Below are 57,671 nucleotides of genomic sequence, written 5' to 3' on the forward strand. Positions count from 1 at the left end.
GGCTCAGGTTGGTGAACAGATTCGGGCCCGGCAGGAACGGCGGCGGCGTCTGCGTCACCCGGGTGTTGTCGGTCGAGGCGGCGACCATCGTCCAGTACAGCGGGAACAGGGACATCAGCGCGACGAGGCCGAGCAGGAGGTACGCCACCGGTCCCGCGTGGTGCTGCCGTCCGGCCTTCATCCTCAGGGAGGGGAGCCGGGAGCCGCCGCGGAACGGGGCGACGGACGGCTTGCTCTTCGAGGTGTGCGGCGGGGCGCCCCGCAGGCTGTCGGTGGTCATCGCTTTCCGCTCCTGATTCCCTGCGAGGTACGGGACCGGGTGGTCGCGCTCTTGATGAGTCGCTGGAGGACGAAGGCCAGAACGAGAAGCATGAACATGGCCCAGGCGATGGTCGACGCCCGTCCCATCTGGTAGTTCTTCCAGCCCTCCTCGTACATCAGCAGCCCGAGCGTCTGGTACTGGTTGTCGGCGCCGCCGGAGATTCCGTTCGGCCCCTGTCCGAAGATCAGCGGCTCACCGAAGAGCTGGGTCGCGCCGATCGTCGAGAGCACGATGGTGAACACGATCGTGGCCCGAATCCCGGGCACGGTCACCGACAGGAACTGCTGCCAGCGAGAGGCCCCGTCGATCGCGGCCGCCTCGTACCGGTCACGGGGGATGGCCTGCATCGCGGCCAGGTAGAGCAGGGCGTTGTAGCCGGTCCAGCGCCAGATGACGATGGTGGAGATCGCGATCTGAGCAGGCCACTTGTCGCCCTCCCAGTCGATGCTCTCCACTCCGAACGTCCCGAGGAACCAGTTGATCATCCCGAAATCGCGCTCGAACAGCATCGTGAACACCAGCGCGGCCGCACCGACGGATGTGGCGTACGGCGTCAGCGCCGCGACGCGGAAGAACGTCGAGCCACGCAGCGAGTAGTTGAGCAGATGGGCGATGCCGAGGGCCATCAGCAACTGGGGCACCGTGGAGATCACACCGATGGTGATGGTGTTGGCGAGCGCGTTCCAGAAGCGGTCATCGGCCCACAGGGCGGTGTAGTTGCCGAAACCGCGCCACTCCATGAGGTCCATGGTGGCCAGCTCGACCTTGTGCAGCGAGATCCACGAGGTGTAGATCAACGGGTAGAAACTGAACGCGCCGAAGACGATGAAGAACGGGGCGACGAAACCGTACGGTGCGCCTCGGAGATCGAGCCGGTGGAGCAGGTTACGTCGGCGCTGCCGGGGCCGGTCCTTGCCGCCGGGCGCGGCGCCCGGGCCGGGCGGGGCACCGATGTCCGGCCCGCCGGGGCCGGTGGCCGGTGTGTGGGCGGAGGTGGAGGTGACCACGGTGGCCTCCTTCCTGGGGGAGAGCTGCGAGGGGATGGGGCACGGCCGGAGATGCCGCCGGCCCTGGGTCCGACCGCCGACGGGCGGCGATCAGGAGGTGAGGACGAGCCGCGTTCCGGAGGGAGACGCCGCTCCTGCGGCCGGGCCCGGAAGCTCCTGCGCTCCGGGCCCGGCGGAGGCGACCGTCAGCCGACGGCCTTGCGAATGCGCTCGTCCGTCGTGTCCCACGCCTCGGACGGCTTCCTGCCCTTGGACTCGATCAGGTGCAGACCCTGCGAGAAGATGTCCTTGATCGTGCCGTCCTTGCGGCCGAGGACCTGCTCCGCCGGGATCTCGTTGGCGGCTGCGCCGAAGATCTCACCGATCGGCGCCTCGCTGAAGTAGGGCGACTTCGCTCCGGAGACCTCCGGCTGCGCCAGCGCTTCCTTCGAGGAGGGGAAGTTGCCGATCTCCTTGAAGATGGTGGCCTGCCGGGCGGGCGCCGTCAGCCACGCCACAAGCTTCTGCGCCTCGGCCTTGACCGGGCTCTTGTCCAGGACTCCGAGGAAGGCGCCGCCCCAGTTGGCGCCCTTCGGCGCCTTCGCGACGTCCCACTTGCCCTTGTTGGCAGGTCCTGCCTTCTCGCTGATGTGGGCGAGCATCCATGCCGGACACACCGTGGTGGCGAAGGTGGAGTTGGCCAGGCCGGGGTCCCAGCCGGGCTGGAACTGGCGCAGCTTGGCCGTCAGGCCGGAACTGCCGGCCTCGGCCGCGAGGTCCCACGCCTCCTTCACCACGGGGTTCTTGTCGTAGATGAGCTCCCCGTCCTTGTCGTAGAACTGCTCGGAGGAGCCGTAGATCATGGAGTTGAACAGACCGGTGGAACTGTCCATGAATGCGAGCTTGCTGTCCTTCGAGCCCGCCTTGAACTTCTGCCCCGTCTCGACGTACTTGTTCCAGTCGCCCGCCCACAGTGCGGCGACCTTCTCCCGGTCGGTGGGGAGTCCTGCCTGTTGGAACATGTCCTTGCGGTAGCAGATGGCCATCGGGCCGATGTCCGTGCCGAGCCCGAGAACCCTGCCTTGCGGGGTGGTGAGCTGGTTGAGCTTCCACGGCTGGAAGTGACCGGTGCCTTCGGTCTTGGCGAAGTCGGCGAACTTGTCGGCCTGGGTGTCCACGATCTCCTTGGCCCGGCCCACCTCGATGCCCTGGATGTCCTTGAGGCCGCTGCCGCCCGCGAGGTGCGTCTGGAGCGCGGTGTAGTACGTCTGCTCGTCCCCGGCGATCTCCGCCTTGATGGTCACCCCCGGGTTCTCGCGCTCGTACTGCTCAAGGAGCCCGGTCTCCTTGAGCCCCATGACGCCGAACAGGCCCATCGTGATGGTGACCTTGCCGTCCTTCTTTCCGCCTCCGGTGGAGGACGTACCGCCTTCCGAGCAGCCCGCGAGCAGGCCGAGGGTGGCGAGGGTCGAGACCGCGACGGTCACTCTCGACCGTGACAGCGTTCGGGATATACGCATGAGAGTCCTCCCAGCGGCGGCTCCGGCGCACGGCGATACCCGTTCGTCCGGTCCACGCTGCGGCTCGAAACGTGCAGTGGGAACGATTCCAATCATGGTGGGATCGATCCCACCGATGTGCCGTGAACACTGGCCAACTCCTTGCTCGGTGTCAAGAAGTTGAATCGAATATGTTTCGGAAGGAGTCGTTGTGTTCAACTGATGTGACGATGAGATGTCGAACGAGGTCTGGCACAATGCGCTGGCGAGCGCCGTTTCCGGGCGCCCGGTGCCTGCCGCAGGGCACGGAGCGAGTGCGCCGGTGGCGCGGGACAACGGGGGAGCGCGCATGAGCACCGGTCGGCCGCCGACCATCAAGACCGTCGCCGCACGGGCAGGGGTGGGGCGTACGACGGTGTCCCGGGTCCTCAACGGCTCGCCCCTGGTGAGCGACAAGGCGAAAGCCGCCGTCGAAGCGGCCATCGCCGAGCTCAACTTCGTGCCCAGTTCGGTGGCGCGCGGGCTCGTCACCCGCCGGACGAACTCGATCGCCCTGGTGATCCCCGAGTCGGAGAGCCGGCTGGGTGCGGAGCCGTACTTCTCGGCCGTGATCCGGGGGGTGAGCACCGGACTCGCCGCGACGCAGACGCAGTTGCAGCTCGTGCTGGTCAGGGACAAGAGCGAGCTCGACCTCCTGACCGAGACCGTCACCGCCCGCCGGGTGGACGGAGTGCTCCTCGTCTCGGTCCACCGGGACGATCCGCTTCCTGACCTGCTGGAGGCGCTCGGCCTGCCCACCGTTCTGGCGGGGCGGCGCTCGGACACCGAACCGCTCAGCCACGCGCACTCCGACAACCTCGGCGGGGCCGTGGCCGCGGTACGGCACTTGCTCGAACGCGGCCGGGAACGCATCGCGACGATCACCGGGCCGCTCGACATGGAGGTCGGCCGAGTCCGCCTCCAGGGATGGCGTGAGGCCCTCACCGAGGCCGGCCGCCCGCCGGGGGAAGAACTCGTGGCCGTGGCCGACTTCACGGAAGAGGGCGGTCGCCGTGCCCTGGTCGAACTGCTCAACCAAGTCCCCGACCTCGACGCGGTGTTCGTGGCCTCGGACGTGATGGCGGCGGGTGTGCTGCTGGAACTCAGGGCACGGGGGAAGCGGGTGCCGGAGGACATCGCGGTGGTCGGATTCGACGATTCACTGATCGCCCGTCACACCAACCCGCCTCTCACCAGTGTCCGCCAGCCGGTCGAACAGATCGGCAGCACGATCGCCGAGATGCTCCTGGAGGAGATCGCGGCTCCGGGGACGCCCCGGCGATGTGTGCTGCTGCCCACCGAGTTGGTGGTCCGCGAGTCGTCCTGAGGCGGTCTTGTGGGTGCGTTCACCCGTCCGGGCGAGCGGAGGCGGACGGCGTCACGCCGACACCCGCGGCCTCCACCGGTCCGGGCGCGGATATTGCGAGGATGCGGGCACTCCAGCCGCACGTCTCCTCACAGGCGCGCTTCTTCAGGAAGGACCGACAAGGTGCTGATCGACCTCACCGCGAGACGGCTCTGGTCACGGGATCGACCCAGGGCATCGGAGCGGCCATCGCGACGGGACTGGCCCGGGCGGGGGCGCGGGTAGCCGGCAAAGGCTGTACGGAGGGCTTGCCACCACCGGGGGCGCGGTCAGGGTGGACGGCGGATACGTGGACTCGGTCCTCCCGTGACCCCGGGCGGCCATGTGGAAATCCCAGAAGCCCCGGGTGGACATGAGCCCCGGGTGGACATGTCGATCCGTCCGGCCCTCGTTCGACGTACTGACGAGAGCGAGAAGCGGCCCCGGCCCCACCGGCCGGACGTCGAGCCAACGGTACGAAGGAGAAAGCCATGCCCAAGCTGCGCGTCCACAACGTCACCATCTCGCTGGACGGCTTCGCCGCGGGTCCCCGTCAGCGCCTGGAGGAACCGCTCGGTGAGGGCTTTGAGACCGCGCACGCGTGGTTGGTCGCCGCGATGCGGGACCGTGCCGAGGGCAGGCCGGGGATCGATGTCGATTACGTCGATCTTGGTGAGGAGAACATCGGCGCCACCATCATGGGCCGTAACATGTTCGGGCCCGTGCGAGGGGCGTGGCCGGACGAGTCCTGGACGGGCTGGTGGGGCGACAACCCGCCCTACCACCATGACGTGTTCGTCCACACCCACCATCTGCGGCCGTCGCTGCCGATGGAGGGTGGGACCACGTTCCACTTCACCGACGAGCCCCTGGAGACCGTGCTGCAGCGCGCCTACGAGGCCGCTGAGGGCAAGGATGTGCGCCTCGGCGGTGGCGCGGCCACGATCCAGCAGTACCTGCGTGCGGGGCTGGTCGACGAGATGCATCTGGCCATCGCCCCGATTCTCATCGGCAGCGGGGAACGCCTGCTCGACAACCTCGGCGACGCGATCGACGGATACCGGGTCGCGGACATGGTCAGCTCACAGGCCGCCTCACATGCCCGGCTCGTCCGCCGCTGATCCTCGGTGGCCGCCAGCCGGCCCGCACGCCCACGGGCCGGCTCCGTCCTCGGCTACGGTCAGCGCGTCCTGATCAAGTGCCAGTCGGCGGCCGGGGACATCGCGGAATGCGAAGCGAATCCGGTCGCTGGTCCGGCGATCCGCTCGATCCGTCCGGCCAGGCAGCGAGGATCGTTCATGCGGGCCGGCGCGCACACGGCTCCCTCCGCGACGGTCTGCCGGTGTCGTGTGCTCCGTGCGGCGTGGTCGTCGAACAGCGCGGCGGCTTCGTCGGCGTGAGCCGCGGTCGCGGGTCCGAGACAGGCCGGCAACTCGACAGCCCGGAAGCGGACCTCGGTGGCAGAGTCGTCCAGCCGCGCCGCGACGGCCGGCAGAAGGCGTTCCATGGGCCCATTTTTGCCCTGCCTCTGCCTCTGCCCCTGCCTCTGCCTCTGCCTGTGTGCCCATGCCCATGCCCATGCCCATGCCCATGCGCTGAACCGGCCGCTGCGGCCGATCTGCCCGGGAATCCGGGAGTGCCGGGCTCTTGCCGTTCACTCGGGTGCTGTTCCGACCGTGGTACGGGCCGACGGCAGCCCGAGCGGGGTGTACGAGAGCTCCCACGGCGTGCTCTGGATGTGCTCGCGCCACAGCAGTGCGGCGTGCTTCCTCTCCCAGCGTGCCGCTATTGCGGCCCGCATCAGCCAGTCCAGGGCCATCGTCAGGGGGGCAAGGGCCAGCCAGGGGTTCACCGTCAGTCCTACGACGAGCGCGGGCACCACCATCACGGGGACGAAGCGCCAGTTGAAGAGCAGGGGGCCCAGGGAGTAGTCGGCGGGCAGGACCCCTTCGGGGTCCTTGAGCGGCACCGCCGCGTCGAAGTCACGCACCAGGCCGACCCGCCTGAGCGGGGACGCCTCCAGCAGCCCACAGAGCAGGCCGCACCCCACCACGAGGAGGATGACCGTCCGGACCGTGTCGTCGGCGACGGGCAGTACGCCACGCACGCCGAAGGCCGCCGGAGCACTCACGGCCACGGCGCACACCGCCGATGTCACACCCATCAGCTGATGGTGGACGTATCTGATCATCTGACTCCCCCGAAATGCCCAGCGTGCAGGGGTCCGCTGTGGGCCGGACGGCGTCAACGATAGTTTTGGCTCGCCGGCCGAACCCTCCTGGCAGCTTGAACGGTCAGTGAACATCGGGCCCGTGGCCCGTGGCACGTCTCGTACGAGAGCGCGGACGCGAGGCGCGTGAGAGAGGAGACCTGGCCGCGGCACTCCACATCGGCTACTGGCTCGGTCCGGAGCCGACAGAGCCGGAGGACGCATGAAGCGCAGCACAGGGCGTACGGGGGTGGGGGCTGCGCCGATGTGCGGCGCGTTGCTGCTGACAGGGTGCGGCGGGGGCGCCGGCACCGAAACGTCCACGGGCGTGCCGAGCGCGTCCCCCAGCGGCGCCGTGCCGCCGAATCGGCCGCCCTCAGCGCCTGCCATCCCGCCGGTCGCCTCCGCGCCCACCACCTCCGCTGTCCCCGTACGCGCGGAGGACCTGCTTGTTGCCCTCACGGTCAGCGGAGGGATCGACGGACGGCACCGGAGCATGCTCGTCAGCGGTGACGGGTCGTACAGGACACTCTCACGCGGCGGACTCGAGGGGACGGGACAGATGGAACCAGCGGAAATGACCTCGCTGCGCGCGGCCCTCGCCGAGTCGGACTTCGCGAAACCGCCCCGGATCAACCTCCGTGGTGAGCCCATCCCCGACGGGCTCACCACCGCCGTCGTGTATCAGGGCCATGAGGTGGTGACGGACGGCTCGAAGCCGCTTCGCGGGCTTGACCGTGTCATCGGCGGATCTTGAGGCCGCCGCCACCTGTATTGCTGATCTGGTTGTGGTGGATGTGGAGGTCGTTGAGCGTCGAGTTCGTGCCGCTCGCGCCTGTGACGATGCCCGCTGACCGCACGAAGTCCTCGGTGGTCGGACTGTTCTCGTCCGTCTGACCGGCGACGCGGTCGACGACGAGGTCGCCGATGCCGAAACCGCGGTGCGCCGTTCCGCCGGTGGCGGAGATCCGCAGGCCGGTACGACGGCCGAGGGCATGAACGGAGTCGCACCTCGACGTGGTCGGCGACGACGAAGCGGGGGACCTGGTCCGCGCACTGCACCAGGACCGGGGCATTGCCCTGACCGAGGTCCCCCTGCCCGGCGGTACCAAGCGGGCGGTCAACCTCGTCGGCCCCGAGGACGGCGGCTGTCCTTGTACGACGACACCCGCTCCCGGGAGAACGATCGCCTGCCCCCTGCGACGGTCCGGGCCCTTGCGGTGGCGAGCCGTCACGCCCATGTCTCGATCACCTACCCCTGCGCATTCGCCCTTCCCCGAGTGCGGGAGGCCGGCTTGACCATCTCGACCGACCTGCACAACTGGGGCGGCGTCAACGCCTACCACGAGCCCTTCGCCTACGAAGCGGACATCGTCTTCGTGTCCACCACCACCCTGACGGACACGGAACGGACCATGCGTCAGGTCGTCGCGCGCGGCGGGGCCGACGCGGTCGTCGCGACGGCAGGGCCGAAGGGGCCTATCTGCTGGTCGGCGGGGAACTGAGCCACATTCCCGCCGTCACGCCTCCCGGGCCGGTGGTGGATTCCAACGGTGCCGGAGACGCCTTCGCGGCCGGATTCCGCCACCCGTGCACGCGTAGGCGACAGCCGCGTGCCATTCGCACCCACCTGCGTCTCGTCACCCGAGTCCGCACCGGCCGGCCGGGGGAGTTACCCGAGGACATGCGGGAGGCGGCAACACGCCGCAACATCCCGACCGTGCCCGCATGTCCCCACGATCCCCTCGCCCCGTCTTCCGGGGCGACCGATGAGTTTCCTCGGGACTGGCAGTCATAGATCATGATTGGTGTGCGCGGCGGCGGCAGTTGAGGCTGATGTGCACATCGACCGAGTGTGCCGGAAGTCAGTTTCGAGATACCGAGGATCCTGAGATGCGTACGTTGATCAGCACGGCCTTCATTTCGCTCGACGGCGTGGTTGAGGCTCCGGGCGGTGAGCCCGGTTACCGTAACTCCGGCTGGACCTTCAAGGACATCGAGTTCCTTCCCGCGGCATTCGACCTCAAGGGCCGGGAGCAGAAGGAAGCCACCGCCATGCTGATGGGCCGGGCCAGCTACGAGGTGTTCAGTCCGGTGTGGCCGGACATGGAGGACTTCGCCGACTACAGGACGATGCCGAAGTACGTCCTGTCCACCAGCCTTACGCAGGATGACCTGGTCACGAACTGGGGCGATACCACGATCCTGCGTTCGCTCGACGACATCGCCGCGCTGAAGGAGACCGAGGGCGGACCGATCATCGTCCACGGCAGCGCCGCTCTGAACCGGAGCCTGTCGGACGCCGGTCTCATCGACCGGTACCACCTTCTCGTCTTCCCGCTGCTGCTCGGCGCGGGCAAGCGGCTGTTCAGCGAGACCGACAAGGACACCCAGAGGCTGAAGCTCGTTGAGCACGAGGCCTACGCCAACGGCATTCAGAAGAACGTCTTCGACGTCATCCGCTGACTCAGCCGCCCGGCACGATGGCCCCGAACCGCATACGCGAACTGGTCGGACTGGCTCCCGTCCCTGCCGGGCCGTACCCGCTGGACGCCGATGGCGAAGCCCTCTTATCGGGAGCCGCGCAGGACCGCGGCGGGCGGCCGGCCTTCGTGGACCTGGTCACCGGGCAGCGCGCGTCCCGGGCATGGGTGGACCTGATGGTCGACCGCTCTCTGGAACACTCGACCCGCGAGGCATTCGGGGTTACGTCCAGGACTGGGTCACCGCCGGCCTGGCGCACCTGGGGGTGGCCGTCGTGGGGGTAGGCGTAGTCGACGCGGGGGTCGTCGGGCATCTTGCGCAGGAGGGCGCCGGCACCTCCAGCGCCCGCGTCCACGGGACTCACCGGCTGCCGGAGGACTGAGTGTCCGGCGGCTTCCCGTTGCCGAGGGCCCACGCATCGATGTCGCGGTAGTGGATCGGCCCACGGCTGCGGCCTTCGTTGCTGCCGACCAGGTGCAGCCGTTCGGCCCGCCACGGGCGACCGGTGAACCCGGCGAGGCCCTTGGCGATCTCTCCCGCCGAGGACCCGTCACCCCGGCGGGCACGGGCCAGTGTCAGATGCGGGCGCAGGGGCCGCTCCTCGAAAGCGATTCCACAGCTCCTGACCGCACGCCGCACATCCGCGGCGAGTCTGTGCAGCTCATCGAGGTCCCCCTCGACTCCGCTCCACAGCACGCGGTCATCGAAGCTCCCGCCGCCGCGCAGCGACAGACACGGTGACGGGCGGCTCGCTGCGAGGCCGGCGAGAGGCGGACGCAGGAGGGGAGCGGTCTCGGCCGGCAGTTCGCCGAGGAACGCCAGGGTGATGTGCCAGTCCTCGATACGGTTCCACCGCATGTGCGGGTGCGTGTCATAGGCGGGACGCAGCTCCCGGGCCAGTTCCTCTTTCGCGTCGTCGGGCGGGGCCAGAGCGATGAACACGCGGATGGTCGGGGGCTTGATCGGTTCGTTCACACCGCCTTCGTACCGCATCAGGGTGGCTCGAGATGACGGCCGGGGGTATGCGGCGGGCGCCCGCGTACGCCAGTGCCCGCCCGTGGCAGCTCTGCTCAGGAGCGGACGTCACGTAGGAAGTCCCGCAGGCGAAAGAGGCCGCCCGTCCACCAACCAGGCCCTCATGCAAGGGGGTTGGATGCATCATGGATTCGGTGGACCGGCGTACTGATCCGGCGCGGCGGCGACGCGTACCGCCGGTGTCGCAGAACTGACCACGGGCCGTCCGATGGCCGGCGCCGAGGGCCGGTTCCGCCGTGCCGGCAACACCAAGGCCTTCACCGCGGCGGCCGTGATGCGTCAGGTCGCCGACGGCCGGGTCCGACACCTCCGAGGACTGTCTCCCTCGCGCTCAAGGAGAAGCCCGCTTTCGCGCCCAGCACCGACTGGGGCTACTCCAACACGAACACGCCGGGCCGAGCGCCGGGCCAAGCGCCACTGCCCGGACACCCAGGCAGCGCCTGCGGGTGTCCGGGCGAGGGAGCGGACATCCCTCTTCGGTCAGTTCGGGCCGCTGTTGAACCTGGAGGTGGACCAGAGGTAGCCGAGCACGGTGAGGCCGGTGCACCAGGCGACGGCGAGCCACCCGTTGTCGCCGATCTCGGTGCCGAGCAGGAGGCCGCGCAGGGTCTCGATGGCCGGGGTGAAGGGCTGGAACTCGGCGATCGGCTGGAACCAGCCGGGCATGGAACCGATGGGGGTGAAGGCGCTGGAGAGGAGCGGGAGGAGGATCAGGGGCAGCGCGTTGTTGCTGGCGGCCTCGGCGTTGGGGCTGACCAGCCCCATCCCGACCGCGATCCAGGTCAGCGCGGTGGCGAAGAGCACGAGCAGCCCGAACGCGGCGAACCATTCCAGGACGGTGGCATCGGTGGAACGGAAGCCGATGGCCAGGCCGACGGCGCCGACGAGGATCACGCTCAGCACTGACTGCAGGACGCTGCCGATGACGTGTCCGATGAGTACGGAAGGACGGTGGATCGCCATCGTGCGGAAGCGGGCGATGATGCCTTCGGTCATGTCGTTGGACACGGACACCGCGGTGCCTACCACGGTGGAGCCGATGGTCATGAGCAACAAGCCCGGGACGACGTAGGCGATGTACGCGGAGCGGTCCGGGCCGCCGTCGCCGACGACGGAACTCATCGCGTCGCCGAAGATGTAGACGAACAGCAGGAGCAGCATGACCGGGGTGAGAAGCAGGTTCAGGGTGAGGGAGGGGTAGCGGCGGGCGTGCAGGAGATTGCGGCGCAGCATGGTGTTGGAGTCGCGGACGGCGAGGGAGAGAGAGCTCATCGGACGTTCTCCTTGGTCTGGCTGGTCTGGCCACGCCGGTCGGTCCGGCTCGGTACGGTGCTGCTGGTGAGGGCGAAGAACACGTCGTCGAGGTCGGGGGTGTGGATCGTGAGTTCGTCCGCCTCGATGCCGGCGGAGTCCAGCCAGTCGAGGAGGGCGCGCAGTTCGCGTTGGGTGCCGTCGCTGGGAATCTGCAGGGACAGTGCCTCGTCGTTCCGGGTCGTCTCGCGCAGAGTGACTGCGGCGGTTCGGTAGGCGGTCGGGTCGGTGAACCGGAGGCGTACGTGCCCGCCGGGGATGAGGCGTTTCAGTTCCTCGGCGGTGCCGTGGGCGGCGATCCTGCCGTCGCTCAGGACCGCGATGCGGTCGGCGAGTTCGTCGGCCTCCTCCAGGTGCTGGGTGGTGAGCAAGACGGTGACTCCGCCGGAGACGAGCTCGCGGATGATCTGCCACATGTTGTGGCGGCTGCGGGGGTCGAGGCCGGTGGTCGGCTCGTCGAGGAAGATGATCCGTGGGTCGCCGACCAGCGTCATGGCGAGGTCGAGGCGGCGCTTCATGCCGCCGGAGTAGCTGGAGACGGGCTTCGTCGCGGCGTCCACCAGGTCGAAGCGTGCCAGGAGTTCGGCGGCGACCCGCCGCCCCTCCTGCCTGGACAGGTGGTACAGGTCCGCCATGAGGAGCATGTTCTCCTCCCCGGTGATCAGGCCGTCGACGGCGGAGAACTGGCCGGTGACACCGATGGCGGCCCGTACAGCCTGCGGGTCGGTGGCCATCGTTTTGGGTGACCGTGGCGGCCGTGGCGCCATGCGCCCTTGAGGCGTGCTTTGGGTCCTGGGATGGCGCCGAATGGCGTCGAGTGGCACCGTATGGCGTCACGTGGCGTCATGCGGTGCCCCCTGCCGGACTCGTGCACCCGCGAGAGGGTGCTGAGAGCGGGCAGAGGCAGTCCTGCCCGGAGCCTGGCCGGGCCGGGTCCGATCGGTTCGCCCGTGGATTTGCCCGGCAGCAGGTGTCGGTACAACCATCGTTGCCCCTCGGATGTCACATCAAGTGGGAGCAAACCGCTCTCGAGGACGCAAGGGGGAAGTATGGGAAGCATGCGTACTATCGCGACTGTGGGGGCGTTGGCGACCATGGTGGTGGGTGCTACTGCTGTGTTCGGGGGGACGGCGTCCGCGGCGCCCAACATCACACCGCAGGGTGTCTGCGGCAGTTCCTACAAGACGGTGAACTCGGTGCCGGTCGGCTCCCTTGGCACTGTCTACCTGACGTACAACTCCTCGAACGGCAAGAACTGCGTGGCGACGATCCGTGCCAACCCGGGTACGGCCAAGGACATGTCCACGTACATCTACGTGCCCGACACCGACCAGTGGGCCGGGGACTCCGGGTACTTCACCTCGTACGCGGGGCCGGGCTACGTCTACGGCAAGGGTCACTGCGTGAGCTGGGGCGGGCACATCTCCAACGTGTACGTGTCGGTGGAGAACTCCAACTGCGCGGCGCGTAAGGAGCAGCGGGTCACCGAGATCCGCTGATCCGGCTCGTCATCCGGTCCACGGGTTCCCGCGCCGGCGCTGCTGCCCGGACTTCGCCGGCTTCGCCGCCGGCGGTTCCCGGAAAGGCGTCCGCGAGCCGCAGGCGGCGCGGGATCTCGTCGTGCGTGGGGCGGCCAGGGCAGGAGCGACCGGCCCCGGTCGCGAGGTATCCGCCCCGGCACCGCCCTTTGCCGGGGCACGGCCCCGGATGCGGCAAACGCCGCCGATCCGTGTGCGGCGAGGCGCAGGGCTCCTGCTTTCAGCTCGTCGGGACGAGGAGCCGGCGGGCGCCTGGGTGAGGGGGCGGGCAGGCAGGACGCCTCGTAGTGGACGCGCGCCGGAGAACGCGGTTTCGCCGGAAACAAGGATCAGGCGGGCGCCGACCTCGCTGCCGCCCGCGCCGGACGGACAGGGTGGAGCGCGATGTTTGCACTGACGACCGCACATGGTGTGATGGCAACCTCTTCGCTCCTGCTGGACGAGGCCGACCGGAAGGCACTTTGCATATGACTGGGCAACCCGACCGCTGGGCGGAACTGACCGGAGGGCAAGCGGGAGAGGAATACGCTCAGCGTTTCGCCCGGCTCGCCGAATCAGGCCACGACATCCACGGCGAGGCCGCCTTCTGCGACGCATTGCTGAAGCCCGCCGCCCGGGTACTCGACGCCGGGTGCGGCACCGGCCGGATCGCGATCCGACTCGCGGAGCTGGGCCACCACTGTACGGGTGTGGACGTCGACGCCTCGATGCTCGCGGTAGCCCGCCGAGACGCCCCCTCGCAGGAGTGGCTCCTCGGTGACCTGGCCCGTTTGGACACTCTCGGCCCGGAGCCGGACTTCGACCTGGCCCTCGCCGCCGGGAACGTCATTCCCCTGCTGGCTCCCGGCACGGAATCAGGTGTCGTCCGGCAGTTGGCCGCAGTGCTGCGTTCCGGCGGTCTGCTGGTCACGGGCATGGGACTGGATGCGGCGCACCTTCCGCTGTCGGAACCGCCCGTGACCCTGACGGAGTTCGACGAGTGGTGCACCGAGGCCGGCCTGACGTTGCGGCAGCGCTACGCCACCTGGAGCGGCGACCCCTATGACGCTGACGGCGGCTACGCCGTCAGCGTGCACTCCCGCACCGCCATGTGAGCCAGCGCCTTCTTGGCGAGGCCCGGCCCGTGTAGGTGCCCGAGTGCTGCCACGTTGCTCCGGCGGGCAGAACTCGGGCGGGCGCCGGAGTGAAGGCCGTGCGGTCCGGGTTCGGTCCGCGCGTGGTCGGGGAGCAGGCCACGATCCTCGCCCCCGCGGCCTCCCCATCCGACCGAGGTGATCGGACCCGGCACGTGCGGCATGCTGGACCCGGCAGGCTGTTGCGGTGGGGTGGCGTCCCTCGCTGTCCCGTGCCTCGCGGGCGTACACGCCACGAGGCTTGCCGGTGCGTTGACCTACCCCGCCCCCCCGTGCTGCCAGGTTGGCGTTCTGCGGATTCGTGCGTGAGATCCAGCAGCTCAGGCCAGGTGGGGTGCTGACGCCGTAGCCGACGCCTTCGGTCCGAGCACCATGGCCGCTGTCCGGACCTTCCTGGTCTCCGCGATTGCCGTAGCCGGTCTCACCGTCACTCCCGCCCTCGCCTTCGCGCAGCCCGGAACGGGGAGCGCCCCGACTCACAGTGCGGCCGGGGCCCCCGGCACCAACGGCGCGAACGGCGTCGGGATCCTCGGTGGCATCGGCGGCCTCGGTGGTACCGGTGGCGCAGCGGGAGCCAACGGCAACGGAGGCAACGGAGGCGCCGGTGGAGGCGCCATCGGCATCGCGAGCGCCGGTGGTGCCGGAGGTATGGGTGGTGCCGGAGGCGCCAACGGCGACGGCGGCAGGGGTGGCCTGGGAGGTGACGCCGCGTTCGGCGGCAAGGGTGGCGTGGGCGGCGCGGGCAACGCCGGTGCCGGTATCGCCGGCGGCAAGGGCGGCAACGGCGGCGCCTCCGAGGCTGGGGGCAGTCATACGGGTGGCACGGGTGGCGCCGGCGGCGCGGCCAGTCCGGTGTGCCCGGCGGCCACGGCACCGCCGCCACGAAGTTCGCGGACGGCACCACCGGTGCCACCGGCGCTGCGGGCAAGACCACTCTCCCCTGTTGACCACTTCCGGTGAGCGGGTCGCCGCCGCAGGACAGTAAGCACCATCCGCGCCATCACATCCCGTGACCACGATCCACGACGACTGAGTCTCCACGCTTTCCGCGACGGGCTGACCGTCGGTGCCGAGACCCGTGTCGTCGTGGATCGTCGTCGTGTTCGTCTTGGCGCGGTGCTGCTCTCTGTGCTGTCCCTGGCAACTTCACCGCTCCGGCCCCTGTGACCGCCGGGGACGCTCCTCCGTTCGGTCCTTCGCGGTGGTGAGGTTGCTGGACCGGGGAGAGCATGAGGGCTGGAGACCCGTCGGCGGAGCCGCCTGAGCGGGATGCGGGGCGCATGTCCCGGTGTTCGGTTTCCCGGCTGTGCAGGGCGCTACCGCATGGGGACTGCGAGAGGGAGCGGTTGGCGGTGACAGACGTAGCGAGCTCAGGGCCGGACCCGGATGACGACCGGCCGGTACTTACCAACCGGCAGGGTCATGCCGTGTTCGACAACCAGAATCAGCGCACGGTGGGTGCGAGGGGCCCTGCCTCCCTGGAGAACTACCAGTTCCTGGAGAAGATCAGCCACTTCGACCGGGAGCGCATCCCTGAGCGTGTGGTGCATGCGCGGGGTGTGACGACCTACTGCTACTTCGAGGCGTACGGGAAGTGTTCGAGGCGTACGGGAAGTGGGGGGACGAACCCATCTCCCGCTACACCCGGGCCAAACTGTTCCAGGAGGCCGGCAAGCGCACCGACGTCGCTGTCCGGTTCTCCACCGTGATCGGCGGCCGCGACTCGTCGGAGTCGGCGCGCGATCCGCGTGGCTTCGCCGTCAAGTTCTATACCGAGGACGGCAATTGGGATCTGGTGGGCAACAATCTCGGCGTCTTCTTCATCCGGGACGCGATCAAGTTCCCTGACGTCATCCACTCGCTCAAGCCCGACCCGGTCTCCCACGAGCAGAAGCCGGGGCGGATCTTCGACTTCATGTCGCAGACGCCGGAGAGCATGCACATGCTCGTGAACCTGTTCAGTCCGCGGGGCATCCCCTCCGACTACCGCCATATGCAGGGCTTCGGCGTCAACACGTACAAGTGGGTCAACGCCGAGGGGGAGTCGGTGCTGGTCAAGTACCACTGGCTGCCGAAGCAGGGCGTCCGGAGCATGACAGCCGAGGACGCGGCGAACGTACAGGCGCAGGAGCTGGGGCACGCCACGAAGGATCTCTACGACGCCATCCGGCGGGGTGACCACCCCGAGTGGGAACTGGTCGTGCAGATGATGTCCGACGACGACCACCCCGAGTTGGACTTCGATCCGCTGGATGACACGAAGACGTGGCCCGAGCAGGACTTCCCGCCGAAGGCGGTGGGCCGGATGGTGCTGAACCGCGTGCCGGACAACTACTTCGCGGAGAACGAGCAGGTGTCCTTCGGTACCGGCGTACTGGTCGACGGACTGGACTTCTCCGACGACAAGATGCTGGTCGGACGGACCTTCTCCTACAGCGACACCCAGCGCCACCGGGTGGGCCCGAACTACCTGCAACTCCCCGTCAACCAGGCGAAGAACGCCCACGTGGCCACCAATCAGCGCGACGGGCTGATGGCGTACGACAACGGTCACCACGGCGAGAACCCTGAGGTGAACTACGAGCCGTCGATCACCGGCGGCCTGCGTGAGGCGCAGTATCCGACCCACGACGAGCAGGGTCCGGAAATCCGAGGACGCCTCACCCGCAAGCGCATCCCCCGGACCAACGACTACCTGCAAGCCGGCCAGCGATACCTCCTCATGGAGGACTGGGAGCGGGACGATCTGGTGACGAACCTCGTCAGCATGCTCTCCGCATGCGACCGAGCGGTGCAGGAAAGAATGGTCTGGCACTTCCTCCTCGTCGAGAACGATCTCGGCCGCAGGGTCGGTGACGGGCTGGGCATCACCCCGCAGGATGTGGCGGGACTGCGTCCTCTGGCTAGCCAGGATCTGTCGGACGACGATCGCAAGCGTCTGGCCCGGCTCGGTGAGAACCCGCCGCGTGACGTCGAGGGTCTGACGATGACGCACTGTGTTCCCGACGAGCGGCACGTCGTCACCCGCTGAACGCGCGCACGGGAAGAAGCGCACGCAAGCGGACCGGGCACCTGGAAGGGTTCCCGGTCCGCTTGCGTCTTCCGAGACTCGGGAGTGTGCCCAGTGCGCCTGCTGCTCACGTCCGACACGCACGTACCCAAGCGGGCCAAGGAGCGGCCTTCGCTTCTCCTGGCGGAGATGGAGAGAGCTGACGTCGTCTTCCACGCCGTTCGATGAGGGCTGCCACGTTCTCAGCCGGCCGCTCCCGCCGACGGTCGTCGGCTCGTCGTGGTTCGAGGGGGCCAGGCCGGGCGGGCGTACTTCGTGGGCGCTGTCGCCCGCTGTCGGCCTTGGCTGCGGATCCGCCTCATACTCCGCGCCAGAGGTTGGCAAAGGCCGAGTTCTCGATGGTCCGCCTCTGACGTACCGCCTCGAGTTCCATCACCGCGTCGTGGACATGAGCCACCACGGTGGTCATCGCTTCGTCGTCGAGGCCGGGCTCCTCGTCGGACCGTTCGCCGTCGGTGTTCACGACCGCGGCGAGGGCGGTGAGGACGGGTTCCCGTCCCTTCCAGCGGTCGGCTGCCCGGCGACGCGCAGGCGTGTCGACCGGTTCCACGCGTTCCGCCCCGAACGGCAACCGGCCGCTTCGCGTCCGCGTCAGCTCACCGTCCTCCTCAAGGGCGGTCTGGTACGCCGCCGAGAGGTCTCGGCCCCGGCGCCAGAGCCAGTCCTCGATCCGCTCATAGGGCTCCTGCCGGGTGAGCCCGGCCGCAGCCTCGCGCATGAGCCGATCGTCCAGCGTGGGCGGGTCACCCGGCACGATGCGGTCCCCGTCCACGGAGACTGCCCCCGCACCGATGAGATCGATCAGCTCGGCCCCCGCGAGTGTGAGCGACAGGTCGCCCTGTCCCACGGAATCCTTCGACCTCGGGTCCATGGAGATGATGAACAGGTCTTTCGCCGTGGTCATGAACGGCTCCCCTCGGAGACATCGACAAAGGTGCGACCCACCGGCCATGGCCGCCTACGAGGTCGGCCCCTGCGGCGGAGCGGCTGTCACGATCAGTATTGCCTCCGCCTGCCCGGCCGAAGCCCTTTCGGGAGCGGCGGTGGTTCTGCCGACGACATCAGGTAGCTGGCCCCTCACTGTGAGGAGGTGGACGCGCTCGCGACCGGGGCGGTCGGCGTCGTCATGATCAGGGGCCCGTACCGCGCCACAGGCTCACCCGAGGCAGGATCGAGCTCTTTCGCAGGGCAGGGCGGCCCTGGCCCGACATTCGCTTCGGGTCCAGGGCCGCCCTGGCAAGGTTCGGGGGAGGAAGCGTGATGTTCTCGCCCGCACCAGGTTCCCGGCGGCGTCGTCAGCGTCTGCGGGAGGGACGGCCGGCCCCGATTCCCGCTATGTGCAGGGCCAGAAGTGCCAGGCCCAGGAGCATGACGTTCACGGAGGAGAAGACGTCGTTGGTGGTGACATCTGCTGCGTTGATCAGGAAAGCAATGGCGAACAGGACAGCTGCGGCTATGCCGAGCATGGAGTGCTCCTCTCGAAGGGGTGAGGTGCGTGTGCCCGGATATCCCACGGACAGTCCTCGTTTCCGACTCCCTCCAAGCGCGGCGGCGCTGATGGGTTTGGCGGGCAGGCTCACGCACTCTGTCGTGCTGGTGGGCTGGAGGACATGCCTCGGCCAAGGTGGCGTGGCGTTGCCGGCGCGTGGTGTTCACCAGCCGAATCCGGCCGCCGGCCGCCACCGGCGAATGGTCGCTGCCGGTCTCAGGTAGCAGCCACGAGCTCTTCGGTCCCACGCCGCGGACCATCTGGTCGATCCGTCCCCCTCGTACGACTGGTTCGGCTTCGACTCCGGGGCCACGCACCCATCGCCGGGTCGGCTCGGTTGTTGTCACTGATCACGCCCGCTTTTCAGCCGGTCAGGTGAGCGTTTCTGTTGTTCCGGCAGAACTGGCTGTCTCGCTCCGTCATCCGCGTCCGCGGACCAGCTGAGCGCAGGACGACGTCCAGGACCCGGTCAGGATCTGCGGCGTAGCAACTGCTGAACCACGCCATGCTCGCCTCGACCACCGCCCACTGGTCGGCGGTGCCGTGCTCAGATGCGGCCAGGAGCCCGACGTCCACCACCACCGCGCTGGGCAGGCCACCACCGCACATGGCCAGGAAACCCTCCGCGAACTCCTGGACAGCGGCTTCACAGCGGTGCCCGCCCAGCCGCTCGACGTCGAGACGGCCGAAGGTGGCGTACTGCGAACCCGTGCGGACCTCGCCGTCCAGAAGGTACAGGCGAAACTCCGCTGCCCAGGTCACCACGTCGCTGATCTGTACCGGTACGCCCAGTGACAGCTCAGGCTCTGTCGGGAGGCAACTGCCGTCAGGGTAGACGGCGGCCTCGAAGCTCTTGTCACTCGGCGGCTTGACGAACGCCGGCCGGAGCAGACTGCGCGCCTCGCCCAGGGTCGCCATGGCGATGCGCCGTCCGGTGTACGCATGGGGCAATGTGGCCAGCCAGTCATCAGACGGCTCCAAGAGCGCGACCTCAAGAGCATCCGCGACGCGTGCCGCGAAAGCGGGGCCGCCGTAGTAGTGGCCACCACGCCTCCCCATGGCCGTGCCCGCACCGCCATGGGAAGGGAGTACCTCCACATCCATCCCGCGCCGATGCGCCGACTTCGAGAGCAGCTCGGAGGTCGTGGTGAACTGCGGCGCCAACGCGAGGAAACCATGCTTCGTCACGATCGCTGACGATGCCACCGAATCCGCCGAACAGTCCACCGCATTGCGCCCACACCTCGGGGCTCAGCCGTTGTCCTGCCGCCCCGACCGGGCTTTCACCGGTGGACGAGGCGATGTGTCATGCAAGCGGCAGACGACGGGGCGGGCAACGCGACCCGAACCAGGACCCGGACCCACGATTCGATCGCTGCCAGGTCGCGCGCGCCGCGTCGGCACCGATCTCTGCCTCCCGGATCGCGGTGTCCATCGACGAGAAGCAGGCGGTTCAGGCACTCGAACGCTGTCGTTCCCCACCACCCGTCTGAGGAGACTGCGTACTCAGCTGGACCGTGTATCGAAAGTCGATCTCGAGCGATGAGTGACCTCGGTTCACGGGGCGGGGAGATCTCGGCGGCAGTTGATCGACGGCGTACGGTTCCGGGCCCGGACCGAGGCACCATCGCCCCGTCAGGTCGACCAGACCACACGGCCGTTGTGCACGATGACCACTTTGGCGTCGGCCCTGAAGACCAACTGGGCACCCCCGTGGTCGTGGGTCTTGGAGGCCCAGATCGGGCGGCCGTCACCGTTGTGGATGACGAGGTTGCCATCGGGCTGGAAGTTCGCCCGGTGGTTCGGGCCGAAGGTCATGGCTGCCCAGATGGGTTTGCCCAGTTCGTTGAGGACGACGAGGTTGCCGTCCGGCTGCATGACCATGCGGATGCGGTTGGTGGTCCAGGCCTGGTTGACCTCCAGGACGCTGGGTGCGGATACGGTCACCGTGCTCCAGTTGGGCTTCGGGGCCGCCTTGGGCTCGGGTTTGGACGTGGGTGTGGGCTTCTTCTCGGCCGGGCGGCTCGTCCTGGGCTCCGGCGCCGGCACAACGGGTTTGGGGGCGGCGGACTTCGGAGTCTCGACCCTCTGTTCCCTCTTGGGTTTCTCCGTGGTCGCGGACGCGCTGGGCTTGCCTGCCACGTAGTCCTCGATGGCGGCGGGAGCGGTATGCGGGTTGAGGACCGTGTCGGTGCCTCCCGCCACCGGTCGTACGGTGTCCTGCCCCTTGTCGTCGGCGCTTCCGATCAGCAGCAGGGGTATGGCGACCAAGGCGGCGCCGACGAAGGCGGCCCCGGCCAGGACGGGCGTGCGGGGTCGCCCGCTGTCGGCGCCGGTGCTGGTCCTGGTGCCCGGCGCCGTCCCGACGGCCGCAGCCGCACCGGTGCCCTCCTCGGGCGCCTCGGTGGTCGGGGCGGGCGTGGAGGCCGTGGACTCCGACGGGGCGGCGATGGTCTCCCCGGCCGGGGCGGTGCCGGACTCCGCCTCGGCGACTGCGGCAGCGGCGGTTGCGGCGGCCGTGCTCGACGTCTCCTCGGCGGGTGTGCCGGAGGCCGGGGACCCGGGCTCCTGCGCACCTGGGGCGGAGGCTGCCGCGGCGTTCGCGCCAAGGGCGGGGTGATGGGGGGACATGCGATGACTCCTTCGTCGCGGAGCGGTAGGGGGTTGGGGGGTTGTGAGCCGGGGGTTGTGGGTTGGGATCGGGCTGGGCCGGGATGAAAGCCACTGTGCGCTGCGGGAGTTGGTTGGCAGACGCGTCGTGCGGGCCGGGTCGGACGGTCTCGTCGTCGGATTCACGCGCGGCCCTGGGTGGTGGCGGTCGTGACAGAGCCGATCCGCCTTTCCGAGCCGCGAGGCGTTCCCGGACGGCCCGCCCGGACGTCCGGACCGGAACACACTGCTGCGCCGAAAGGCCGATGGCCGGACCCGACCCAACGTAGACCGAGTGCGGACGACCGTTGCTCCCGCACCCCGAACACCTCCGGCGCTTTGTCCTCTCGTGCCTAACTACTACCGGAACATCCTTAGTTCGAGCTGCGCAACGAGCACAGGAGTGCTCAGGATCGGACTTTCCGCGGCCCCCACGACCGTAGTCATGTGACATCCTGTGGACTCCCGATCTGATCGGTGTCGGTGTGCGAGCGCACGTGGCCCTGCACTGAGAGTGCGTACAGACCCAAGAGTTCAGGTGGAGATGCGGCCCGGAGAACGGCAAGAGGGCTTGAACAGCGCTGCGATCGTCATTCCCGATACCACCGTTCCGACCGCAGCCCCCGTGTCACCCGCCCCGGGCAGCGCCGAGTCCGCCGACGGCTCTGGTGTACCCGAGGCTGTACGGGGCGCTGCCCGCAGCGCGCCGGGCCACTGGGTCGGGGTGGTGGACCCGGAGTGGACCGAGGCTCGGACGCCACCCGAGTGGGCAGTGCTGGGGGAGTGGCAGTCGGACGAGAGCGGGAGCGTGGGGGAGTACCGCGCCAATCCGGCGTACCGGCCCTCTGCGCGGGTCCTCGGCTGGCCGGAGCCCACCGACCCGGTGGACGCTGCGGCACAGCGGGCCGCCACCGGTTACGGCTCGGTGGAAGCCGCGCTCGCGGCACTCGCGGAGTCGGACGTCACCGTGATGCGCGGTCCGGACGGCGGGCCGCTCGCGGCCGTCGGGCGGGACGGTGCGCCGGTGGTCCTGTTGTTCACCTCGCCCACCCATGAGTTCATGTCCGCGGAACTTCTCCATGACACGTTGTCGGTACGGGAACTGGCCCGCTCACTGGAAGGTCCCGGCACCATGCTGATGGTCAACGCCGGGGCCGCGGCCCCGTTGCTCGTTCCGGCGGAGAGCCTTCCGGGCCCGGCGCCCGCCGAGGGTGGCGCGAGAGCCTCCGCCGCAACGGTCGCTGCGACGGAGGACGGCCCGGGCGGCACGGCCGGTACGGCGGTGCCTGCCGGCGCTACGGCAGCGGCCCGCTCCGCGGACCGAGCCGACAGCTCATCCCAACCCTGGCCCCAGACCAAAGGGAGGACCCCGTGACACCTGTGTCCCAGCAACCATCCACTTCTCCAAGGGCTCGCGCGGAGTCCGATTCCGGAGGCGAGGAGCCGACCGTGACGCCCGTGCCCGATACGGCCCCCGCCCCTGTGCCCGTGCCCGCCGCTCGCGCCGAGTCCGGGTCCGAACCCGCGAAGGCGAAGAGGGGGGAGGCGGCCGGAGCGGCCGAAGGCGCCGGCACGGAGCCGCCTGAGTCCCCGGTGGCCGAGGAGACCGAGGAAGGATCGGGCAAGGCCGAGGCCGGGCCCGCCGAGGGCGAGAGGGCGCCCGGAGAGGGCCGGACCGCCGAGCCCGGAACCGGGGTGCCCACCGCCCCTCGATCCGAGTCCGAGTCCGAGTCCGACGCCGCCACCCAGAGCCGACTGCCCGCGCTCGTGCGGACCATGACCGCGACCGCGATCGGCCGGCCGCAGCAGCAGGCAGGGCCGGTGGGACGGCCGGGCAAAGCGGTGCTGGCCGGCGCCGCGGTGGCGGGGGCGCTCCTCGTGTCGGTGCCCTTCCTGGTGCTCGCCGGGAACGACGACGAGGGCCCCGGGAGGCCGTCGGTGGCGGCGGCGGGGACCGTGCTCGACGGGAGTGCCTCGGAGGCGCCCGGCGAGTTCGCGGTGACCGCGCCCGAAAAGGGTTCCCCGGACGACGACGGCGACAAGAAGGACACTGTCGAGTCGGTGCCCGAGAAGCCCGTGAAACGAGCCCCGGCGCCGGATACGGCCGAAGACGGGCCGAAGAAGGCCGTCGGCCCCGGGGACTCGCCGAAGAAGGCCGCCGAGGCGAAGGAGCCGGCGAAGCGGCCGAGCGAACAGAAGGAATCCGGCAGCCCGGAGAACCCGCCCGCGAAAGCCGCTTCCGGCGTCACTCTCAGTGCCCCCGTCTCCCTGCGCAGTCATCTCTCGGGCCGCTGCATCGACGTACCGGCCCACGACTTCAGCGACGGCAAGGCGCTGCACGTGTGGGACTGCAACAACGCTGACGCCCAGTTGTGGCGATTCGCCTCGGACGGCACGATCCGTATCAAGGACAAGTGCCTGGACGTGGCCGGCGCGAACTTCAGCAACGGCACCCCGATCCAGATCACCTGGTGCAACGGCAACGCCGCCCAGCAGTTCGTCCTGAACGGCAGCCACGACCTCGTCAACACGGTCGTCGGCATGTGCGTCGACATCAGGGACGCCAACCGGAACAGCGGGACCGCACTGCAACTGTGGAGCTGCAACGGGGCCGACAACCAGAAGTGGAGCGTCTGACCGGGACACCTCGACGCCGGGAGCACCGCTCCCGGAACCCGCACGTACCGGGGACGAGGCATGATGGCACCGTCGGCTCGCCGACACGTGCCCCCGGACAAGGGGTGTGCACTGAAGATGCCGCCGTAGCAAGGAGGTTGGTGCGTGTCGCGCCAGGTACTGTCGGTCGGTCCCACGGACCGCTATCGGACGATCGGTGAGGCACTCGCCGCAGCCCGCACCGGGGCGCTCATCAGCGTCCGGCCCGGTACGTACGCGGAGAACCTGGTGATCCAGACCAGGGTCACCCTCACCGCCGCCGAGGGGCGGGGCACGGTGGAGATCCGGCCGCGTTCGGGCAGCGTGGTCGCGTTGCGCGCCGACGCGGTGATGTTCTCCGAGCTGACCCTGCGGGGCGGTGATGCCGAGTTGCCGGCCGTGGACGTCCGGCGCGGGCAGGCCGCGTTCGACGGCTGCGAGATCATCGGCGCCGCCTGGGCCGCGTTGCTGGCCGGCGGGACGGGTTCCCTCGCGCTGCGCGACTGCCGGGTGAGCAACCCGCAGGGCGCGGGCATCGTGGTGACCTCCACCACGCTCACCACCGTGGAGTCCTGCACGCTCGAACACCTGGGCACCAGCGGCCTGGTCCTCGCCGAGCAGGGCGAGGCGCGCATCCGTGACTGCACGGTGCGCGACGCCCGAGGCAACGGCCTGCTCGCCAACGGCGAGAGCCGTGGCAGCGTCGAGGACTGCGACATCTCCTCCACCGACAAGCCCTCCATCGCCCTGGAACAGAACTCCGCCGTCTCGGTGATCCGCACCGTGGTGCACGACACCAGCACCGGCGTGCACCTGAGCAGTACGGGGCGTACGACGCTGGAGGACGTCCGCGTCACCGGCGCCTCAGGGAACGGGATAGCCCTGGCCGGTGGCACCGACCCGGTGCTGCGCCGCTGCCGCGTCTCGCGCGTCCGCGGCCACGGCGTGCTGGTCACCGACCGGTCGCGCGGCACCTTCGAGGACTGCTGGGTCGACGGTGCTCAGGGCGCGGCGCTGCGGGTCGCCGGGTCCGCGTCCCCTGCGCTCACCGGCCTGACGGTCCGCGACTGCGACGGTCCAGGCCTGCTCCTGGAGGAGGGATCGGTGCCGGAACTGGACCGCCTGGAGGTGATCGGCGGCTCGCCCGCGGTCGCGGTGCTCGGCGGCGCCAGTCCGATGCTGCGCCGGGCCCGGCTGGTGGAGCCCTCCGGCGACGGCATCGCGGCCACCAAGGACGCCCGGGGCCGCGTCGAGGACTGCGAGATCGTCCGCCCGAAGGGCGCGGGTGTACGCGTGGCCTCCGGCAGCACCCTCTACCTGGCCGGCGGAGGAGTCTCCGACACCGCCACCAGCGGCTTGGTCGTGGAGGACGGCGGAAACGTCACCGTCCGCGACTTCCGCGTGGAAATCTCCGGCGAGGAGGGTGTGGTGGTCGCCGCCGGCGGCGAGCTGACCGCCAACCGCACCACCGTGCACGCCCCCAAGGGCCACGGCTTCCTCCTCCAGGAGGGCGCGCTCGCCTCGCTCAGCGGCTGCGAGGCCACCGGCGGCGCCCAGGACGGCTTCCGGGTGGAGTCCACCGCGCCGGTCTCACTCGTCAACTGCCTCGCCAGGGAGAACGAGGGCGGCGGTCTGGTACAGACCGCACCCGGTCAGCGGCTCGCGGTCGAAGGCCTGAACAGCACAGGCAACGGGAAGCGGGACGCCTGGGGCACCGGCAGCGCCGAGAACACCGACCCGGCCGGGTCCGGCGCCGCCGACGCGCCCCCGCCCGACCGCGCGGACGGCCCGCTCGGCGCCCTCAACGCACTGATCGGCCTGGAGAACGTCAAACACCAGGTGCGCACCCTGGTCAACCTGACCCAACTCGCCCAGCGCCGCGAACAACTCGGCATGTCCGCCCCGCCGATGAGCAGACACCTCGTCTTCGCCGGGCCGCCCGGCACCGGAAAGACCACCGTCGCCCGTCTCTACGGCGCGATCCTGGCCGAACTGGGTTCGCTGCGCAGCGGCCATCTGGTGGAGGTCTCACGGGCCGACCTGGTCGCGCAGATCGTCGGCGGCACGGCCATCAAGACGACTGAGGCCTTCCAACGGGCTCTCGGCGGCGTGCTGTTCATCGACGAGGCGTACACGCTGACCTCCGACAGCGGCAACGGCGGCGCCGACTTCGGCCGTGAGTCGGTGGACACCCTGCTGAAGCTGATGGAGGACCACCGCGACGACGTGGTCGTGGTCGCGGCCGGATACTCCCGCGAGATGGACTCCTTCCTCGGTTCCAACCCGGGCCTGGCCTCGCGCTTCTCGCGGACCGTCGAGTTCGAGAACTACGCGGTGCCCGACCTGGTCGCGATCATGGAGAGCATGTGCGTTCAGCACCAGTACGAGCTGGGTGAGGGCACCGCGGCCGCTCTGGCCGCGCACTTCGAGGCGATGCCACGGGACGCCGGTTTCGGCAACGGGCGGGCCGCGAGGGGTGTGTTCGAGGAGATGGTGGACAGGCAGGCGGTACGGCTCTCCGAGCAGTCGCAGGTCAGCGAGCACGATCTGCGGCTCCTGCTGCCGGACGACGTGTCCGCCACCGCTGCCGCCACGGCCGCCGGTCCTTCCGCGCCGGACGACGACCCGCTGACCCGCCTCGGCGACATGATCGGCCTGGCCGAGGTGAAGCGCGAGGTCGCGGATCTCGTCAACCTCATCACCACGGCCCGCCACCGCGCCGCGGCCGGGCTGCCGGTCCCCTCGCTCAGCAACCATCTGGTCTTCACCGGCCCGCCCGGCACCGGCAAGACGACCGTCGCCCGCCTCTACGGGGAGGTCCTGACCCAGCTCGGCGTCCTGGACCGGGGCCAGCTGATCGAAGCGGCCCGCGCCGACCTGGTCGGCCGCTACATCGGTCACACCGCCCAGCTGACCCGAGAGGTCTTCGAACGGGCCCGCGGCGGCGTGCTGTTCATCGATGAGGCGTACACCCTCACCCCGCGCGGCGGCGGCGCCGACTTCGGCCAGGAAGCGGTGGACACCCTGCTGAAGCTGATGGAGGACCACCGCGACGAGGTGGTCGTCATCGTCGCCGGATACACCGAAGAGATGGAGCGCTTCCTGGGATCCAACCCCGGACTGTCCTCCCGCTTCCCACGCCGGATCACCTTCGCCGACTACTCCTCGGAGGAACTGGTCACCATCGTGCGGACCCAGGCCGCCACCATGGGCTACGAGTGCGGACCCGGCACCGGCCCGCTGCTCCAGGAGTACTTCGACGCGGTGCCCCGGGACCGCTCCTTCGGCAACGCCCGTCTGGCCCGTCAGGTGGTCGAGTCGATGGTCACCCGGCAGGCGGGCCGGCTCAGCTCGCTGGCCGCGCCCACACTGGACGACCTGCGCGTCCTGCTCCCCGCCGACGTGATCGCCGTGGCACCGAAGGTGGCACCCCGATGATGCCTCCCGTCCGCCTGCTGTACGGTGCCGGCCTGGCCGCCGCTCTGCTGCTCCCCACGGCCGTGCCGGCGCAGGCGGCGCTCCCCTCGCGTGTCCCCGCCGCCGACGGGAAGAAGGGCCAGGAACTGCCCGGCATGCCCTCCGCCCTCGATCCGGAGGCCGACGACGTGGTCTGCACCCCCGCCTCCCGCGAGAAGGCGGAGAAACAGGACTGGTCGCGCCAGCGCCTCGACCTGGACCGGCTGCACCGGCACAGCACCGGTGAGGGGGTGACCGTCGCACTGATCGCCACGGGTGTCGACCCCGGCGCGGCAGGGCTCAAGGGCCGGGTCACCGCCCCGGGTGCGGCCGGTGACGACTGTGTCGGACACGGTACGTTCCTGGCCGGGCTGATCGCCGGGACCGGCGGGGACAGCCCCCGTCTGGCCGGGGTCGCCCCGGGCGCGCGGATTCTCGCCCTGCGCGGCACGGACCGGCGCGGGCGGGCGAGCTCCGCCCTCGTCGTGGAGGCGCTGCGCGAGGCGACCGAAGCCAAGGCCGGAGTGATCGCGGTCACGGTGGCCCTGCCACGGCAGGACCCGGCGCTGAGCGGCGCCGTAGCCGAGGCCCGGCGCGCGGGCGCGGTCGTGATCGCCGCAGCCACCCCGGACCCGCCGTCGCGTGGTGCCGACGAAGTTCCGTCCCGCACCTACTGGCCGGCCGGTGAACCCGGCGTCCTCTCGGTCGCCGACATGCTTCCCGGCGGCGCCCGCCCGGACGGCTCCCTCCCCACCGAGGGCATCGACGTGGCCGCCCCGGGCGCCGGAGTGGTCTCCGGTGGACCACGGGGCGAAGGCCACTACCTGGGCGGTGGAGTCCCGGTGGCCACCGCCTACGCCGCGGGGGCCGCCGCGGCCGTTCGCGCCGTCCACCCCGACGACTCGCCCGAGGACGTCGTCCGCCGTCTGACTGCCACCGCATACCCGGCCGACATCCCTCAGCTGGACGCCTACGCCGCGGTCACCACCGTGCTCGGCGATCCCGCCGCGTCCGTCGGTGTCGAGCGCCCGGCGGAGCCCGTGAACGTCCGTGAGACCTCTGCCGCCGACCGGGCCACCGGACGGGCCACGCTCTTCGTCCTCCTCGGCTCCGCCGGCGTCCTCGCGGTCCTCTGGGCCGGTTTCGCCCTCTCCCGGGCCCGCGCCCGAGGATGGCGTCCGGCCGGAACGGCAACGGAATGAGCTGAAACGCTGATGACGGCACCCTCCTGAGACGTATCCCAGGAGGGTGCCGTTTCTCGCGTCCGCTCAGGCCTGTTGCCCCTGGCTCTCCTCAACCAGCGCCGTCTGTATCAGCCGCGGCCGTCGGCGAGCGATGTACAGGGCCCGTCCCGGCGGCAGGTTGAGCGGCTTCGCGTCGCCGAAGAGACGGCCTTCCGTGGGCGGGCAGGACAACAGGACGGCAGGGTTGTTCGCCTCGTCGAGCCGACGGATGAGCCCGTCGCTGAGGCCCCGGCCGGCCCCCATGGCACTGCGGGCGACGACCAGGTGCAGCCCCATCTCGAAGCCGAGGGTCAGATGTTCGAAGAGCGGCTCGAAGGGACTCTGGAAGGAGTTGCCGGAGACCATGTCGTAGTCGTCGACCAGGATGAACAGACGGGGCCCGGTCCACCAGTCGCACCTGCGCATCCGGCCGGGCGCGATGTCGGCACCGGGCACACGGGCCTTCATCGCACGCGCCGCGCCCTCGATGGTCTCCTTGAGGTTGTCCAGGGAGATCACGTGCCCGATGCGGTACTCCTCGGGGACGGCGCCCACCAGAGTGCGGCGGAAGTCCACCGCGATGATCTTCGCCTCCTCAGGGGTGTAGCGGGTGGTGATGCCCCGCGTGATACCGCGCAGCAGGTTGGTCTTGCCGCTCTCGGTGTCGCCGACCACGATCAGATGCGGGGTACGGCTGAAGTCGTGCCACACAGGTGCCAGCGCGTCCTGGTCGATACCGAGCGCAATACGCATGCCGCCGCCCTCGGTGGTTTGGGGCGCCGGGAGTTCGGCGAGCGGGAGCCGGTGCGGCAGCATCCGGACCTGCGGGGCGGACGCGCCCGGCCAGTGCCGGGAGACTTCGGCGACCAGGTGCGTGACCCCGTCGCCGAGGTCATCGAGGGAGCCGCTGCCGTCCAGCCGGGGCAGGCCGGCGAGGAAGTGCATCTTGCTGTCGGCGGTGATGCCGCGACCACCGCTGCGCGGCACCGAGCGGGCCTTGCGGGTATCGATCTCGGAGTCCATCGGGTCACCCATCCGCAGTTCGAGGCGGGTGCCCGCCTGATCACGGACCTGGGCGGACAGCTCCACCCAGCGGGTGGTGGTGATGATCAGGTGGATGCCGTAGTTGAGGCCCCGGGCGGCGAGTTCGTTGAACTTGGGGATCAGGTCGTCGTAGTCCTGGCGGACCGTGGACCAGCCGTCGACCACCATGAACACGTCGCCGAAGGGCTCGTCGGGGAACTCGCCGGCGGCCCGGCGGCGACGGTAGGACTGCATGGAGTCGAGCGTGTGGTCCACGAAGAACTGCTCGCGGTGGGCGAGCAGCGTCATCACCTCGGCGACGGCCCGGTGCACCCGCTCCGGGTTCAGCCGCGCCGCGACGCCACCGACGTGCGGAAGGGCGGCGAGCTGCGAGAGGCCGCCGCCGCCGAAGTCGAGGCAGTAGAACTGGATCTCCGCCGGGGTGTGGGTGAGGGCCAGGGCCGCTATCAGTGTGCGGGCGAGTGTGGACTTGCCGCTCTGCGAACCGCCCGCGACCGCGACGTGGCCGCCGGCTCCGGACAGATCGACCACCAACGGGTCGCGGCGCTGGTCGAAGGGCTTGTCCACGAGGCCCACCGGGACCCGCAGCCTGCCGGTGCCGGACCAGCCGGCGGCGGTGAGTCCTCGCTCCGGATCGGGAGCGAGGCCGGGCAGCAGCACGTCCAGCGGGGAAGGCTCGGTCAGGGGCGGCAGCCACACCTGGTGGGCCGCGGGGCCCGAGCCGCGCAACCGGTCGAGGGCGACGTCGAGCAGGGCCTCCTCGTCGCCCGCCTCTTCGGTCTCCGGTTCCGGCTCGGAAGCGGGGTCCAGGGTGCGCGGCACCACCCAGCCGCTGGTCCACGGCACCACCTGGCTGGCCACCCGGGCCTGGACCACCGCGCCGGTGCGGCGCCGGTACGTGCCGGAGGAGTAGGCGGCCCGGAACCGGGTCAGGGACTCCACGCCGGACTTCAGGTAACCGCTGCCGGGCTGGGCCGGCAGTTCGTAGGCGTCCGGGACACCGAGCACGCCGCGGCTCTCCATGGCGGAGAAGGTGCGCAGGCCGATGCGGTACGACAGGTGGCTTTCGAGTTGGTGCATGCGCCCCTCGTCCAGGCGCTGCGAGGCGAGCAGCAGGTGCACTCCGAGGGACCGGCCGAGACGGCCGATCATCACGAACAGGTCCATGAACTCCCGGTGAGCGGAGAGCAGTTCGCTGAACTCGTCGACCACCACGAACAGGCTCGGCAGCGGGGTGAGGTCGGCGCCCCCGGCGCGCGCCCGCTCGTACTCCAGGGCGGAGGTGTAGTTGCCGGCGGAGCGCAACAGCTCCTGACGGCGAATGAGTTCACCGTGCAGGGCGTCCTGCATGCGTTCGACCAGGGCGACTTCGCCGGCGAGGTTGGTGATGACGGCGGAGGTGTGGGGGAGTTCCTCCAGGCCGAGGAAGGTGGCGCCGCCCTTGAAGTCGACCAGGATGAAGTTGAGCGTTTCGGAGGAGTTGGTCAGCGCGAGGCCGAGGACGATGGTGCGCAGGAGCTCGCTCTTGCCGGAGCCGGTGGCACCGATCAGCATGCCGTGCGGGCCCATCCCGCCCTGCGCGGACTCCTTGATGTCGAGGTCCACCGGGCGGCCGTCCACGCCGACCGCGACCGGCACTCGCAGCCGGGTGGAGCCGGTGTGCCTGTTGAAGAGGGTGTGCGGGTCGTGCCGGTGGAGGTCCGGGATGCCGAGCAGTGTGGTCAGCTCGACGTCGGTGTCCATCGGCTGGGCGATGTCGGTGCCCAGACTCATCCGGCGGGGGGTGAGCAGCCTCGCCAGCGACTCCGCGCCGAGGAGACCGAGCCGGTCGGGCCTGCCGAGTGGCACGGAGCGTTCCTTGCGGCTGCGGTCGGTGCGCACCAGGTTCACCTGGCCGGGGCCGACGGTCAGCCGCAGCGTGTTGCGGCCGGGGCGCCAGCGCAGTGCCCCGGATATGTCGAGGGCCAGGGCGTTGCGGTAGCCGTGGCCCTCCCAGCGGTGCCCCTCGGGCACGGTGACGCCGTCCAGGACGACGATCGTGTAGGGCTCGTCGCGGCTGGGGCGGGCTTCCGGGTCGAAGCCGGGGCGCTCGGCGAACTCGGCGCCGAGCAGGTCGTCGAGTTCGGTGAGGTCGGCGGTGATCCTTCGGGCCTGGCCGGCGCCGTCCTCCTCGTACGGGTCCAGCGTGTGCGGCAGCCACTTGACCCATTCCCAGTCCGGCCGCCGCTCGTCGCTGACACAGAAGGCGATCCACAGCTCCTCGGGCGCGTGGAACACCGCGAGCTGCCCGAGCACGGCGCGCACCAGTGCGCGTACCTCTTCGGTGCCGAGGATCTCGCCCGGATCCGCACCGCCCTCTCCGGACGGCGGGGTGCCCGGCTCGACGGACTCCGGCTCCTGCCCGGTGTTCCCCTCGGGGCGCAGCAGGATCCGGGCCGAGGAACGCAGGTAGAGGCCGAGAGGCTGTCCGGGGATCGTGGAGTAGGCGCGGATGAAGCGCCGCAGGGCATGCGCACAGAGGGGTTCGAGGTCCTCCACCGGACGTGTGGAGACCGGGTTCAGGGTGAGGGCGAGCTGCTGCTCGCCGACCGCGAGCCGGACCTCGCCGAAGTCCTCGTCGGCCGGGCGGCGTTCCCACAGCCTCGAGGTGCGGGCCAGCGAGCGGAGCGAAGCGGGCTCCGGGTGGCGCCAGGCGAGCGCACGCTGCTGCTCCGCGATGGTGGAGCGGACCCGCTTGCGGACCTGCGCCAGATAGCGCAGGTAGTCGCGGCGTTCACCTTTCAGACGCTGCTTGCGCTCGCTGGAGCGGCGCATCAGCTGCCCCAGCAGCATGGCACCGGCCGAGAGCGCCATGACGCCCATCGCCAGGTACATGAAGACGCCGTTCCCGCCGCCGGGCCGCAGGAACATCAGCATCATCGACACCGACATCAGCGCCATCGGCAGATACGTCCAGATCGCCGAGGTGTCGGGGACCGTCTCGGCGAGGACCGGCGGCTCCTGAAGGGTCAGTTGGCCTTCGGGCATCTCCGGCCCGCGCCTGCGGGCCGGGCGGCGAAACAGCACGACACTCAAGGGAACAGAACCTCCGGTTCACGGACTTTCCGGCCCGCGCCGGAATTCCGGCACACCCGGTGGTGGAAAAGGCCGCGCATCACGCCATTTCTCCGGGTCCCGCATGGCGCGGTGAACACCGGATGAATGTTTCGAGCGGATGGCGGTGCGGTCAACTTCTCTGATGGTCAACCACATACCGGATAACTGAAGCCCGGTGCGCAGCACGACCCGGTGGTCGTAGGCAGTAGTGTGCATTCACGGAACGCGAACTGTCCACGCGGGGGTGGTCGTTGCCGGACCCGCGGACGCATTTTCCCTGTCCGGCCCTCCGGTTCCCGGCCGGGGGAGCTTCCGTATCGTTCACACATCCCCACTCGCGGGGGAAGTCCTCCTGTCAAAGCCTTCCGGAAGACGAGAGCTCTGCTGATGACCGACAGCGCCGTGGCCGAATCCTGCCGCCTGACCATTCGTGCACCGAGCGTCAGCATCGATCTGGCGGTGCCCGCCGACGTGCCGGTCGCCGATCTGCTGCCCACACTGCTGCGCTACGTCGGTGAGGAGGCCGAGGAGGCCGGACTCGACCACGCCGGATGGGTACTCCAGCGGCTGGGCGACGCCCCGCTCGACGAGGAGACCACCCTGGCCCGCGCGGGGCTGGCCGACGGCGCTGTGCTCTACCTGCGTCCGCACACCGAGGCGCTGCCCGAGGCCCGGCTCGACGACCTGGTGGAGGGCATGGCGGAGACCGTGGGCCGCCGACTGCACACCTGGTCCCCCGGAGCGGCCCGCGGCCTGCTGGTGGGCGCCGCGGTGGCGACCGTGGTGGCCGCCCTCGTGCTCGTGTTCCGCCCCGGGGTGACGACAGGCTCCGGCGCCTCCCGGGCGGCCTGCGCGGCCGTGGTCGGGCTGCTTCTGCTCGCGGGCGCGGGCTCCGCCAGCCGCGCGGTCGGCGACCGCCTCTCCGCGACCGCGCTCGGCCTGCTCGTCGCTCCGTGCCTGGCGCTGGTCGGCTGGGTGCTGCCCGGCGGTGACCTGACCGGGCCCGACGCGGGGCAGGTCGCGGGCGCCCGTCTGCTGGCCGCGGGCGCCGCGGGCGCGGGCGGCGCGGTTCTCGCGCTCGCCGCCACCGCGGTCGGCGCCCCGGCCCTGCTGGCCACCGCGCTGGTCGCCGTGGCCGCCGCGACCGCCGGGGCCCTGATGGGCTACACGGGCCTGGACGTGCCGGCCGCGGTGGTTCTGGTGGCGACGGTGGTCGCGCTCGCCGCAGGGGCGGTGGCGCCGTTCGCCTTCAAACTGGCCGGCATGCGGATGCCGGCGCTGCCGTCCACCGTTGGCCAGCTCCAGGAAGGCATCGACCCCTACGCGGGCGACGAGGTCGCCGCACGCACCGAACTGGCCGGGCGCTGGGTCACCGCGCTCTTCGCCGCCACCGGCACCATCGCCGCGGCCGCCCTGGTGGTCCTCGCCGACAACCCGAACCTGCCCGAGGTACTGGCCGGGCTCTCGCTGAGCCTCCTGCTGCTCCTGCACAGCCGGGGCCTCGTACACATCGGACAGCGGCTGACCCTGGCGCTGCCCGGCGTGTGGGGACTGCTGCTGTTCGCCCGGGCCTGGGCGGTGGACAGCGACGCGGACGGTCGCGTGGTGGTCTTCGGGTTGCTGCTCGCCGCGGCGGCCGGACTCGTGACCGCGTCCTGGACGGTGCCCGGCCGCCGCGTACTGCCGTACTGGGGCCGTGCGGCGGAACTGGCACACACCGGCCTCGCCGTCGCGCTGCTGCCGCTCAGCCTGTGGGTGGCGGGCCTCTTCGGCTGGCTGCGCGGTCTGTTCGGCTGAGCGCAGCCGTACGCCCGTACACGGAGAACGAGTTGAGGAGAGGCTGTGCAGTCCAAGCGCGACCAGGTACAGGCCCACGCTTTCATGATGGGCAGGCTCAGTTCAGGCCTGTTGACCGCTGACCCGGACGCCCCGGAGAGCCCGCTCGGACGCACCACCCGAGGCGTGGTCTTCGGCGTACTGGTGACGGTCCTGATCGGTGCGGGGGCCACCGTCTACGGGTTGCTGCGCCCCGGCGGAAACGACGGCTGGCGCGACGAGAGGCACCTGGTGGTCAACCGCGAAACCGGCGCCCGATATCTGTGGACCGGTACCGACGGCGTACTGCACCCGGTACGCAACTACGCGTCGGCGCGGCTGATCGGCGGCTCCGACCTGGCGACCGTGGATGTCGCCACCGTCTCGCTGAAGGACGTCCCCGTGGGCTCCCCGGCCGGCATCCCCGGCGCACCGGACGCCCTTCCCGCGCCCGGTCAGCTCGACGGCGGTGCCTGGCACATGTGCGTCACCGGACCGGACGGTGCGGTGCCCAGTACCTCCGGTGGCGTGGCGCACACCGGGGTGGAGAAGCCGGGGGCCACCACCGTGGTCGCGGGGGCGCCGGTGGACTCCCGCGGGGTCGGCGGCGACCGCGGGGTGCTCGTGCGCGGCCCGGACCGCACCGAGTACCTGGTCTGGCGGGGCAGCAGACTGGTGCTGGACCGCGCGTCCGACGCCCGAAACGCTCTCGGGTACGGCTCCGAGCAGCCCATGCCGGTCTCGGCGGCCTTCCTCGACGCGCTGGCACCCGGCCCCGCCCTGAAACCGCCGGAGGTTCCCGGCCGCGGCGGGGAGGGCCCGGCGCTCGGTGGCGAAGCCGGCCGGATCGGCCAGTTGTTCAAGGTCAGCGTGCCCGGTGGAGGAAGCACGTACCACCTGCTGCGGAAGGACGGCCTGGTGCCGCTGACCCGGCTCGGCGCCGCGCTGGTGCTGGGCGACCCGGCCACCCAGAAGGACGCCTACGGGGGGAAGTCGCCGGAGGTGCGTACGGTCGGCACGGACGCGCTGCGCGAGCACGGGGCGAAGGGCGTGGGCACCGCCGGGTCCGCCGATCTGCCGGAGACGCCACCGATCCCGCAGTCGGCGCCCCGCGGCACCGCGCTCTGCGCCCAGGTGGACGGCGACAACGGTGGCGTCCGGATCAGGTCGGTGCTGGTCCCGCTGGCCCGACTCGCCCCGCTCGCGGTGTCGGAGGGAACCGCCCCGCCGCTTCAGGCGGCCTGTGTCCGGACGGACGCCGCGGTGGTGCGGCCCGGGCACGGAGCCCTGGTCCGGGCCCTTCACGCGAGTGGCGCCGCGCACGCCGGGACCACGTACCTGGTGGCGGAGAACGGTGTGAAGTACCGAGTTCCGGCCAAGGACTCATTGGCGGCGCTCGGCTACGGGGACGGAGACATCGGCTCGGTACCCGCACCGCTGCTGGCGGCCCTCCCGACCGGCGCGGACCTCGACCCGGCAGCCGCCTCCGGCGCCACGGGGACCAAGGTCACGGCTCCGCACTGCGGTACCGCGGCGAGGCCGGGGGAGGGACAGGGCAAGGCGGACAGGCCTGCCACCGGCATCGCTCCCGGCGCAGTCGGCACGGCCGGCTCCACGGAGCCCTGATTTCAGGCAAACGCCGCATACGGCGTCGAAGAAAGGGAAGGGAGCTGTGTAATCTCCGGCTTAAGTCCCTTTGCCCGGGGTCGATTCGACGCGGGTCGTGTCCGCCGGGAAACCTCAGAATTAGCTCAAATTTTTCTCGACCCCGGCACCGTGAAGCCGCGTGCCGGGGAGTTGGTGCCCCACTGCTCCAGTGGGTCCTGGGACACGTTCATTTCACGGACACCTTCGGACAACTCCATTGCCACGTAAGGATTCTGCCGACCTGACCTATGCTCAAATCTTCCCCCCATACGTTGCGCCGGACTGTGGATTCTCTTTAGCCTCAGCGGACACGGTGCGAGGGGACTCGCCTGAACGAAGGGAGCGTGACATGGCGGACGGTTCCGGCAGGAAAGCGGACTATGCCAAGGGCTTGGGAGGTGTCTCCTCCCTGGAGTCGGCCCGGGCCGCGGTCGAGAAGATCCAGAACAACGTGGCCGAGGTGGCCGCGCGTTCGGGCGTCGGAGGTGACGAGGGCCAGGCGCTGCTGAAGCTCTTCCGCAGCTGGAACTCCGAGGCGCAGAAGGTCGTCGTCCAGATCAGCAAGATGGTCGACGCGCTGCAGGAGAACGTGACCTCGGCCAACCGCCTGGCGAAGGAGAACCAGGACCTGACCGAGGTGCTCAACAGCAAGACCAGCCAAGGCGTCTTCGAAGCGCTGCGCTGATCCACCCGCTGCGGGATCGCGGCCCCTGCGGGGCAGGCGGCACCCGCGAGCTTCCCGGGCCCTGGCGCCCGGTCACCTGAGAGGAGACGTCATGGCCGACGGCATCATCGATGTGCAGTACTCCACGGTCCGCAACGCGATCGAGGAGCTGAAGGGTCAGACCCAGCAGATCATCACGACCCTCAACAACCTGGAGGACGAGCTGAAGCCGCTCGTGATGTCCTGGGAGGGCGACGACCAGCAGATGTACCGCGGAGTCCAGGCGGAGTGGGACCAGGCCACCAAGAACATGGCCCTGCTCCTCGGCGACAGCGGTGAGCTGGTCCAGAGCATCCACGACAACCACTCACGCGACGAGCGCAGGAGCGCCGACAACTGGGGCGGTGTGCGCGCTCGCTGAGGTCTTCCGTCCGGATCACGTCGGGGCACCCGTGCCCCGACGTGATCCGGACCACAGGCCCCTGGGGGCCGGCCGGATCCTCTTCGTCCGGCCGGCCCGAATTCCGCCCGGAACCGAACGGCAGGAGGACGTCCCATGGCCGGTGAGAAGGCCGACGTCAAGCATTTCGACCTCAAGCAGATGGAGAGCTTCCGGGACAACGAGGTGCAGCCGGTGTACACCGCCGCGAAGAAGCACCGGGAGGACGGCGACGGCACCCACATCCGGCCGCTCGGTCATCTCGTCGACGGGCACACCACTGCGGACAACCTGGAACAGGGGCAGCAGCTCCTGCGCATCGGAAAGATGGCCACCGGGACCCTGGTCTCGGGGCCGAAGCTGATCCAGGGCGTCCGCACCGCGGCCGAGGCCATCGACAAACTGCTGGGCGACCAGATGGACTTGTTCAAGGAGTTGAAGGAGGCGCTCACCGACACCATCGAGGACGCCAACGACACCAAGGACAAGAACCTGAACGCGATCGACGCCCAGACGCTGCTGCAGACGTTCGGTGAGGTGGATACGCTCACCAGCGGATCGCCGAAGACAAGCGACAGCTGATTCCGCGCCGCGCGTGCCGGCCCGTGCCTCGGCCGCCCGGCGCGCTCGCGCAGAAAAACATCCGGCTGCACACCCGCACGACGAGGTCGTGCGCAGACACGGACGACAACCGACCAGAAAGGGCGCCCGGTGGCCGATCGGTACGATCCCAACTCCGTCGCCAACCTCGACAAGTTCGACGACGCCGGCGAGCCGTCGACCGATACCTGGGCCACTCTGGTCACCCACATCACCGGCTATCCGGTGCCGGACCGGACCCTCGTCTTCAACGACCTTCGGTCCGACCACGGCGGCAAGCTCTTCCGGATGGGCATCAAGGAGCGCAGCCTCAGCCTGCTCGTCAAGGACTCCGGCTTCCTGACGAACAAGGGCGAGGACTACGACATCTGGTTCTTCGACAGCGGCGAGAAGCGGTCGATCATGCAGGCCCGGATCGTCTTCGAGGGCCGCGTGAAGATCGGGGACGAGGTCATCTTCGCCGATCCCGGCTCCGACAACGTCCACGATGCGCAGGTCCGTGAGGGCAACGAGTTCAGGGACTACCACGACGACAAGTTCAGCACCATTCCGCTGGCCCGGTACATGAACGGGCCGCGGGCGGCCCTCCTCGGACTGCTGGGCGGCAGTACCCAGGACGCCCGGTTCAGCAACCTGGGCGTGACCGGGGCCGACGCGGTGGACCTGAACTCCTTCACGACCACCGGTCAGTCCTTCGACTACGCGGCGAAGTTCTTCCGGGACCACGCAGTCGTGCTGAAGGACTGGGAGGACCGTTTCGCCCGGGAGGACGCGAGCTGGAAGGGTGAGGCTGCGGAGGTCTTCCGCGGCCTGTTGAAGAAGATCCGCGAGAACTACGACAGTTACGTCGAGACCTTCGACTCGACGGTAGGCAGCGCAGACGCGACGGGAGCCGGCGGCACGGTCTACTCGCGTGCCCTGTCACTGGGCCGCGACTACCTGGTGGACTCCGCCGACAAGCTGCTCGACGCGTGGTTGGCCTGGGCCAAGTCCGCGTACTACGACCCGCACCAGGTGCTGCGCTACGTGCTGGACGACCTGGCTCAATGGGTGGACGCGAACAACGTCGCCAAGACGGACATCAAGTCGTACACCAGCCGTTACACCAGTAGCGTCAGCCACAGCCCACAGGCTGGCTTCTCCCAGGTGCACCCGGAGTACGGGGACCTCACCGACACCGCGAACTGGGCGAAGGTCGGCGAGAAGGCGGTCAAGATCTGGACCCAGGCCGTCGACGAGTACCTGGGGAAGCCCGCAGCGCAGGTGCAGTCCGCTCTGAACAACCACTTCCTGGAGCTGGGGGAGGACTTCGCCGACAACGTACCCAAACCGAAGTCGACCAACACGGCCTCGGAGGAGTACGAGGAGAAGAAGCTCGAGGAGGAGAAGGAGGAGATCAAGGCGCAGAACGAGGAGAACAAGAAGTACCAGGACGAGCTGCGCGAGGAGCAGAAGAAGCAGCGCGAAGAGGACAAGAAGTACCAGGAGGAACTGCGCGAGGAGCAGCGGCGCGAGCAGGAGGCGGCCAAGGGCCTCCAGGACGAGCTGCGGAACGAGCAGAACCAGCAGCGGGAAGAGGACAAGAAGTACCAGGAGGAACTGCGCGAGGAGCAGCGGCGCGAGCAGGAGGCGGCCAAGCGGGAGGCCGAGGAGCAGCAGAAGGCCGTGAAGGACAGCCTCGGCGGCCTCAACGACCCCGACGCGGTCAACGAGCAGAACCTCGACGAGCTGCTGAACCGGAACCTCCCGGTCACCGAGAGCGCCGGTGACCTCGGCAACCTCAACGGCCAGGGCGGCACCGGGGACCTGAACACGATCGCCGAGGAGCTCGGCAACCTCGGCGACGTGAACAGCCCCGACGGCCAGCAGCCCACGGCAGTCGTGCCCCCCGTGACCCAGAACCTCGGCAACCTCGGTAACCTCAACAACGGCCCCGGCGGGACGAAGAACGCCACCGACGCGGCGAACGACGCGATCACCCGGAACCTCGGTGGTCTCGGTGACCTGAACAACGGTGCCGGCGGCTCCCTGGAGACTCCGACCGGGGGCAGCACCCAGTTCGACGACGGGGCCCTGACCACCGACTTCGCGGATGGCAGCAGTACGTCCTTCGACCCGGACAGCGGGCTGCTGACCACGACGCATCCGGACGGCAGTGTCACCACGCAGGAGCTGGGTGACGGTACGCGGGTGACCAATCCGGACGGGTCGGTCACCTCGCTCGGTGACGACGGGAAGCTGACCACCACCTTCCCGGACGGCACGAGGCAGGTCGTGGACCCGGTGTCCGGCCAGGCCGTCACCACCGATCCGGACGGCACCACCACGACCGAGAACCTCGGCAGCCTGAACGGCCCCGGTGGTCTCGGCGACCTGGGGGATCTCGGCGCCATCAACGCCGACCTGCCCACCACCTCGGTCGATGACCTCGGCGGTCTCGGTGACCTGAACAACGGTGCCGGCGGCTCCCTGGAGACTCCGACCGGGGGCAGCACCCAGTTCGACGACGGGGCCCTGACCACCGACTTCGCGGATGGCAGCAGTACGTCCTTCGACCCGGACAGCGGGCTGCTGACCACGACGCATCCGGACGGCAGTGTCACCACGCAGGAGCTGGGTGACGGTACGCGGGTGACCAATCCGGACGGGTCGGTCACCTCGCTCGGTGACGACGGGAAGCTGACCACCACCTTCCCGGACGGCACGAGGCAGGTCGTGGACCCGGTGTCCGGCCAGGCCGTCACCACCGATCCGGACGGCACCACGACGACCGAGAACCTCGGCAGCCTCGGCAACCTGAACGGTTCGGACGGACTCGGCACCATCAACGGCCTGGAGACCCCGACCGGCGGGCACACGGGCATCGTGAACGGCGACTTCGCCACCATGTTCGCCGATGGCAGCAAGGCCGTCTTCGACCCGGACAGCGGGATGTTCACCAGCACCGACCCGGACGGCACCACGGTGAACACCGACCTCACCCACGGGGCGAAGGTGACCAACCCGGACGGCTCCACGACCTTCCTGGACAACGGTCTGCTGAACACCACCTTCCCGGACGGCACCACCCAGATCATCGACCCGGAGACCGGGACCGCCACCGTCACCGACCCGCAGGGCAAGACGGAAACGGTGGACCTGAAGGACCTCAATTCGCCCGTGGACCTTGACAGTTCGGGCGTACTCGACGGTCTGGGCAGTCTCAACGAGATCGGCGGTGCCGGCGGCCTCGACGATCTCGGCGGCAACGGGACAGGCGGCGGCGGTACCACCAGCCGGGACGTGCCGTTCTCCGAACTGGGTCTCGGCGGTGGCCAGGTGAGCAGCGGCGCCTCCGGCGGTGGCCTCCCGGGGGCGGGCTCCATCTCCCTGGACGGGCTCGGCGGGACCGGGGTCGCACCCCTGTCCGACAGTGCCACCGCCGGCGCGGGCACTCCGTTGGCCGCCTCGACCGCCGCCGGAGGCGCCCCCGGGACCCCAGGCATGCCCGGCAGCCCCGGCATGCCGATGGGCGGGGGAATGGGCGGCATGGGCGGGGGCGCCGAGAAGGGCAACGGTGAGCGGGTGCGCGCCGTCCTGGTCGACGCGGCGGAGGAGAGCGAGCGCCGCAACCGGCGCCGGCGCAGTCCGTGGAACCGGCAGGAGGACAGTGACACCTTCCTGTCTCCGGCTTCCCGCGTGACGACGACCGGCGGCGATTCCCCGGAGGAGGAGACACAGCCGGGACGCGGGTCCACCACGTCCGCCGACTACCTGGAGGAGGACGCGGACGTATGGGGCACCGAGGAGGGCGGCACTCCGGCCGTCATCGGCCGGTGAGCACCGCTCGGGTCCGGTGCGCCGACGCCGGAGAGGAATCCGACCCGGCCCCGGCTTCCCCGGCGGGGTCTCAGCAGGCAAGATCATCAAGGCAGTTGACGGGCAGGGCCAGGACCGGGATCACCGATCGGACGCATGGGCGTCCGGACGTACGGAATGACCGACTGAGAGGGAGGGAGCGAGCATGACGGAACCGCTTGAGAAGCGCCTGGAGAAGGCCATGGCCGAACTCGAGGCGGCCCAGGAGGCAGTCGCCCGAACCGAGCGTGAGCTGCGGGCGGCGTCGTTCACGGCGCTCTCGTCCGACCGTGCGGTGCGTGCCACGGCAGGCCCGCAGGGTGAGCTGACCGGGATCGACTTCCTGGAGAACAAGTACCGCGACATGTCCCCGCAGGAGTTGGCCGCCAGCGTCCTGGAGGCGGCGAGCGCGGCGCGCCTGAAGATGAACCGGCATGTGATGAAGGCGCTGGCGCCCTTCACCGAGCCGAGCAGCAACGTGCCGGAGCTGAAGGGCTTCGAGATGGACTGGGAGCGGATCTTCGGTCCCGACGTGCTGCGCGAGGACGACGGGGACACGGGCAGCGGTACCCAGACCGCCCCCGCCTGGCGTGACGCGCTCGGTGACGAGGGGGAGGACTGACGATGGGACAGCGGTACTACGTAGACCCGCATCGCATCGAGGCCCTGGCGAAGCAGCTGGAGGAGATCGGCACCCTGACGAGGAGCATGACCGAGGAGTTCCTCGACGAGTTGGCACCCACGGTGAACTGGCCGGGAACACAGGGCGAGTTCGCGGAGAAGGCCAAACCGCAGGAGCAGAAGGAACGCCAGACCACCAAAGACACCATGGCGTCCATCCGTGACGCACTGGTGGGTATCACCGATGCCACGGTCAGCCAGGTCAGGATGATGAAGGACACCCGCGACCACAACATCGAGAGCGTCGAGCAGGGCACCAGCCGCCTCGACACCGACGGATTCGACAGCGGCCCGGGCGGGCATGGCCGCCGCTGAGTTCCGCGCCGCGGGCCGCTCCCTCACGCCGGGAGCGGCCGCTCCGTCCTGCCCGTGCGGGCTTCCGGACGGCCCCCGGTGAGCATCCAGGTATCGCCCGAGGTCAACGCCATGATCTTCATCCTCACGGGGGAGAGGCTCATGGACGCCGACGAGGACCTCGCGTACGAGAGCCGTCGGCCTTACTCCGGCCTGGGGCGCAAACTGGACCGACTGTCCTCGCTGATCGACAAGTCGATCCACGACATCGGCGAATCCATGCCGGACGACCTCGCCAAGTCCTACGGCAGGGCGATGGGCATGCTCGTCGACGACGGCGGCAAGAACTACCTGCGCGACTTCGCCGGGCAACTCGACAAGATCGCCGAAGGCCGGCGCAAGACCTCCATGGACATCATGGAGTCCAAGTGGCAGGTCATCGCCGAGATCATCCGGCTGCTCATCGAGATCGCCATCTACCTCGCGATGTCCTTCTTCACCGGTGGCGCCACGGCCAGCCAGATCATGATGGCCAAGATGCGCAGCCGGTTCTTCATCCTCACCACGCTCAGCCACCTGCTCCAGCGGCTGCATCTCGCTCCCTCGCTGACCGAGGCGTTCGCCGAGGCGTTCACGACCTTCGCGGTGCGGCTCGCGATGATGAACTTCGCCCCGGACGGCCGCCGCCCCGACGGCATCGACTGGAACGACGTCCTCAAATCCGCCGCGTTCGGTGCTGCCGCGGGGTTCCTCACCAGCGTCTTCGACAGCTTCGCGCGGAGCATCGTCAGGAGCTTCGACAACAACTTCCTCAAGAACGCCCCGGACCTCGGCTTCAAGAACAACCCCAACCTGAAGAACAACCCGAGCCTCGGCCTCACCACCAATGGCCCGAACCCCAAGCCGAACCCCGACCGGGACGGCCTCCCCGGCAACCACCCCGACTCCGCCCCGTACGGGAACGGGAACGGTCCCCACCTCTCGAACAACCCGCCGGTCACCTTCCGGAACGACCCGCTCTCCTTCCGCAACAACACCGAGCTGTGGCGGAACAGCCAGATCCTGCGCAACAACGCCGACCGGCCCGGTGCGCTGGCCGGGCACTACGGGCTCAAGGGGACGGCCGACTTCCTCGCCGCCGCCTCCGGTGAGGCGCTCGCGGAGATCCTGATCAAGGGCGCCTACGACGGCGACTGGTCCACCAACTGGTCCACCTTCGTGGGCGCGGGTATCAGCAGCCAGGTCGAGGCCACGCTCAGCGACACCGCCGTGAACAGCGCCGCCGAACTGCGTCACGCCATCGACAGGCTGCGCCACCGGCCGCCCACCGTGTCCGGCGGCGACAGCGACTCCGGCAGTGGCTCCACGCGTGCCGACGATGGCCCGGATCGCACCGACGCCCCCTCGCGCACGGACGGCACGGGCGGCGACGGCCCCGCCCTCACCTCGCCCCCGCCGGTCACCACGCAGACCACCGGACAGGGGGACGTCGTCGGCACTCCGTCGTCCCCGCCCCAGGTCGCGGGGAACCCGCCGCCGTACACGGGCCGGAACCCGACGCCGTACTCCCCGGGCGCGCTGCCCGTGACCGCCGTCGAGAACGATCTGTGGCAGCAGGTCCACCAGGGCCCCGCCGAGGTCCGCGAGCAGGCGCTGCGTGACATCGCCGCCCTGCGCGGCGCCGAGCCGCCGGGCAGCGCCGAGATAGGTGTCCGCGACAGCCTGCACGGCAACCTGTCGCAGCTGCCCGAGGTCCGGGTGGTGCCCGCCGGAGGCAGCCCCGCCGCACAGGTGGGCACGGACGAGGTCCGCCGCGTCCTCGACGGCTTCGGTACCCAGGTGACGGTGGACGCCCCGATCACGGTGGGCGCCGCCCCGAGCTCCGAGGACAGTCCGGGCCTGGTGAACGGCCCGGGCACGGCGGGCACTTCGGGAACGGCGAACGGCCCGGCCACGGCAGGCGCTCCGGGCAGCTCCGTCAACAACCCCGGCACGACCACGGCACCCCCTGCTGAGGCCGACGCCGACCTGGTGGTGGACCACGGCCCGGACGCGCGGTCGCAGGACGCTGCCGATGGGCAGGGGGCCGCTCCGACGTCCGCAGGTAGCGTGACCGGGGACGTACCGGCGAACTCGACGGTGACCTCTACGGGGAGCAACATCCAGGAGTCTCCGCGGAACGACATCCCGGACTCCCAGCAGCACGAGGTCCAGGAGTCTCCGGAGAACAACGTCCAGGGGTCCCGGGGGAGCGAACTCCAAGGGTCCACGCAGCAAGCGGCCGAGCGCAACGACCTTACGGCCGCGGTGCCGGGCGGCGTCCCTGTCGCCACGGTGGGGTCCAGCGCCTCCGCCACCCCCGGAGCGGGCAGCGGCGCTCGGCCGGGTGGCGTCCCCGCCGCCGGAAGCGCCACGGCTCCCGCCGGTACGTCACTCCATGGCCCCCCCGACTCGGACGCCCCAGCCCCGGCTGACGGCTCGCCGACCGCGACGGACGACTCCGCGCGGACCACCGCAGCCCCGGAGGCCGTCGAACCGAGCGGGAGCGACCTCACGCCGGAATCCGGAGAGAGCGTCTCCGCACCGGCTGTCGACGCCGCCGCCGGTCCGGCCGTCGACACCGCGGCGGCTCCGGACCCCGACGCCACCACCGCCCCGCCGAAGGTGAGCACCCTCGGCTCGTTCGCCGACACCGGTGACGTACGTGAGGTCAGCGGCACAGGAGACGTGCGCTCCGACGCCACACGCCCAGGGAACCCCGGGTCCACCCAAGCACCGCCGCTGACGATCGTGGTGTCGGAGGTGCCGCCGCCGGGGGAGGGGTCGCCGGAGGCGGCCGAGTTGCTGGACGGGGCCGGGACCGACCGGGCCGTGGTGCTCGGGCCGGCCCTCGCGCCGGAGGGCGCGGGACGTCCCGTACGCGCCGCGGTCGAGCTGACCCGCGACGGGCCGGGCGCCCCGGTCCAGGCCCGTACCCTGACCGGCCCGACGACCGACGTGGCCGAGGAGACCGCGTTCCCCGGCGCGGACGTGCTGCTGCCGCTCGCCGACGCCCTCGGCCCGATGCCCCGACCAGCCACCCAGAGCACCGTGACGACCGACAGCGCCCCGGTCGTCACCTCCACGGCCACACCCCCGCCGACGGTGCCGGAGAAGGCAACCCCCGTACACGGCGAAGGAACCGCCCCGGACCCCGCGGCCGCCACCGCACCGGCCGAGCTCGGCACCCTGTCGCGCCCCTGGAGCGAGACGGCCACCGACCTGCACCTGGAGTCGGGCGAAGGCGAACGAGGCAGCGACGGGACCGGCGGTCAGGCCCCCGGGCCCGGTACGAGGCACGGCACCGGGAACGGAGCCACCCCGCCCCCGCCCACGCCGGCCACGCCGGAAAACTCCCCCGCGACGTCGCCCGTGGCACTTCCCGCGCCACCGGCCCGGATCGTCGTACGCCCCGTGGACGGTGGTGTCAGCGGTGGCGGAAACGGGTCCCGGCGGCCGACGAGCGAGCCGGCCGTCGTCACCCTGGACGGCCTCACGGTGCCCCTCAGCCAGGTACGGCGCCTGATACCGGACGCGACGGAGCAGCCGCAACCGGGCCGTGCCGTCCGGACGCTGACCATCTCGCAGAGCGTGGCCGAGGACGGTACGCCACGCGACAAGGGGCGCCGGGCGGTGCTAGGCCAGGACACCTTCCGCGGCGTACGCACCGTGACCACCCCTGCGTCCCCCTCCGAGTCCCCCGCCTCGTCCCCGCGACTGCGGACGGACTCCGTCACGGGGACCGAAGCGGCCCCGCCCACCCGCCGTACCGTGTTCACCGGTCCATCGGCCCCGCTGCCCGGGGCGGGCACCGAACAGGGCGCCGACTACTTCGTGGGACACGGCACCCCCCGTACCGTCACGCTCGGCACCGACGACTTGGCGCGGCCCAGCGTGAAGGTCAGCGGTGTGCAGCTCGGTGAGCTGCTCAAGGCATGGGCGACGGACGGCGATCAGGACCGGCCGCTGGTGCTGTTCTCCTGCGAGACCGGACGGCAGCCGGAGATCGCGGGCCTGCCGGTGGCGCAGCACGTGGCGAACCGGACCGGGCGGCCGGTGTACGCGCCGACCACCGACGTCGGCACGGCCCGCGACCGGAACGGCGACCTCCGCCCCGTGCTCGCCGAGGGTGCGGACGGACCGGGGCGGTGGCGGCTGTTCACGCCGGAACCCCGCGGCGGGGACCTGGACCGGGCGGCGCGGGATGCCGGCCTGCACACCGGCCCCGGCCCGGCTGACGCGTTCGCCCGCGCCCGCACCCTCCAGCAGATCCGTACGCTGCGTGACGCTCTCGGCCCGGACGCCGAACAGCGACCGGAGAAACGGGAGTTGCTCGCAGGGCTCGCCTACGTGGACGGTCTGCGCTGGCGCGACGCGGACAGCACGGCCCGCTACGGCGACGGCCGCATGACCCCGGACCTGCTGCGCCGGATGGTCACCGACTGGCACACCGTGAACGTCGCCACGCCCCCCGGCCCGGCGGCCGGTCCCGCCACCGGCCTGTCCGCCGGTCCCACACCCGAGCAGTACACCGCGTTCCTGAGCGCGGCGGCCGCCTTGCGGGCCGGTGCCGGGCCGGACACCACCCTCGACGAGCTGCTGCCCCCGCCGCCGCCCGAGCTGTCACCCACCACGCTCATCTCGCGGGAGGACGTGCGCGGGCTCTCCTACACGGAGTCGGCGCGGGTCGCCTGGTCACTGTCGGGCGAGCCGCTGCCGCTGTCCGCGCTGGACCTCGGGCCCGAGGACACCGCCGAGTTGGCACGTCGTCTGCATGACCCGGCGCCCGCGGCCACCGTCCACGAGGAACAGCAGACGTCCCTCCCGCTGAACACGACCGAGGCCAACTCGTACACGGCGCGTCATGCGTATGGGATTCCGGAGAAGAACTTCAAGGGGTTCCGTGAGCTGGCGCGGGACAGGAACCTGGTCATCGATGTGCGGCCGACCAATCCTTCTGCCCCGAAGTGGCTTGAGGCCGGGGCGTTGGCGAAGCCGCAGGACATCAAGGCCAAGACGGTCAACGAGGTCGATGTCCGTCTTGGGGCGGATGAGGGGAACATCGGGCTGGTCGGCTATTTCAAGCCGGTGCTGCCTGAGCGGGGTTCTGTCGCGGAGGGTGAGTGGGACGGGGTTCTGTCGCGTTTCAATCAGCGTTCGACGGAGTTCCACGAGTTGGCCGTGAAGATGGCCGCGTACGAGGCGGAGAACCGGTTCGTCGTCCGGGACGGTGTGGTCTTCGGGGTGGGTGAGGACGGTGGGCAGCGTCCGATCACCGGTGATCATGATCTGTTCGACGTCTCGACGCCGGGTGGTACGCGGATCGAGCATCCGGCGCATGACGCGCTGATCGAGGAGATGCGGGCGAAGGACATCGCCGTGATGCACGGCGCGCACATGTTCTGGAATCCGCCGACGGCTTTCGACAAGTCCATCTTCGACAAGATCGTCGGGTCGCATCAGGGTCAACACCGTTGCGTTTACGTCCGCGAGCGGCTCGCAAGTCCGTGCTCGAAGAACGTGACAGTGGTGTGGACGGTGTAGTTCTGGCTGGTCGTGGGGTGTTGTCCGGCGTTCGGGCCGTACTTGCTGGTGGGGTTCTTTCGGGTGCGGGCCTTGACGCGGTGCCGGTGGCGGGCGGGGTGCAGGGCGTCGAGGACGGCCCGGCCGATGGTGCCGACGAGGTCGGCGGGTCCCGTCGGGGGCAGGATCGCGGTCGCGGTGGTCACGGTGTCGCCGGCGGTGGTCTGCAGGACGGTGAAGCTGATGCGGTCCATGTCCAGGCCGGGCCGGGTGCAGGCGGTGTCGGAAGCGGCACGGATCAGGGCCTGGTAGGTGGTGAGCAGGGCGTAGACCTCCTGGTCGAGGCCGGTCAGGCTGCGGGAGCGCAGGACACGGCCGTCCAGCATCGTTGCCTTGATCGAGAAGTACGTCGTCTCCGACTGCCACCGCTCGTGGTAGAGATCCACGAGCCTGGCAGCTGGGTGGGCGGCCGGGTCGAGGAGAGTGGTGAGCAGGCGCCACTGCTCGGTGCGGACGGTGCCATCGGCCAGGGTCACGGTGACGGACGCCTCGATGACGCGGACGGTCAGCATGACGGGCAGGACGCCGTAGCCGATCCGGGCCAGGTAGGAGCCGTCGTCCAGGTGCCGGAAGGGGGTGGGTATGCGGCGGGCGGAGGAGCGCACCAGGAACTGGGCGCCGGTGGCCTGGACGTCCCGGGCGAACTCGTTCGCGTCGAAGCCGGCATCGGCCAGCAGGAGCATCGTGCGGTCCAGCACACTCAACAGGCGTCCCGCGTAGGTGAGTTCGCCGTCACTCTCGGGGCCGAACGCGGCGGCCAGCACGGCACGGGTGCCACACTCGACCAGGACCACGAGTCGTAGCAGCGGGTAGCCGAACTCCACGCTCTCGCCCGCCCGCTTGGGATAGCGCCAGGTGAGCGCCTCCTCATCGGGCACGTGCAGCAAGGTGCCGTCCACGGCCACGGTCCGAAGCCCCCGATAGAACGAGCCGGCCTGCCCGAGGTGGGCGACGGGTCCGGCGAGGATCTCGAACAGCCGCCGCAGCGGTGCCGCTCCTATCCGCCGTCGGGCCCGGGACAGCGAGGAGACCGCCGGACGCACCAACGGCAGTCCCTCCAGCCCCGCCGTCAGCTTGCCCCACACGCCCCGATAGGAACAGTCCTCGAACAGGGCCAGCGCGAGGACGAAATAGACCACCACCCGGGACGGCAGCAGCCGCAGCCGCTTCTCACGTGACCCTGTCTCATCGATCACCGCGTCCACCAGTACGAAGTCCACGATCTGGGTCAGCTCGCCCAAGTGGCCGGGCGCGTACACACCCCCGGCCGCCTCGACCGTGCGCGTGATGACAGACTTCTCCTGCAACGGGACTCCCGATGATCTTCTTGCTCGACACAAGCTGATCTATCAGGACGTCCCGTTGCGTCATTCAACAGGGCTTGACCTGCGACTCAAAACCCAAACGCAACGGCGTTGGCATCAGGGTCCTGCCGGGGAGCCGTTGCTGCGGTTCCGTCCCGGCGCCGACCACGCCGAACTCACCTGGACCGACCCCCTCACGCCGCCGCCCGGCCTGTCTCCCGACACGCCGGCCTCGCGGGAGGGCGGCCCGGGGAACACCGTGCACGCGGACGGCATGGCCTTCCGTCGGCTGATCACCCCGGGTGGGGGGAACTGCCTCTTCCGAGCGCTGCTCGACAGCGCGCGCAGCCAGGAGATCCCGCCTGCGTGGGCCGCGCGGAACGTCGCGGGGGTGCGCAGTCTGCTGCGCGACCACATCCCTGGCTCCGTCCTGGCCACCAATGCGGCCGCTCTGATCCCCGACCCCGTTTCCGCCGTGGTCGACGACCTGCGGAGGCGCGCCGTCGCCGGGGTGCAGGATCCGGACGCGCTGGACCTGATCGCCCAGCGCTGGGACCGGATCGAGCAGGCGGTCGTCACCGAGGGCGACCCCGCGCAGTGGCGGCGGATCCTGCAGGACAGCGGCTACCCGCACCTCGCCGACGTGGCGGCCACCCCCGCGGTCGCGCGGCAACTCGGCACGGCAGAACTGATCGCCGCGGCGGCCGAGTTCCCCGAGCTGTGGGCCTCCCCCTTCGCCGACCCGCTCCCGCAGGCGCTGGCGATGGCCCTCGACCTCGACCTGCGGCTCGTCCAGACCCGTCCGGACTCACCGGGGAACGCCCTCGTCACCATGCTCCACGAGGGCGGCCACGGCGGCACCCTGCACCTTGCCTACAACGGCACCGACCACTACGACGCCCTGGTCCCGGCCTCGGCCCCGCTCACCTCTCGACCAGCCCCGGCCGCTCCTTCGGATCCCGCCGCTACTTCGGACTCGGTCAGCCAGGACTCGGTCGCCCAGGACCCGGACGGCTCCGCCCCCTTCGGGGAGTGGCTGCGCAGCATGGGCGGGATCACCGACCTCGGCAGTCCCGGCTCCGAGACCCAGGACCCGGGCGACCCCGTACCGTTGGAGACCCAGCTCGACCGGTACCGCCCGACGCGGCTGCTGACCGGCGAGGACGCGCCGCCGCCGGGCCCGGCACCGCGCACCGTCACCTTCGAGGACGGCAGCCGACTGCCCACCGTCCTGATCAGCCCGGACGCCGATCCGCACGACGGGAGCCCGGGTGCTCGTCCGGAAGGGACCCCGCAGTCCCCGCCGACCGGGCTCCTCACCGGCCTCGGGACCATCACCCTGCGCTCGCCCGAGCAGGTGGCCCAGGAGATCCTCGGCAAGCTGCCGAAGAAGCTTCGCGCCCAGTTCGACGAGGCGGAGCTGCTGCGCCTGCTGACCGAGCAACCCGGCGCCTTCACCGCCCCGCGCGGCGCCCGTTTCGTGGGCCGGGAGAAGTCCGGGGTCGGCCACGAGATGACGGTCGAGGCCGTCCCGTACCACCGCTGGGAGCGCTTCTCCGAGGTGAACGGCGGTACCGTCCGGCTGGACACCATGCGGCGCGGCCAGGCCGGCACGGGCGGCGGACGCAGCGTCGGTTTCGGGCGCCGGCTCGCCGGCGCGGCGAGCATGGGCCCGCCGCTCAGCTGGATGCTGAAGGTCGGCGTCTCACTGGGCTGGACCCGCAGGACCGATTACACCCTGGGCACCCAGGCGTACAACCAGTCCGAATACCGGGCCGTGGAAGGCTCGCACCTGCATCTGGACGACGTGCACTACCGGGTGCGGGTGGAGCGCGTCACCGAGGCGCCGAGCCCGAGCGACCGGAAGACGACGGGCCTGCCCGACTCGCCCGCGCAGGGCCCGCGCTGGCTGCGCAGCCCGGTGCACACCGCGGAGTTCGGGATGCGGGACGGGTTGGCCTGGCGGCTGCCCGATGACCTCACCGTGCCGTTCAAGGGGCCACGGCGGGCGCCGGAGATTCTCACCTTCCCGGACGGGATCGAGCCACGGGTCACCGACACCACCGGCCTGCACCTGGTGGACCCGCCGGAGGACGTGGCGCTTGCCCTCTCCGGCGCGCGGCCCGGCAGTTCGGCGCACCGCACGCTGGTCTCCTATGTCCGGCCCGGGCGGCTGCTCGGCCTGTTCGGGCGGTTCGCAGGGCCGGTCAGCGGACCGGAGCTGACCCGCGGCAGCGGTCAGCACCCGCTGGGACACCTGGTCGTGGAGCGGTCGGTTCCGCACCGGGCCACCCTGGTGACCGAGTCGGTCAAGTCTGAGCTGCGCGACCTCACCCAGACCTCGTACCAGAACCAGCGCGGACACGTCCGCGACACCCGTCTCGGCATTCAGGTCACTGCCGGGCCGAACCACATGTTCGAGGGCGGGGAGACGAACGTACGCCTTCAGGGCGGCCCGATGGTCCGCGCGGACATCAGCGCGGGGCGGGGCCACTACCTCGGGAACGATGCGGCCCGCAAGACCACCGGTCGCGTCCGCAACCATCCGCTCGCGCTCTACCGGGTGGAACGCACCCTGATGGTGCGCAAGGCCGGCGAGCCGCCGTCCGCGGCCCGCCCGGTCCGCGTCGTGAGCCTGGACTGGATCTCCACCCATGACGCGCGGCGCCTCGCTGGCTGGGACAGCCGTACGCCCGGACAGACGGGCGGCCCGAACCCCGACGCCCAGCCGCCGGTGCCGTGGTACCTCACCCAGGAGGACCCGGTGCATCTGAGCGGCCAGGTCCGCGCCGAGGGTTTCCGCCCGGACCGCCCGTTGGGGCCGGTATCCGACCTGGACCTGGACCAGCAACAGGACCCGGTGCAGGACCCTGTGCAGGACCAGGACCAGGACCAGCAACAGGAGCAGGTCCAGGCCCCGGTGCAGGACCAGGACCGGCAGAGCCTGTCCGGGAGCCGGGAGTCGTCGCCGCAGAGCACGACGCAGCCGGACACCCAGGCTCCGACCGCGGCGCAGGACACGGACCAGCAGCCTCCTGCCGAGCAGAACCAGGACGGGCAACCCGCGGACGGGCAGCCCGCCCCCCAGGACCCCATGCGGGCCTTCGCCGACAGTGTCCTGGACACCCTGCACCATTCGTACCCGTCGCTGTTCGTCCCGCCGCTCATGCTGCGGCACCCGCGGCTCGCCAGGTTCTGGTACGGCGACGGGCGGCTCCGGACCGCGCTGCACAACGACCGCCAGGTGCGCGAGGCGCTGAACCGGCCCACTCTGGCCCAGAGCCTGGACGACCTGACCACCACCGGTGTCCCGGTCGCCCTCACCGAGGACGGCTGGATGACCCGTGGTCACCACGTCCTGATCCTCCAGGCGCGGCTTACCGACCGGCGGTTCGAGACCACCCTGAGCGAACGCTCGCTGCGCAACGCGGTGATCGGCACCGAGGTCTCCGGCCAGGGGCAGCAGGCGGCCACCACCCTCTCCGGCGGGCTGGAGGTGGGGGCCTCACCGCGTGACGCCGAGAAGGTGACCGAGGCCAAGCTGCCGCGCCGGACAGGCAACGTGGCCCTCGGCGCCCGCTATGCGAAGACGACGCAGAAGGCCACCCGGAGCACGGTCGCCGTCGCCCACGACCAGCTGACGTTCCAGAACGGCGCAGACCTCTACAGCTACCAGGTGGAGCTGGGCGCTTCCTTCGAGGGCCACCGCCGCCCGCGCGGCTGGACCCGGCTCCTCAGCCTGGGCGTGCTGGGCACGGGCTTCTTCGTCAGCAAGGTCCAGGAGCGTCCGCTGTTCAGCCGGGGCAGCGAGACCGTGGGACGGGTGGAGCTGGCCGTGCCGTCCGCGCACGGCTCCGACCGCTACGCCCCCGCCGACCCGCCCGCCGGCGGCACGACGCCCACGCCCTTGCCGCAGCGCCTCTCCGCCCTAGTGGCGGACCAGCTCCTCGACGGCACCCGCCCGCCGCCCACGGCGGACTCGGATGACCAGCAGCTCGTCCGGCGGCTGCTGAGCGCCCCGCACGTGGTACTCAGCGCCGAGGGCGGGCCGCAGCGCCAACAGCTGATGCAGGACACCGCCGACCGCGCCTCCGGCACGTCCTGGCACGTCAGCGCTCCCGGTGCCCCGGTGCGCACCGCCTTGCGCCGGGCGATGGCGAACCTGAGCGTGGCCGGGCAACTCGGCCAGTACCTAGGCCCGTTCGGCTCCCGCGTCACCGGGCTGAACGGCGCCGGCCCGCTCCGGACCCACTACCTGAAGGCCGCGGTCCGCGGCGAGCTGCACAACCTACGGGTCAAGAGCGACCCCAAGCCGGCCAGCTTCGAGGCCACCATCGGCAACGAGCACCGCATCATGGGCAGCACGACCACGGCCTCACGCGTCAGCCTCGGCGTCCAGGGCGGCTATATGCCGCTCCAGCAGATCGAGGGCCATCAGCCGGTCGTAGGCACCTACGCGACCGCCCTCCAGTACGCCTGGGGCAAGGGCAGCGGCGTCTCGGGCACCCTCACCCCGGGGCGCACCACCACCCTCACCTTCGCCGGGCGGATGTACCTCGTGGTCGCCGACGCCGCCGAGACCATCGCGGTCCGGGACCGCTGGACGGCCATGATGGGTGCGGTGGGTACCCGCGCCGGAGCCGGCATCAGCTCGGCGGCCGGGCGGATGTCCGCGCGCCTCGCTCGCGGCCTCGCCCCCCGAAGAGCCGCCGCCGCACTCCAGCGCATCCAGGACGCGGTGATGTTCCACCTGCCGATGCAGGACGCCATCGAGGCCGGGCTCGCCCCGGACGGCCTGGGCACCACTACGCCGCGCAACCTCGGCGGCGGCTACCGGGTGCCCGACTTCCTGCGCCGACGCCGCTTCCCCACACACCCCAGTGGTCAGCTGGACGCCAGTCACGCGGCGCAGCAGCTGATGGGGAAGCTGGAGAAGATCGGCGTGCCCTCGCACGACCGGGAGCAGGTCCTCCAGCGCCTCTCCCCGGACTTTCTCCGCGCCAACCTGCACGAGCTGACGACCGACGGGATGACCCTGCCGGTCCGCTACCGCGCCTGGACCAGCCCGCACCACCTGCCGGTGGGCGGCAGCCCCGGACAGGTCCGGTTCAAGCTGACCCCGATCACCACCACGGTTGCCACGCTGCGCACCGGCTACGAACTGGAGGACTACCGCAACACCGCACGCGACGAGGCCGACGGCACCTCGCAGGACCGCGGCGGAGACATGACCCTCAGCGCCGCCGAGCGCGCGACAAGCGGCGGCCCCCTCCTCGCCAACCCCTCCGTCCAGGGCACCGCGGGCCAGCAGCGGTCGAGCGTCCGGACCACGGCCGCCGGCAGCACCTCGATGCCTAACATCGCCACCACTCAGGCGCACGCCGAGATCGTCACCAGTTACACCCTGACCGTCACCATGACGAACGCGACCGGCGAGCGGCTCTCCCCGCGGGCCGTCGCCCCGGTCGGCAGTCTCAACGAGATCCTTCCGGCCGGCCTGCTCACCCCGGACGGCGACGGTGCCGACGGTGCGCTCACCGAGCGAGAAGTGCCGGAACCGGAGCGCGCCGTGCGGTTGCTGACCGCCGCCCAGGCACGCCCGGAGGGCATCTCCGCCTGGCGCACCTCCACAGCCGACGGCGGCGCCGACCCGGACGTCCTGCCCTTCGACGACCGGATCGGATCCGGCATCCTCGCTGTCGACATCTGTGGTGCGGCCAACGTGCAGGACGCCCTGACCCTCGCCACCGCGCGTGCCGACGGCGTCGGGGACGGCGACCTCGGCAAGCGGCACACCGGCGACGTCCTCGACGAACGGGTGCGCAAGGCCCGTCTCACCCCGCTCACCGGCCTCGGCACCATCCCGGCCCAGGCCCAGCAGGAGGCCACCGCGCAGACGGGCCTGACCTCCGGCTTCCGCGAGGCGCTCGGTGCCGGCGGCTCGCCGCTGCCCGCCCAGGCCTCCGCCCACCTCTTCGGCCAGTCCCACACCGCCGACTCCCGCCTCTACGCGAAGATGCACCGCCGCGGCGCCCAGCTCCTCGCCGTGGAGAACAAGCCGCGCATGGAGGCGATGCAGCGGCAGAAGACCTCCGACGCGCTGGAGGCCGGCACCACCGACAGCATGGAGGGCGCGGTGGGCACCGCCCCGCTGGTCGACACGGCCAAGGCGGCGGGGACCGCCCCGCTGGTCGACACGGCCAAGGCGGCGGGGACCGCCCCGCTGGTCGACACGGCCAAGGCGGGCGTCATCAACCCGGGTGCCGCGGTCCCGATCGGCGGAGCGACCGACGGCACCGCGCTCAAGGGCGCCGCGGACACCACTCTCGGTACCCACCTCAAGGTCCTCACCGACCGCAGCATGCTCTTCGCCCTGCCGGTGAGCTGGCTGTCGGTGGCCGAGGTGGACCACCGGATGACCGACAACCGCGTGCTGCACGCGCTCGGCAAGGCCAAGCGCGGCCCGCGCGCCGCCGAGGCCGAGACCACCGCCCTGGTCTGGCTGCGTGAGGACATCGCCCGCGACTACGGCCTCCTGGACGACACCACGTTCCCCGAGGAGGTCCGCGCCGCCTGGGACGGCCTGGCCAAGGCGGCGGGTGACCTCGCCACCGCCGAGAAGGGCTACTACGACGCCCGGGCACGGGCCCGGGAGACGTGGCTCGACCTGAGCGCCGAGCAACAGGCCGCGCTCGGCGGCGGCGATCCCGACCGGCCGGCCGTCCTGCCGCGTTCCGTGGCCCAGTCCCCGGCCGTCGAGGCCTGGCAGGCCTCGCGCGAGGAGGTCCGCCGCTGGCAGGGGCACCTCGACGCCGCTGCCGCGGACCATCACCGGCTGAACCTCGCCGCCTCCCGCCTCACCGCCCACCACCAGGGTTCGGACTTGGTCCCCGAACCGGACCGGCCGCAGGAGTACACCGAGCCGGTATGGCGCTCCGAGGCGCCGGAGCCGTACGGGATCACCGACGCAACCGACTCCGCCCCCCGCACCCTCACCTCGCCGGACGGCACCACGGTGCGTGAGGTGCACGAGATGCCGCACGACGGAGCCTCGTTCTTCCACGCGCTGCTCGCCGCGGCCCAGGACCGCGGTCGTCTGCCCCACCTGCTCGGTTCCGACCTCGCGGGCCGGTTCGAGGGAGCCCCCGGCGACCCGGAGGTCACCGCCGAGGCCATCGGCGCCGCTCGCGACCGCCTCGCCTGGGCGCTGGGCGAGGACGGCAACGAGGACCTGCTCGACGCTCTCGCCCTGGACGTCGCGGACACCTTCACCCAGGACGAACTCGACTCCGCCCAGGTGAAACTGACTCCTGCGCAGCAGGCCGAGTTCGACGCCTTCGGCCGTCTCCCGCAGACCTTCTGGCCGAACTCCGCAGAACGGGTGGCGCTGGCCACCGCGGCCCTGTCCCGCCCGTTCGCGAGCGAGCCGCGGCAGGAGAGCACGGACCACCCGGACGGCGACCCGGCCCCGCCCGAGCGCCGCGCCGGCGACCACGGCGGCGCCGACCTGCTGCCCGCCCTCGCCGCGCGGGTCCTCGGCACCCCGCTGACCGTGGTGACCGGTGAGGGCCGCGACCAGCTGTTCCTCCCGCACGGCGTCGACCCGGCCGCCGTCGACCCGGCCGCCGACCCGGTGCTGTTCTCCGCCGACGGCTTCTTCCACGCCGCCCTCCCGCCGGGTACCCCCGCCCCGGTCACGGCCGCGCTGCCGGCTCCGCCGACCGCCGGGACCTCCGACACGGACACCGGGCACGCCGCGACCGAGCAGCCTGCGAAGCCGCCCGTGCACCGCAGCCACACCACCGCGCCCTGGCTGCCGCCCGCCGAAAGCGGCGGCCCGCGCTACCGCCTCGACCGCGACGGCGTTCTCACCGCACCCGAAGGCGCCACCTACACCCAGGACACCCCCACCGGACGCGGCAACGGCTTCTTCGGCGCGCTCTCCACAGCCCTGACCCAAGCCGCCGAGCAGCCCGGACCGTTGGGTTCCGAGGTGGCACGGCTGCGCAACTACGCACAGGCGTCGCCCGCCCGGCTGATGGACCTGAACGGCCTCCCGGGCGACCCGGCAGAGCGGAACTCGCTGTTCGCGCCCCCGCCCCTCGTACCGTCCGGCGGGGCTCCCGCGCCGAGCGCGGACGCCCTGGAAGAGCATCTGCGCGGCCACCTCGCCAAGGCAGCCTGG

The 57,671-nt window shown here is 70.7% G+C and carries 35 protein-coding genes and 5 pseudogenes (2 of these 40 running past the window's edge); 25 read left to right on the forward strand and 15 right to left on the reverse strand.

Going from position 1 to position 57,671, the window contains the following annotated elements; genetic code table 11:
* From F0344_RS33890 to F0344_RS33900, 3 genes are all read right to left on the reverse strand, one after another.
* Positions 1-280 carry the 5' end (the start) of a carbohydrate ABC transporter permease gene (locus F0344_RS33890; RefSeq protein WP_185302399.1) on the reverse strand. It extends 650 nt beyond the left edge of the window, so only the first 280 of its 930 coding nucleotides appear in the window; it begins with the start codon at positions 278-280; the stop codon falls past the left edge of the window.
* Entirely contained in the window at positions 277-1,275 is a 999-nt protein-coding gene (locus F0344_RS33895; RefSeq protein WP_185303013.1) for a carbohydrate ABC transporter permease, read from the reverse strand. Before F0344_RS33895 ends, F0344_RS33890 begins: the two co-directional genes overlap by 4 nt.
* Before the next feature lie 239 nt (positions 1,276-1,514).
* Entirely contained in the window at positions 1,515-2,828 is a 1,314-nt protein-coding gene (locus F0344_RS33900) for an ABC transporter substrate-binding protein (protein WP_185302400.1), read from the reverse strand.
* Positions 2,829-3,156: 328 nt separating this feature from the next.
* On the opposite strand from F0344_RS33900, the gene F0344_RS33905 reads away from it, so the two are divergent.
* The 3 genes and pseudogenes from F0344_RS33905 to F0344_RS33910 all read left to right on the forward strand — a co-directional run bounded on the left by F0344_RS33905 (position 3,157) and on the right by F0344_RS33910 (position 5,312).
* Entirely contained in the window at positions 3,157-4,173 is a 1,017-nt protein-coding gene (locus F0344_RS33905) for a LacI family DNA-binding transcriptional regulator (RefSeq protein ID WP_185302401.1), read from the forward strand.
* Between the two features lie 191 nt (positions 4,174-4,364).
* Positions 4,365-4,448: pseudogene (locus F0344_RS36965) on the forward strand (oxidoreductase); the annotation flags it as partial.
* Positions 4,449-4,682: 234 nt separating this feature from the next.
* The gene (locus F0344_RS33910; protein ID WP_185302402.1) at positions 4,683-5,312 is read left to right on the forward strand and encodes a dihydrofolate reductase family protein; all 630 of its coding nucleotides are present in this window, start codon (positions 4,683-4,685) and stop codon (positions 5,310-5,312) included.
* A gap of 59 nt (positions 5,313-5,371) precedes the next feature.
* Here F0344_RS33910 and F0344_RS33915 read toward each other — a convergent pair whose 3' ends face one another.
* Together F0344_RS33915 and F0344_RS33920 are read right to left on the reverse strand one after the other, a co-directional pair.
* Positions 5,372-5,698, reverse strand: a complete 327-nt coding sequence (locus F0344_RS33915; protein ID WP_185302403.1) for a hypothetical protein — start codon at positions 5,696-5,698, stop codon at positions 5,372-5,374.
* 147 nt (positions 5,699-5,845) lie between these two features.
* Positions 5,846-6,355, reverse strand: a complete 510-nt coding sequence (locus F0344_RS33920; protein WP_185302404.1) for a hypothetical protein — start codon at positions 6,353-6,355, stop codon at positions 5,846-5,848.
* A 607-nt stretch (positions 6,356-6,962) separates the two neighbouring features.
* Here F0344_RS33920 and F0344_RS33925 point away from each other — a divergent pair.
* Positions 6,963-7,157: a hypothetical protein gene (locus tag F0344_RS33925; RefSeq protein WP_185302405.1), complete on the forward strand. Its 195-nt coding sequence runs from the start codon at positions 6,963-6,965 to the stop codon at positions 7,155-7,157.
* On the opposite strand, the gene F0344_RS33930 is transcribed toward F0344_RS33925, so the two are convergent.
* Positions 7,141-7,476 (reverse strand): hypothetical protein, encoded by a 336-nt coding sequence (locus F0344_RS33930; RefSeq protein ID WP_185303046.1) that lies wholly within the window; start codon positions 7,474-7,476, stop codon positions 7,141-7,143. The genes F0344_RS33925 and F0344_RS33930 overlap by 17 nt on opposite strands.
* Between F0344_RS33930 and F0344_RS33935 the strand changes: the two are divergent.
* A pseudogene (locus F0344_RS33935) lies at positions 7,409-7,982 on the forward strand (PfkB family carbohydrate kinase); the annotation flags it as partial. The gene F0344_RS33930 and the pseudogene F0344_RS33935 overlap by 68 nt on opposite strands.
* Positions 7,983-8,293: 311 nt before the next feature.
* Positions 8,294-8,866 (forward strand): dihydrofolate reductase family protein, encoded by a 573-nt coding sequence (locus F0344_RS33940; RefSeq protein WP_185302406.1) that lies wholly within the window; start codon positions 8,294-8,296, stop codon positions 8,864-8,866.
* A gap of 378 nt (positions 8,867-9,244) precedes the next feature.
* On the opposite strand, the gene thpR is transcribed toward F0344_RS33940, so the two are convergent.
* From thpR to F0344_RS33960, 3 genes are all read right to left on the reverse strand, one after another.
* Complete coding sequence (gene thpR, locus F0344_RS33945; RefSeq protein WP_185302407.1) at positions 9,245-9,877, reverse strand: RNA 2',3'-cyclic phosphodiesterase; 633 nt, start codon at positions 9,875-9,877, stop codon at positions 9,245-9,247.
* Positions 9,878-10,399: 522 nt separating this feature from the next.
* Entirely contained in the window at positions 10,400-11,191 is a 792-nt protein-coding gene (locus F0344_RS33955; RefSeq protein ID WP_185302409.1) for an ABC transporter permease, read from the reverse strand.
* Positions 11,188-11,964 carry an ATP-binding cassette domain-containing protein gene (locus F0344_RS33960; protein WP_258050213.1) on the reverse strand — a complete coding sequence of 259 codons (777 nt, stop codon included), beginning with the start codon at positions 11,962-11,964 and terminating at the stop codon, positions 11,188-11,190. Before F0344_RS33960 ends, F0344_RS33955 begins: the two co-directional genes overlap by 4 nt.
* A 315-nt stretch (positions 11,965-12,279) precedes the next feature.
* Between F0344_RS33960 and F0344_RS33965 the strand changes: the two genes are divergently transcribed.
* The 5 genes and pseudogenes from F0344_RS33965 to F0344_RS36355 form a co-directional block, all read left to right on the forward strand.
* Positions 12,280-12,729, forward strand: coding sequence for a spore-associated protein (locus F0344_RS33965; protein WP_185302410.1), 450 nt, complete (start codon positions 12,280-12,282; stop codon positions 12,727-12,729).
* A 506-nt stretch (positions 12,730-13,235) separates the two neighbouring features.
* A complete protein-coding gene (locus tag F0344_RS33970) occupies positions 13,236-13,862 on the forward strand; it encodes a class I SAM-dependent methyltransferase (RefSeq protein ID WP_185302411.1) in 627 nt (208 codons plus the stop codon).
* A gap of 411 nt (positions 13,863-14,273) precedes the next feature.
* A complete protein-coding gene (locus tag F0344_RS33975; protein ID WP_185302412.1) occupies positions 14,274-14,861 on the forward strand; it encodes a hypothetical protein in 588 nt (195 codons plus the stop codon).
* 392 nt (positions 14,862-15,253) lie between these two features.
* A pseudogene (locus F0344_RS33980) lies at positions 15,254-16,932 on the forward strand (catalase).
* Between the two features lie 93 nt (positions 16,933-17,025).
* Positions 17,026-17,130 (forward strand): annotated as a pseudogene (locus F0344_RS36355) (YfcE family phosphodiesterase); the annotation flags it as partial.
* 139 nt (positions 17,131-17,269) lie between these two features.
* Here F0344_RS36355 and F0344_RS33985 read toward each other — a convergent pair.
* From F0344_RS33985 to F0344_RS34000, 4 genes are all read right to left on the reverse strand, one after another.
* A complete protein-coding gene (locus F0344_RS33985; RefSeq protein WP_185302413.1) occupies positions 17,270-17,875 on the reverse strand; it encodes a GOLPH3/VPS74 family protein in 606 nt (201 codons plus the stop codon).
* Between the two features lie 391 nt (positions 17,876-18,266).
* Positions 18,267-18,437: a hypothetical protein gene (locus F0344_RS33990; RefSeq protein ID WP_185302414.1), complete on the reverse strand. Its 171-nt coding sequence runs from the start codon at positions 18,435-18,437 to the stop codon at positions 18,267-18,269.
* Positions 18,438-18,823: 386 nt separating this feature from the next.
* On the reverse strand, positions 18,824-19,651 hold the full coding sequence (locus tag F0344_RS33995) for an ATP-grasp domain-containing protein (RefSeq protein ID WP_258050327.1): 828 nt from the start codon (positions 19,649-19,651) through the stop codon (positions 18,824-18,826).
* A gap of 444 nt (positions 19,652-20,095) precedes the next feature.
* Positions 20,096-21,091, reverse strand: a complete 996-nt coding sequence (locus F0344_RS34000) for a mannose-binding protein (protein WP_185302415.1) — start codon at positions 21,089-21,091, stop codon at positions 20,096-20,098.
* Between the two features lie 562 nt (positions 21,092-21,653).
* Here F0344_RS34000 and F0344_RS34005 point away from each other — a divergent pair.
* From F0344_RS34005 to F0344_RS34020, 4 genes are all read left to right on the forward strand, one after another.
* Positions 21,654-22,484, forward strand: a complete 831-nt coding sequence (locus F0344_RS34005) for a type VII secretion system-associated protein (protein WP_185303015.1) — start codon at positions 21,654-21,656, stop codon at positions 22,482-22,484.
* Positions 22,485-22,558: 74 nt separating this feature from the next.
* Positions 22,559-23,746, forward strand: a complete 1,188-nt coding sequence (locus F0344_RS34010; RefSeq protein ID WP_374940137.1) for a ricin-type beta-trefoil lectin domain protein — start codon at positions 22,559-22,561, stop codon at positions 23,744-23,746.
* 144 nt (positions 23,747-23,890) lie between these two features.
* A complete protein-coding gene (locus tag F0344_RS34015; protein WP_185302417.1) occupies positions 23,891-27,202 on the forward strand; it encodes a right-handed parallel beta-helix repeat-containing protein in 3,312 nt (1,103 codons plus the stop codon).
* Positions 27,199-28,422 carry a S8 family serine peptidase gene (locus F0344_RS34020; RefSeq protein WP_185302418.1) on the forward strand — a complete coding sequence of 408 codons (1,224 nt, stop codon included), beginning with the start codon at positions 27,199-27,201 and terminating at the stop codon, positions 28,420-28,422. The genes F0344_RS34015 and F0344_RS34020 overlap by 4 nt, the downstream gene beginning before the upstream one ends.
* Positions 28,423-28,488: 66 nt before the next feature.
* Here the strand turns inward: F0344_RS34020 and eccCa are convergent, their stop codons facing one another.
* Positions 28,489-32,562, reverse strand: a complete 4,074-nt coding sequence (gene eccCa / locus F0344_RS34025; RefSeq protein WP_258050215.1) for a type VII secretion protein EccCa — start codon at positions 32,560-32,562, stop codon at positions 28,489-28,491.
* Between the two features lie 408 nt (positions 32,563-32,970).
* On the opposite strand from eccCa, the gene eccD reads away from it, so the two are divergent.
* The 9 genes from eccD to F0344_RS34070 all read left to right on the forward strand — a co-directional run bounded on the left by eccD (position 32,971) and on the right by F0344_RS34070 (position 48,143).
* A complete protein-coding gene (eccD, locus tag F0344_RS34030) occupies positions 32,971-34,380 on the forward strand; it encodes a type VII secretion integral membrane protein EccD (protein WP_185302419.1) in 1,410 nt (469 codons plus the stop codon).
* Between the two features lie 45 nt (positions 34,381-34,425).
* Positions 34,426-36,024, forward strand: a complete 1,599-nt coding sequence (eccB, locus tag F0344_RS34035; protein WP_185302420.1) for a type VII secretion protein EccB — start codon at positions 34,426-34,428, stop codon at positions 36,022-36,024.
* Between the two features lie 370 nt (positions 36,025-36,394).
* Complete coding sequence (locus F0344_RS34040; protein WP_185302421.1) at positions 36,395-36,730, forward strand: hypothetical protein; 336 nt, start codon at positions 36,395-36,397, stop codon at positions 36,728-36,730.
* A 91-nt stretch (positions 36,731-36,821) separates the two neighbouring features.
* Positions 36,822-37,130, forward strand: coding sequence for a WXG100 family type VII secretion target (locus F0344_RS34045; RefSeq protein WP_185302422.1), 309 nt, complete (start codon positions 36,822-36,824; stop codon positions 37,128-37,130).
* 135 nt (positions 37,131-37,265) lie between these two features.
* Entirely contained in the window at positions 37,266-37,730 is a 465-nt protein-coding gene (locus F0344_RS34050) for a type VII secretion system-associated protein (RefSeq protein WP_185302423.1), read from the forward strand.
* Positions 37,731-37,859: 129 nt separating this feature from the next.
* Positions 37,860-41,567, forward strand: coding sequence for an AAWKG family protein (locus tag F0344_RS34055; protein ID WP_185302424.1), 3,708 nt, complete (start codon positions 37,860-37,862; stop codon positions 41,565-41,567).
* A gap of 184 nt (positions 41,568-41,751) precedes the next feature.
* Positions 41,752-42,207, forward strand: a complete 456-nt coding sequence (locus tag F0344_RS34060; RefSeq protein WP_185302425.1) for a YbaB/EbfC family nucleoid-associated protein — start codon at positions 41,752-41,754, stop codon at positions 42,205-42,207.
* Between the two features lie 2 nt (positions 42,208-42,209).
* Positions 42,210-42,581, forward strand: coding sequence for a hypothetical protein (locus tag F0344_RS34065; RefSeq protein ID WP_185302426.1), 372 nt, complete (start codon positions 42,210-42,212; stop codon positions 42,579-42,581).
* Between the two features lie 78 nt (positions 42,582-42,659).
* Entirely contained in the window at positions 42,660-48,143 is a 5,484-nt protein-coding gene (locus F0344_RS34070) for a hypothetical protein (protein WP_258050216.1), read from the forward strand.
* Here the strand turns inward: F0344_RS34070 and F0344_RS34075 are convergent.
* Entirely contained in the window at positions 48,080-49,489 is a 1,410-nt protein-coding gene (locus F0344_RS34075; RefSeq protein WP_185296855.1) for an IS4 family transposase, read from the reverse strand. The genes F0344_RS34070 and F0344_RS34075 overlap by 64 nt on opposite strands.
* Before the next feature lie 136 nt (positions 49,490-49,625).
* Here F0344_RS34075 and F0344_RS34080 point away from each other — a divergent pair.
* Positions 49,626-57,671: pseudogene (locus F0344_RS34080) on the forward strand (lonely Cys domain-containing protein) (its annotated part continues 17,556 nt past the right edge of the window); the annotation flags it as partial.

Origin of the sequence: Streptomyces finlayi, assembly GCF_014216315.1 — a bacterium.
Taxonomy (GTDB): Bacteria; Actinomycetota; Actinomycetes; order Streptomycetales; family Streptomycetaceae; genus Streptomyces; species Streptomyces finlayi_A.

Bases quoted from the DNA above. Each gene is read 5' to 3' on its own strand.
- F0344_RS33975 (WP_185302412.1), top strand. From the start codon at position 14,274: ATGGCCGCTGTCCGGACCTTCCTGGTCTCCGCGATTGCCGTAGCCGGT.
- F0344_RS33990 (WP_185302414.1), bottom strand. From the start codon at position 18,437: ATGCTCGGCATAGCCGCAGCTGTCCTGTTCGCCATTGCTTTCCTGATC.
- thpR (WP_185302407.1), bottom strand. From the start codon at position 9,877: ATGCGGTACGAAGGCGGTGTGAACGAACCGATCAAGCCCCCGACCATC.
- F0344_RS33900 (WP_185302400.1), bottom strand. From the start codon at position 2,828: ATGCGTATATCCCGAACGCTGTCACGGTCGAGAGTGACCGTCGCGGTC.
- F0344_RS34020 (WP_185302418.1), top strand. From the start codon at position 27,199: ATGATGCCTCCCGTCCGCCTGCTGTACGGTGCCGGCCTGGCCGCCGCT.
- F0344_RS33925 (WP_185302405.1), top strand. From the start codon at position 6,963: ATGGAACCAGCGGAAATGACCTCGCTGCGCGCGGCCCTCGCCGAGTCG.
- F0344_RS33965 (WP_185302410.1), top strand. From the start codon at position 12,280: ATGGGAAGCATGCGTACTATCGCGACTGTGGGGGCGTTGGCGACCATG.
- F0344_RS33985 (WP_185302413.1), bottom strand. From the start codon at position 17,875: ATGACCACGGCGAAAGACCTGTTCATCATCTCCATGGACCCGAGGTCG.
- F0344_RS33910 (WP_185302402.1), top strand. From the start codon at position 4,683: ATGCCCAAGCTGCGCGTCCACAACGTCACCATCTCGCTGGACGGCTTC.
- F0344_RS34040 (WP_185302421.1), top strand. From the start codon at position 36,395: ATGGCGGACGGTTCCGGCAGGAAAGCGGACTATGCCAAGGGCTTGGGA.
- F0344_RS33960 (WP_258050213.1), bottom strand. From the start codon at position 11,964: ATGGCCACCGACCCGCAGGCTGTACGGGCCGCCATCGGTGTCACCGGC.
- F0344_RS33955 (WP_185302409.1), bottom strand. From the start codon at position 11,191: ATGAGCTCTCTCTCCCTCGCCGTCCGCGACTCCAACACCATGCTGCGC.
- F0344_RS33940 (WP_185302406.1), top strand. From the start codon at position 8,294: ATGCGTACGTTGATCAGCACGGCCTTCATTTCGCTCGACGGCGTGGTT.
- F0344_RS34000 (WP_185302415.1), bottom strand. From the start codon at position 21,091: ATGTCCCCCCATCACCCCGCCCTTGGCGCGAACGCCGCGGCAGCCTCC.
- F0344_RS34005 (WP_185303015.1), top strand. From the start codon at position 21,654: ATGCGGCCCGGAGAACGGCAAGAGGGCTTGAACAGCGCTGCGATCGTC.
- F0344_RS33920 (WP_185302404.1), bottom strand. From the start codon at position 6,355: ATGGGTGTGACATCGGCGGTGTGCGCCGTGGCCGTGAGTGCTCCGGCG.
- F0344_RS33930 (WP_185303046.1), bottom strand. From the start codon at position 7,476: ATGCCCCGGTCCTGGTGCAGTGCGCGGACCAGGTCCCCCGCTTCGTCG.
- F0344_RS33970 (WP_185302411.1), top strand. From the start codon at position 13,236: ATGACTGGGCAACCCGACCGCTGGGCGGAACTGACCGGAGGGCAAGCG.
- F0344_RS33915 (WP_185302403.1), bottom strand. From the start codon at position 5,698: ATGGAACGCCTTCTGCCGGCCGTCGCGGCGCGGCTGGACGACTCTGCC.
- F0344_RS34045 (WP_185302422.1), top strand. From the start codon at position 36,822: ATGGCCGACGGCATCATCGATGTGCAGTACTCCACGGTCCGCAACGCG.
- F0344_RS34060 (WP_185302425.1), top strand. From the start codon at position 41,752: ATGACGGAACCGCTTGAGAAGCGCCTGGAGAAGGCCATGGCCGAACTC.
- eccD (WP_185302419.1), top strand. From the start codon at position 32,971: ATGACCGACAGCGCCGTGGCCGAATCCTGCCGCCTGACCATTCGTGCA.
- F0344_RS33905 (WP_185302401.1), top strand. From the start codon at position 3,157: ATGAGCACCGGTCGGCCGCCGACCATCAAGACCGTCGCCGCACGGGCA.
- F0344_RS34065 (WP_185302426.1), top strand. From the start codon at position 42,210: ATGGGACAGCGGTACTACGTAGACCCGCATCGCATCGAGGCCCTGGCG.
- F0344_RS34050 (WP_185302423.1), top strand. From the start codon at position 37,266: ATGGCCGGTGAGAAGGCCGACGTCAAGCATTTCGACCTCAAGCAGATG.